Consider the following 56,114-nt stretch of genomic DNA (forward strand, 5'->3'; position numbering starts at 1 on the left):
CCACCGACCGGCCGACGGTGCTGTTCGCGAAGACCAAGAAGGGCAAGGGCGTCAAGGCCGTCGAGGACCTTCCCGGCAAGCACGGCAAGCCGTTGGACGACCCCGAGGCCGCCATCGCCGAGCTCGGCGGGGTTCGCGACCTCAGCGTTTCCGTGGCCAAGCCGGACACTTCGCCTTCCGTGCACGAGTTCTCCGTCGACGGCGGCTCGCTTCCCGTGTGGGAGACCGGGGATCACGTCGCCACCCGGCTCGCCTACGGCCAGGCGCTGGCCGCCCTCGGCTCGATGCGCGGCGACGTGGTCGCCTTGGACGGCGAGGTGTCGAATTCCACGCACAGCGAGGAGTTCGCTCACGCCCATCCCGACCGCTACCTGGAGATGTACATCGCCGAGCAGCAGATGATCGCCGCCGCGGTCGGCGTGCAGGCCCGCGGCTGGGTTCCCTTCGCCTCCACCTTCGCGGCGTTCTTCTCCCGGGCCTACGACTTCATCCGCATGGCCGCGATTTCCTCCGCCGACCTGCGGCTGTCCGGTTCCCACGCCGGCGTCTCCATCGGCGCCGACGGCCCGTCCCAGATGGCGTTGGAGGACATGGCGTCGCTGCGGGCCGTCCACGGCAGCGCCGTGCTGCATCCTTCCGACGCCAACCAGACCGCGAAGCTGGTCGGTGAGATGGCTTCCCGCAAGGGCATCACCTACCTGCGTACCCTGCGCGGCAAGACCCTCGTCCGCACCACTCCCGACGAGGACGTCCACATCGGCGGTAGCCGTACTGTACGGTCCAGTTCAGACGATCGGGTGACCCTGGTCGGCTGCGGCGTCACCGTGGACGAAGCCGACAAGGCCGCCGAACTCCTGGCCGCCGAGGGCATCCAGGCCCGGGTGATCGACTGCTACTCCGTGAAGCCCATCGACGCCAGCGTGTTGACTACCGCCGCCGGCGACACGCACGCCCTGGTCGTCGCCGAGGACCACTGGCCCGAGGGCGGTCTGGGTGATGCTGTGCTGGAGGCGTTGGCCGGCTTCGAGGAGCCCGTCGTCGTGCGGAAGCTCGCTGTGCGGGACATGCCCACGTCGGGAACGCCGGAGGAGCTGCTCCGGGCCGCCGGCATCGACGCCGAGGGCATCGCCGCAGCAGCCCGCGAGATGCTGGCTTCGCGACGGGCCGCTGTGGGTTAGCAGCGATCGGTCAAGACCGCCCGGCATCCGTTTTTCGTGGGGGTGTTTCCTGATACGTCAGGACGCGTGGATTTTGTGTGGAGCCTCTGGACGATGGCCTACGAGGGGCAATTCCGGGGCAGGCTCCGCCTGCCCCTCGCGCGGAGAGCTTAGGCCATCGTCCACCTCCACACAAAATCCACGCTTGGGTGTTCGGTGTCGATGGCGGGGTGGCGGCCGGCGCGATTATGCATGAAACCCTACGGTGCGCCGACTATGCATAAAAGCCCAGGGTGCGCCGATTATCCATGAAACAATCACCCGTTAGTGATTCGAGTTCGATCATGCGTGCGAGTATTCTGGAGACATGGAAGAACTCACCCGTAAAATGGAGAACAGGCCACCCAGCGGGGACCTGTTCGACCTGATCATGGGTGTGGACTGGGCCAGAATGGACACCGACCAGTTGGTGACGGTGTCCATTCTCGCCCGCAAACTGAAGTCCGCCTGCGAATGGGTCGAACTGGCCGCGCTGCGCCGGACCGAGGACCCCACCGAGCTCGCCATGGCCCTCACCGAACCGGAGCAAACCGTGGCCCGGCGCAAGGAAGCCAGCGAAGTCCTGGAGACGCTACCCCGGCTGGCCGAGCAGTTGCGGCGCGGCGAGTTGGACTTCCGCCGGCTCGACGCGGTGCGGGAGCGGGTCCGGCACCTGTCCCCCGACCTGGTGGCCGAGGTTGAGGATGCACTGGTCGAGGTCGCTGCTGGGTTGAACCGGACCCAGCTGTGCCGCAAGACCACCGCCCTGGTCGCCCAGGCCGACCCCGACGGCTACGAGCAGCGCTGCCACAAAGCCACCAAAGACCGCCGAGTCGAGTTCTCCCCCTTGCCCGACGGCATGGCCAAACTGACCTGGATCCTGCCCGCCACCGACGCCCACCTCGTGTTCCAACAACTCTGCAAAGACGCCCGATCCCTCCCCACCGACGACCGCACCACCGACCAGAAACGCTCCGACGCCCTGCTGGACCGCCTCCGGGGGACCAAGCGCGACTGGAACGTCCGGACCTTCGTCACCGTCTCCATGGAAACGTTGCTGGGCCTGACCAACAACCCCGGCCACCTCGCCGGCTACGGCCCCATCGCAGCCGACACCGCCCGGGAGTTGGCCATGCACGGCCCCTGGCGCGGCATCCTCCTCGACGAGTACCGCCACGCCACCGCCATCACCACCGACACCTACCGCCCCACCACGTTGATGAAGGAATTCGCCCACGTGTCCGCCGGCGGCACCTGCACCGCCCCCGGTTGCGCCAGCCCCATCCAGGAATACGACCACATCACCCCCTGGCCGAACGGCAACACCGAACCCACCAACCTCCAAGGCCTCTGCCGGTGGCACCACCACCGCAAACACGACAACTACACCGTCACCCGCGACCCCGACGGCACCTCACACTGGACCACCCCCACCGGCCGCCACTACACCACCCGCCCCTTCGAATACTGACCCCGGTTCTTTGACAACTCCACAGCGACCGACTACCGCCAACCCATCACCGCCACAATGCACTTGGGCCGATTTTGTGTGGAGGGGGACGACGGCATACAATTGATCCGGCTCAGGGCAGGCCCTGCCTGCCCCTAATACTACAGCCGCAGGCTGTGATGTTTGCGGTGTTGCCGCTGGTAGTGGCATCGCCGGGCGTGGGTCTGATGAAGTCGCCGCCAGTCCGACCATCGATCAGTGTGCGCTCGGGGGTGCGTCGGTCGCGTCAGGATGGCCCACAAACGTCTGATCTCGTTGCACGACAACGGGATCAAACACTCGTGGCCGGCTGTGACGCCCCCTTTGCGTCGCGGTCGCGTTCAGCGGACGCGGTCACGGCCAGGAACGCGGCGGCCAGCATCGACAGCGTGACATGTCGGTACCACGCCTGATACTTGCGGACCTGGTAGTGGTCCAAGCCGGTCTCGTTCTTGGCGAACTGGAAGGTTTCCTCGACACCCCAACGACTGCCGGCGACCCGGACAAGTTCTGCCAACGGCACGGGACGGCGGGTGTGGCAGATGTAGTACGCCAACTCGTCCGGCTTGCTGATCGACCGGCGCACCACGAGAAGGTGCTCGTCCGCGCCCGGGTCCAGCAGCAGCCAGTCATACAGCCGGCGCCCCTTGCTGCCCTCACCGGCCGACAGGCGTTGCCAGCCCTTGCGCGGTGCGCTGCGAGCCAACGCATCCGCCCGCACAGCGCCTTTCGGGGTGGTGAAGCGCTGATCGCAGGAAACGGCCATGACGTAGTCGATGTCGTTGTCTTCTAGCCAGGTTCGCAGGCCGGGATTGTCGCCGTATGCCTCGTCCGCGGTGAACCAGTCGATGTCCCTTCCCGCCTCCAGCAGGCGAGCCAGCATGTGTTGGGCCAGCACGGGCTTGGTCGCGAACTCCACATCCTCGTCGATCCCGGCCTCCGCGCAGCGCTCGCGGTCGTCGGTCCAGGACGCGGGCAGGTAGAGCTCGCGGTCGATCAACGCCCGCCCCCGGGCCGACACGTAGGTCAAGAACACGCCGAGTTGGCAGTTCTCGATCCGACCGGCGGTGCCGGAGTACTGCCGTTGGACACCGGCGGATTTGGTGCCTTTCTTGAGGAATCCGGTCTCGTCGGCGACCACGACCCCGGTGGGATCAGTGATCTGGTCCAGCACGTAGTCCCGCAGGTCGTCTCGGACCGCGTCGGCGTCCCAGCGGTAGAAGTTCAGCAGGCGCTGCATGCCGTCAGGGGCCAGGTCACCGGCCTGCTCGGCGATCGTCCAGGAGTTCTTGCGCTCGGCGCCCGACAGCAAGCCCAGCAGGTACATCCTGGCCCGGTGGCGTGAGTCTGCCTGTGCGAACCGGCCTGCGACCAGCGCGAACATGTCCTCGAACCCTGCCCGCCACCGCGCCAGGCGATCGTCCGCGTTCGTCTCCGGTAGGGCCGTGAGGTCCTGCTCCATGTCCGGCACACCCAAGTCGATCACGCATCGGCGGTCTCCGTGAACACGACACGCCGACAAGTATCACACCGTGCGGCTGTAGTACTAACCGCCCTGAGCGCCGTCGTCCAGAGGCTCCACACAAAATCGGCCCACCCAACACACCAAACCCCTACCCCCACAGCGTCCGACTCACTTGTGCTTGCCAGGCGGCTTGCCCTTCGCCGAGTGCTTGCCGTTGTCCTTCTCCCCCGGGTCCGGCGCCGGGTCCTTCGATGACGTCGTCGGCCTCGACGCGGTCGCCAGATCGGCCGTTGTGGTCGGGGTCGTCGAAGCGGCCGGCGTCGACGTCACCGGTGGCGGCACGGCCGCCCGGACCGGGCCCGAATCCGAGTCCGGCGCTGGACCGGTGACCGGGCCTTCCTGCAGCACGACCCCCAGCCCGAGCCCGATCGTCAGCACGCCCGCGACTCCGGCCAGCGCCGCCCGTCCCCACGATCTTCGCGGTGCGGGCACCTCGATCCCGAGTTCCTCCCAACGCCGAGCACACTCCTCGGCAGTGGGCCGCCGCCAGGGATCGAAACTGGTCATCTCCGCCAGCAACTCGGCCACCCCGGGCGGCAACCCGTCCGGGATCACCGGGTCACGCGTCAACCGCGCCAGCGCCGACTCGGTCTGCGTGCCGGGAAACTCCTGCCGGCCGGTGAAGCACTGCAGGAAAACCAGCCCCAGCGCATACACGTCCACCGCCGTGGTGGCCGTCTCGCCCCGCACCTGCTCCGGCGCCAGGAACGCCGCCGTCCCCACGATCTCGCCCGACCGGGTCAGCCCGGCGGCGTCGATCAGCTTGGCCAGTCCGAAATCGGCGAGAAACGCCTCGCCGTCGAGGTCGACGAGGATGTTGGACGGCTTCACGTCCCGATGGACCACGTTCCGGCTGTGCACGTACGCCAAGGTCGGCAGCAGGTGGCGGCCCAGTGCCAGCACTTCGTCGACGGTCGGCATCTGCCGCTCCAGCGCCGCGTGCAGGCTCGGGCCGTTGACCAGCTGCATCACCAGGTAGCGGACTCCGTCGTCCTCGCCGGCCTCGTACACGGTGACCAGGCCGGGATGCCGGAGCCCGGCCAGCAGCCGCGCCTCCTCCTCGAACCGTCGCCCCTCCACGGAGCCGCCGGCGGTGAACCGCTTGATCGCCACCGGCCGTTCGAGCCGCATGTCGTACGCGCGATACACCTCCGCCATCGCGCCGCGCCCGACCAGCGCTCCCAACCGGTAACGACCGGCAAGCAACCGATCACCGCCCATGGGCTCACCTCCCCGCCGACAACATCAGCGGCGGGTACCCCGACGCAAGGCCGGGAAACCACGCCGCCGGGACCGTCACGGACGACGCCTCCGGCGACCGGCGGTGATCAGGGATGATCACATACGTGAATCACCGGGCCGGCGGCCGCTGCTCCGCAAGGCTCAAGGGGTGACTCTTTCGGCACCGGTTTCGGGCAGCTCCAGGCCGTCAAGCGGCAATCGGCGGCATCGATGTGACCCTTGACACTAAATAGGAAACTTTCCTAACTTTTCCGTTCATGCGGGAGACAACTGGACGACGGCTCACATTGGCCGAGCAACATGAGCAGTACACGGCTCGGTACTCGCGGCGCGCGCTGTTCCGCGCCGGCGCGGTCGGCGGCGCGGCGCTGGCGGTGGGCGGCGTGCTGCCCGCGACCAGCTCGGCCGCCCCGACCGTCACGGTCAAGGACAAGGTCGCCGGCTCGGCGCTGCGCCCGTTCGGCCGCCACATCGCCTTCGGCGCCGACCCGTCGCAGCAGGTGGTCGTGTCCTGGCAGGTGCCGGCCGCCGTGACCGCGCCGTTCATCCGGATCGGCACCAGCCCGACCGAACTCGGCTCGGCGATCGCCGCCGAGGTGCGGACGCTGACCAGCCAGTTGTCCTGGCAGAAACCCGTCGAGGACGAGCCGCTGGTCAAGCCGAAGACCGTGGTGCAGTACTACCTGCACGCCCGGCTGGACCACCTCGTGCCGGACACCACCTACTACTACGTGGTGGGCCACCAGGGTTACGACCCGGCCGGCAAGCTCGACGGCGTCGCCACCTTCCGCACGGCGCCGGCCGTCGGCCGGGGCGCCGGCTTCGGTTTCACCGCGTTCGGCGACCAGGGCGTCGGCTACAACGCCACGGCGACCACCACCCTGATCGCCGGCCTCACTCCCGCGTTCCACCTGCACATGGGTGATCTCAGCTACGCCAACTCCAGCGGCGGCGGGGACACCACCGACGAGTACGACGCCCGCATCTGGGACTCGTTCTTCCAGCAGAACGAGGCGGCCGCCGCGCAGATCCCGTGGATGATGGCGATCGGCAACCACGAGATGGAGCCGTGGTACGCCGCCGACGGCTACGGCGGCGTCCGGGCCCGGTTCACCATGCCGGACAACGCCTGGAGCGGGTCGACCGGCATCTACTCGTGGCGGTACCAGAACGTCGGCCTGATCAGCCTGGACGGCAACGACGTCTGCTACAACACGCCGGCGAACCTGGACTACACCAAGGGAAAGCAGCTCAGCTGGCTGAAGGCCACGCTGAAGGCGATGCGGGCCGACGCCACCATCGACTTCATCGTGGTGTACTTCCACCAGTGCGCCTACTCGACGTGCCAGGACAACGGCGCCGAGCTCGGCGCGCAGCAGAAGTGGACGCCGCTGTTCGACCAGTACAAGGTGGACCTGGTTCTCAACGGGCACAACCACATCTACGAGCGCACCGACCCGATCCGCGCCGGCAAGGCCACCCGGAAGCTGGCCTCCGGGGACACCGTCACGCCGGCCAAGGACGGCACGACCTACGTGGTGGCGGGCGGCGGGGGCGGCGGGCTGTACAAGTTCCCGGGCTCCGACACGTACATGGGGCACGAGACGAGCAACGACAGCCCGCAGCCGATGAAGGTGTCCGATGAGGACGGTCACGACAAGACCGTCAAGGTGACGTGGTCCCGCGTGCGCTACACCGGCTACTGCCTGGTCGCCGTCGACGTCGTCCCGGCGACGGCGACCACGCCGGCCCGCATGACGGTCAGGTCGCTGACCGAGGACGGCACCGCCGTCGACCAGTTCACCGTGCAGCGCTAGCCGATCACCCTGGTGAGCTCCGGCAGGCCCTCGGCTCCGGCCACGGCCTGCCGGACAACGGCCTCGCCTTGTCCCCCAACGACGTCGTCACGTCACGCCCCGATCGCGTCGAGCTCGGCGACGACGTCCTTGGCCAGCCGCAGGTCGCCGGCCGCGATGTTCTCCCGCAGGTGCGCCACCGAAGACGTGCCCGGGATGACCGCGATCGCCGGGGACCGCTGCAGCAGCCAGGCCAGCGCCACCTGCTGCCGCGAGGCCCCCAGCCGCTTGGCGACCGCCGTCAGGGCGTCCGACTGCAGCGGCGAGAAGCCGCCCAGCGGGAAGAACGGCACGAAGGCGATGTTCTCCTGCTCGCACTGGTTCAGCAGCTCCTCGTGGCGGCGGTCGACGATGTTGTAGAGGTTCTGCACCGTGACCACCGGCGCTATCGACTGTGCCTCCTTGAGCTGCCTGGCGTTCACGCCGCTCAGCCCCAGGTGCCGGATCAGGCCCTGCTCCCGCAGCTCCGCCAGCGCCCCGAACTGGTCCGTGATCGGGTCGTCGTCCGACTCGTCGTGGCCGGCCACCCGCAGGTTCACCACGTCCAGCGCGTCCAGGCCGAGGTTGCGGAGGTTGTCGTGCACCTGCGCCTTCAGGTCCGCCGGGTGCAGCGACGGCAGCCAACTCCCGTCCGCCCCTCGCCTGGCCCCCACCTTCGTCACGATGTGCAGGCCGTGCGCGTACGGGTGCAGGGCCTCCTTGATCAGCTCGTTCGTCACCGCCGGGCCGTAGAAGTCCGCCGTGTCGATGTGGGTGATGCCCGCCGCCACCACCGCTCGCAGCACCTCCAGCGCCACGTCCCGGTCCCTCGGTGGCCCGAACACGTGCGGCCCCGCCAGCTGCATCGCGCCGTACCCCATGCGGGTCAGCGTCAGTCCCGCCGCCGGCGTGATCGTCCCGCCCCCAAGGCTCATCTTTCGTTCCCTCTCTCCGTGCCGGCCGCACCCCGCGGCCATCTGACCACCAGCCTGCGGCGACGGGAGCGGCGATGGATGCACCCCGCCTTTCCTGGGAGTGGGAGGGCTAGCCTCAGTGCGAACAGGGCTCCGGCACATCCATCGACGGGAAGAAGCTCCCCCACGGCGCCCACTTGTCGCGCGGAAGGGCCGACTTGCTCACGGCGGCGCAGATCTGGGTGGTGGCGGCGTCCGGATCCAGGCCGCGGGTCTCCACACCGGATCCGCCGACCACGGTGAGCCGCCCGTCCGAGGTGAAGGACACCAGCCGCGCCGACCTGTCGCTCAGGCCGGGAATCGACGCGAACTCGCTGGGCGCGGCGGGGTTGCCGACGTCCCAGACGATGGCAGTGTCGTCGCCCTGCCGGGCCGCGAGACGTTTGCCGTCAGGGCTGAACGCCACCGGCCCCGAGGTGATCACGTCACTGGTCACCTCGCCGATCTTGGTCAGCGCACCGCTCGGCCCCTTCCGGAACAACGACAAGGTGCTGGCGCCGTCGGTGTGGCGCAAGCCGGCGAACAGGCGGCCGTCCGGAGACACCCCGATGTCGTCGAGCTCGGGGACCGCCTTCGTTTCGAGCGGCTGCACCGCCTGGCCGGACCGGGCCGCCTTGAGATCCCAGATCTTCCACGGATCGTCCGGCACGGACGTGAAGTCGTCCTTGCCGGTCCTCATCGACTCGGAGACCGGGATCGTGATCAACGTGCTGCCGTCCGCGGAGAACTGCCGGGCCCGGACGGCCTCCGGCAGCACGGCCATCGGCTGGCTCGCGGTCGGGTCGGTGACGTCCCACAGCCAGGTGCGCAGGTCGATCTTGCTGGTGATGGTCTTGCCGGTCGTGTCGGTGCCGCTGCCGTGCTCCCCCGCGCTGCTGATCGCGAGCACCCGGCTGTCCGGGGTGAAGGCCACCACGACCCCGGTGTCGGTCGGGTAGCTCCGGACCACCTTCGGGTTGCGAACGTCGCTGATGTCCCACAGTTCGACTACGTTGGCGTAGTTGTCGCCCTGTCGGACCACAGCCAGGTGACTGCCGTCGCCGGACAGCGCGAAGTCGTCCCGCACCAGGTAGCGCGAAAGATCATCCGCCGGCGGCTCGGGCAGCACCACCTCCGGGTCGCCGGTTCGGGACGAGGCCACACGGATCGTGCGTCCCAGCTGGTAGGCATACAGGGTCGAGGTCGAGTTCAGTGCCGGTGACAAGATCGGCTCCGTTTCGCCGATCCCGAACGCGATCCGGTCGGCCGCGGTGCTCGCGGCGAGCAGCAGCCCGCGCGTTCGGGGCGTGGGGTCGAGCCGGTACACCGCCACGGCCAACTCCGCCGCGAGCTCGCGATTTCCCAGCGCGACGGTGGGAATCCGATCGATCACGTTCTGGACAGTGGCGTCATCGCGTTGCTGGGCCACGGTCTGCTGGGTGATCAGGGAGTACGCCGTGGTGCCGGACAAGGCCACCAACAGCACCACCAGCAGGGCGATGAACCGGCGCTGGCGCCGCGCCTGACGCTTGGCGGCCAGCAGCTCCTGCTGGCACACGTCCACGCTGCGGTCGAAGAAGGCACGCTCGCGGTGTGACAGCGAAGGCGTGCGGGACTTGACCCAGTCACGGGCCAACTCCAGGCGGGCGCCGCGGTAGAGGGCGCCGTCGTCACGGTTGAGGGAATCCCAGATCTCGGCGGCCTCGGTGAGCTGACGGTGGGCGCGGAGGCCGTCGCGGTCCTCGGTGAGCCACTCGCGCAGCCGGGGCCAGTGGCTGATCAGGGCCTCGTGGGCGATGTCGACGCTGTCCCGGTCGACGGTGACCAGCCGGGCGTCGACGAGGGCGGTGAGCACCTCGTCGAGGCCGTCGACGTGGTCGAGTTCGGCGCGGTCGACGCGGCGGCGGGTGTCCTCGGTGCCGTCGCCGAGGGCGGTGAGACGAAGGAACACCTGGCGGGCAACGGCTTGCTGCTCGGCACTCAGCCCGATGTAGACGGACTCGGCGGTGCGGCTGAGAGCGTGGCTGATGCCTCCGGCCGCGTCGTAGCCGGCGGCGGTGAGGGTGATGCCCTGCCGGCGTCGCCACGTCTCGAGCAGGGCATGGGACATCAGGGGCAGCACACCGGGCTGGTTGGTGGCCTCGGAGACGAGCCGCGTGACCAGCGCGGTCTCGACGGTGTAGCCGAGGTCGGCGGCGGGCTTGGTGATCGCCACCCGCAGCTCGTCGGCGGTCATCGCGCCGACCAGGACCGGGCCCTCGCCGAGGACCCCGCGCAGCTGCGGATACTGCAGGCAGTGACCGAAGAAGTCGGCACGGACCCCCAGCACCAGCCGGGCGCTGCTGGTCGGCGCGGAGGCGACGTGCAGCAGGGCGGTGATGAACGCCAGGCGCTCGTCCTCGTCGGCGCAGAGGGTGAAGACCTCCTCGAACTGGTCGACGATGATCAGCGCGTCCCGGCTGGCCGGCTGGTCGGCGAGCACCTGCCGGAGCCGCAGGTGCAGCGCGGTCGGGTCGGCCCGCAGCTCCGTCCGCATCTCGGTGACCGAGGCGGCAGTCAGGCGGGACAGTCCTAGGGCGCACTCGTCGAACGGGTGCGGGCCGGGCGTGAAGACGACGGTCGGCTGCGGGCCGAGGCCGTCGATGCCGTCACGCAGACCGGCCGCGGCGAGGCCGGCACGCAGCAGCGAGGACTTACCCGCGCCCGAAGCGCCGAACACCACGACCAGCCGCCGGTCGAGGATCTGATTCGACAAATGCGCCAGCAACGCGCCGCGGCCGTGGAATCGGGCGGCGTCCTCGATCTGGAACGCCGACAATCCCGGATAAGGCGCCTGGCCGTTGTCCGCGTCGGCGGGAGCCTCTTGCACATCCGCCACCGCGCGCCACTTCTGCTCCCATTCCGCCAAGTCACCGCCGCACGCGTCGACATACGCGAGTGTCACGGCAAGCGAGGGAAGCTTGCGGCCGCCGGCCGCTTCCGACAACACGGCCACGGAATAGTGCGCTTTGACGCTGAGCTGCCGATAGACCGGGCTGCCGGCCGATTCCCGCAGTTTGCGCAGATCGGCGGCGAACCGCAACAGCGGCGTGTCGCCCGGGTCGAGCGGCCGCTCGCTTCGTGGCATGGCCAAGCACCCCCCTTGTTCGTCGCCCTCGATCGTTGAACAGGAGGCGTTTGTCTGGCAAATCACCCGCGAAGCCGAACAAACTCGGGGAGCCGAACAAAGCCGATAGACTCGGTCCCGTGCCGAAGATCAGCGCGCCGACCGTCGCCGAACACCGGGCGCAGCGGCTGCGCGCGCTGCTCGAAGCCGCCCGGGAGCTCGTCGCCGCGCAGGGGGCCGAGGCGCTGACGCTGTCCGCCCTCGCCGCCCAGGTCGGCCTGTCCCGGCCCAGCCTCTACGAGTACTTCCGCTCCCGTGACGACCTCGTCGCCGCCATGGTCGAGGACGAACTCCCCCGCTGGATAACCGAGCTGGAGGCCGAGATCCACCGGCACGCCGACCCGGCCGACCGGATCACCGCCTTCGTCCGCACCCAGCTGCGCATGCTCGCCGACGGCCGGCACTCCGCTCTTGTCGTGCTCGCCGGCCACGCCCTCGGCCCCGCCGCCCAGGAGCGGATCATGGCCGAGCACTCCCGCCTGTTCGCGCCGCTGGTCACCGCCCTTACCAACCTCGGCGTGGACCAGCCCGAGCTGCGGGCCCGTCTGATCCAGGGCATCGTCACCGCCGCCAGTCCCCTGCTCGGCGCCGACGAACTCGCCAACCGCCGCGTCATCGACGCCGCCACCCGGCAGGTTCTGCACGGCCTGGCCTGACGACGTCAGGAGAACGTGGTCCAGGTGTCGACGGTGCGGAAGTGCAGGGCGTCGAGGATGGGCCGGGTGCTGGGGTCGGCCGGAGCGACGGCCAGGTCGGCGCCGTGGGTGAAGGCGTCGCGGAGGGCGGCGGAGGTGGCGAGGACGTCGTAGCCGTGACCGGCGTATTCGGGCCGCGTGAACAGATAGACGGGGAGGACGGTGTCGCCGCTGCGGACGCCGAGGGCGGAAGCCACCTGCTTGCCGTCGACGTACACCAGGTACGGGCTGGCGGTCGGCGAGTCGAAGACTTCGGGGATGAACTGGTTGCGCACGCTGTCCGTGGGAACGCCAGTGGCGGCGACCGCGATGTCGAGGAACGTGGCGGCGGCGGAGCCGTCGACGCGGCGAATGATGACGCCGGCCGGCGAGCCGATCAGGGGCCGGTAGTCCGAGGCCGGCAGCGCGGTGAGGTCGCGGTGGTCCACTGTGTTCAGCCCGTGCCGGGCGGCGACGTCGTCGGCGGAGACGGTCCCGCGCACGCGAATGACCCACGGTCGGTGGAAGGACGGCATTTCGGCGGCGAATTTCGCCATTCGGTCACGGTCGGGGTGACTGGAGACCGCGAACACGCCGTTGGCCCGCGCCTGAGCGAATCCGCTGACCATCAAAGCGCTGCCGCCCGAGCTCTTCACGACCGCCTGCGGTTGGACGGAAATCAATTCCGCGGTGGCCCGGAACCAGCCGGCGTTGGCCCGGTCGGCGAGATCGGAACCGGACGCGGCGAACGCCGTCTGCGCGGTCGACAACAGGGCAAATCCGGCGGCCAGGCCGGCCTTGACCACAGCTCTGCGCTTCATGGCACGACTCCTTCGAGGGAAACTCCGAGCCCGACGCTAACGGGAGCGGTCACGGCCGGCCAGGAGATGGGACGCGTGAGGTTGTCTCAGCTACCCCTTTGGCCGGGCCGGTGACACCCGTTACCGGAAGTCCGGCCACGGCGGGCCGGATCACCCCGGCGAGTCCGCCACGGCGGGCCGCGACGCCGGGCGTATGCTCCCGCCCCGATGGACCCGTTAGATCCCGAGCCCCCTGGCGGCGACCCGCACCGGCACGACCGGCTGCTGGTCTGGGCGGCGACCGCCGGCGCACTGGCCTGCTCGGCGCTGATCTTCCTGACGACCAACTCGTTCGAGCCCGAGCCGGTCGCCGAGCCGGCGCCCGCGACGAACACGGCGTTCCCGCTCGCGGCGTCGTCGACGATCACCACCACGACGACCACTACCACTACCACCACCACGGCGCCGTCGACGACAACGACGCCCCCACCGCCGGTGACGACGACCACGCGGCGCACCACGACCACCCGCGTCACGACAACAACGACGTCGACGCGCCGGACGACAACGACCACACCCGCGCCGACAACGACCCGCCGGTGCCCAGTGTCCACGTGGCGGCGCGACACCGCCTACGACGGCGGCTCGGTCGTCGCCTACGGCGGCCATCTCTGGGTGGCGAAGTGGTGGAACTACAACGCCATCCCCGGTGCCAACGCCGAAGGCGTGTGGGAGTTCGCGCGGGACTGCTAGGGGCGCAGGCGGTCCATGGCCGTGGTCCGGCCGGTGAGCAGGAGCAGCAACGCGTCGATCGGGCCGCGGATCTCGTCCGGTCCGTCGCCGACGCTCCACGTCACGTCCGTGGCGACCAGGCGCGTGCCGGCGAACCGCCGGGCGGCCCAGAACGGCCAGCCCGTCTGCCACACCCGGTTCGCGCCGTCCACGGCGGCGTCGGCCGGCATGGAATGCTGACGGCCCAACGGGATCGCGATGTCCTGCACGTGCACCAGGACGTCGAAGAGGATGTTGCGGTACGTCGTGACGACGGGCAGTCGGCGCGACGCCGCATGCTCGCGCAGCTCGGCGACCAGGTCGGCGCCGGGCCGCGACGCGTGCCGCACGGCCATGTCGTGGTTGAGCTTGTTGAACCGGCCGAGGGCCCGCACCGCCCCGACCAGCATCCGGCCGGGCCCCGGGTGCTGCGGCGCGAGCACCACGTGCGCGGCGACGTCCCGGATGCGCCAGCCGGCGCACAGCGAGGGGCGGTCCCAGTCCGGTTCGGCGATCGACTCCAGCAGGTCGGCCAGATACCGCCGCTCCTGCTCCACGACCTGCCAGCTGCGCTCGCGGTCCACCCCGGGCCTCCCCGTATCATTGGTACGAGACTCTGACCAAATTAGTCAGCGTCTCTGACCATGTCAAGGAGGCTCCGTGGCGGACGACGGGCTCAACACCGGCCTGTTGCTGTACATCCCCTACCGATGGCTGGAGAACCGGGTGATCGAGGCGCTCGACCGCGCCGGCTACGGCGACATCACCGCCGCGCAGATGAAGATCGTGCAGCGGATCGGCCCCGACGGCACGCGGCTGACCGAGCTGGCCGAGCAGGCCCAGGTGACCAAGCAGACCGCCGGCTTCCTGGTCGACCAGCTGGTGAAGGCCGGCTGGGTGGAGCGCGTGCCCGACCCCACCGACAAGCGGGCCCGGCTGGTCCGCATCTCCGCCCGCGGCCAGGAGGCGCTGCCGATCGCCGCCGCCGCGGTGGCCGAGGTCGAGGCCGAGTGGGAGGCACACCTGGGCAAGCGGCAGATGGCGCAGCTACGGCAGGTCCTCAGCCGGCTGCGGGAGATCACCGACCCGTACGCCTAGACCCACACCATCGCTCGGAACGGACCATTCCTCAACTCGGAGTTGAGGAATGGTCCGTTCCGAGCACCCCGTGGCGGCTTCGTCAGGCCAGTGCGGCGTCGAGCAGCGTCTCGGCGGCGGCCCGGGCGATGGGCGTGCTGGCCGGGCTGCGGTCGTTGCGGCTGGCTGTGCCGTTGCCGTCGAAGACCATCTGCAGTTGCGTGGCCAGCAGCGTCGGATCGGCGACGCCGGCCTGCTCGGCCAGCTCGGTGAACAGGGCCCGCACCCAGGCCCGGTAGTCCCGGGTGGCCAGGTCGATGCGGTCACCCGGGCGCGATTCCGCGCTGGCCCGGTGGAAGGCGCAGCCCTGGTAACCGCTCTCGGCGTACACCGCGATCTGGCCGTCGAACACGGCGAGCAGCTTCTCCCGCGGCGTCTCGGCGGCGTCGACGGCCACCATGATGCGCTCGGCGATGCGGTCCTGCCGGGCCTTCAGGTACGCGTGGATCAGCTCGTCCTTGCTGCCGAACGTGTTGTACAGCGAGGCCTTCGCGACGCCGGCCTGCTCGATGACCCGGTCGATGCCGACCGTGTGCACGCCCTCGTTGTAGAACAGCTCGTCAGCGGCCGCCAGCAGACGCTCACGCGCGGACAGCCGGCCCGTGGTCGTCGCCATTGACATCCACTCCCTCATACCAGACAGATCTGTTCAGTTTACGCCACGCTGGTGCGGCGTGCCCGGACCAGGGCGGCCAGCGCCAGCAGGGCGAGCACCATCACGGCCACGCCGTAGATCTCGGCCGCGCCGAACAGGCCCGGGCCGTGCACGGTCAGCACGCCGGCGACCACCGCGGGCACCCCGAAGCCGAGATAGGACACCACGTACAGCAGCGACAGAGTGCCGGCCCGCTCGTGCGGCGCGACCTGCGGGACGACGATCCGGATGCCGCCCTGGAAGCCGCCACCGAAGCCGGCGCCCGCGATCACGGTGCCGACGAAGAACAGCGCCACCGAGCCGATGCCGAGCGCGGCCAGGGTGACGGCGACGCCCACGAACAGCGCGATCGAACCGGTCAGCATGACGGCCGTCGGACTGACGGAGCGGAACACCAGCACCATGGCGCTGGCGATGCCGGCGAACGCGAGCAGCAGCACACCGGCCAGAATGGTGTTGTTGCCGCCGATGAGCTTGCCGAGCAGCGCCGGCCCGAGCGCGCCGTACAGGCCGGCCAGCGCCCACGCCGCGAACAGCACCGGGGCGGCGGCCATCAGGTGCGAGCGGACCGTGCGCGGCAGGGCGATCTCCGGCTTGAGGCTGGCCAGAGCTCCGGGAGCGCGCGTGACCGTCTCACGGATGAAGACGACGCCCAGCGCCTGCAGCAGGAAGAGCGCAAACAGCACGTAGTAGACGAGGTGCGTGGGCGCCGGCAGGAAGCTCACCAGAAGCGCCGACAGCACCGCGCCCGTTGCCGTGCCGATGCCCGGCGTGAGGGCGTTGGCGAGCTGGCCGCGCTTGGCGTCGATGTCGAGCATCATCGCCCCGATCGCGCCGACCGCGGCCCCGGTCGCCAGGCCCTGGATGACGCGGCCGACCAGCAGCCCCGGCACGCCGCCCGCGGTGGCCAGCACGATCATCGTCGCCGCCTCGACCAGCAGTGTCACCAGCAGCACGGGCTTGCGGCCGACGTGGTCGGACAGCTTGCCCACGGTGAGCAGCGCCGCCAGCACCGACACCGCGTAGCTGCCGAACACGATGGTCGTGGTGATCGGCGAGAAGCCCCATTCCGCCTGGTAGATGGCATAGATCGGGGTCGGCGCGCTGGACGCGGCGAGCAGCGACACCACCACCGAGGCGAGTAGGAGCATGGCCGTGCCGGACCGACCTCTGGCCTCCGATGGCGCGACCGCCCCAGGGCGGGTGTCGTGGCGGCCGCGGTCGGCGCGGGTCCGCGTGATGGCCTGGGTCATGGCACACACTCCGAGATGAGTAGACAGGTCTGTTCAATCGACTGGGACCGACAGTAGACAGACCTGTCCACTCAGTCAAGTGACCTGCGCCGCAGCCCGCTGGCACGTTCCGTCAGCAGCGGTGGCACGTTCGGCGACCCCACTGGGCCGGCGGAATTCGAGGATGGGCGCATGACCTTCGGTGGCAACCTGCTCATCGGCGCCAGCGGCTCCGGCGCCGTCGCGTTCCTGCCCATGTTCCTGTCCGCGCTGCGGACGGAGTTCTCCGGCAGCGTCACGGTGCTCATGACGCACAGCGCGACGACCTTCCTGCCCGCGTCCACCATGGGCCTGTTCGCGGACCGGGTCGTCACCGGCGGCGATCCCACGACGTGGGCGCGCTCCAACCACGTCACCCTGGCCGAGGAGCACGACCTGTTCGTGGTGCTGCCCGCGACGGCGAACACCCTCGCCGCGGCGGCCATCGGCGGCGCGCCGAACCTGCTGACGACCACCGTGCTGGAGTTCCCGACGCCGGTGGTGTTCTTCCCGGTCATGTCGGCCCAGATGTGGGCCAAGCCCTCCGTGCAACGCAACGCCGCCCTGCTTCGCGAGGACGGGCACGAGATCGTCAACCCTGCCGTCGGGCCGCGTTACGACGTCGCGCTCGGGCGGTTCGTCACAGGGCCGACGCCGCCGACGCCACCTCAGTTCGTGTCGAAGGTCGCCGAGCGCCTGCGGTGATCGCCCGGCGTGCCGCCCGTCACCCGCTGGAACGCCCGGTGCAGTTGCGCGGCGCCGGCGAACCCGCACTGCTGCGCCACCGCCGCCAGCGGCAACCGCGGGTTGGAGCGCAGCGTCTGCTGCGCCCGCTCCACCCGGAGTCGGCGCATCAGCGACGTGAACGGCTCGTCGTCGGCCAGCGCCCGGAACAGGGTCCGCTTCGAGATGCGGCACCCGGCCGCCACCGATGCGGCGTCCAGGTCCGGATCGCACGCGTTTTCCCGTACGAACCGGTGCACGCGCTCCCGGGTGATCGCGAGTTGGGACCGCTCCCCCGCCGTGCGCCGGGCTGCCCAGCCCAGCGCCGTGTCGAGCAAGCCGAGCGTGTGCGGGACGAACTCTGACACCACCGCTGGATCCACATCGTCCAATCCCAGCAGGAAGTCCGTGACCAGCCGGGCCGGGCCGTCCAGCGGCACCGAGGTGGCGTCGGCCAGTGTCCGGCGCGGCAGCATCGACACCGGGACCCGGATCACCAGCTGCGCGAACTCCCCGTCGAACTGCATCGTGTACGGCCGGGCACTGTCCACAAACACCAGTGCGCCGGGCGCCAGCACCGCACTACGACCGTCCTGCGCCAAGAACCCCTGCCCGCGCAGTTGGATATTCGCCAGCAAATGATGTTCAGAGCTGCGGGCGACCAGCCCCCACGTGCGGTCCACCTGCTGCGCCTGCGACGCCAGCCGCGCAAACCCGATGCCCGCTACCTCCCGGTGCCTGACCACTCCGGCAAAGCCGTCGTGAGCGGCCGGCCGGACCGCCACCTCGACGAACCTCGCGCAGACCAGGTCACGCCAGTACGCCGCCGCATCCCGTCCGTCGACGTCCGAAGTGGACACCGTGACGGCGAGGGCGGGTCGAGGAGGCGCATCCATGGTGCCGCCAGGCTAGGCACGCGCCGATGACGCACGCCACCCGTTGGTGCGGAGGGTGTAAGGAATCGGAGCCACTCGGTCACCCCGACCACCCCGTCTCCACCTTGGCCGGGTCCGGCCGGCCCCACGACAGGGGCGGCCGGACCCACAACTCGCGTCGGCCACGGCACGGCGCGGCGGAGACGAGCGTCGGAAAATGGCTCAGGGAAACGAACTCAGGTCACGGCCGATACGAGCGCGACACGGCTACGACGGGCTGCGCCCTGTGCTGTCGCGTGCTGCTCATGACCGGCTCCTCGGTTCGTGGTGCGGCATGATCCTGTCCGACCCGGGGCCGAGGCGTCAAAGCATTATTTTGCGGTCGCCCGGCGGGGGTACCCCCGAAACCGATTTCAACTCAATTATCCACCGAGCGGGTGACGCGGGTTTATTCCCACGACACCATCACTCCAGGTGATTCCACGAAGTGTTGCCTTGCACACCAGGTCCCCCACACATACGTTGTCGCCGGGTCCCGAAAAGGACCCGTGCTCCGACGGTGTGGCGAAGCGCCGAACTCCGCCCGAAAACCATGCCGCGTTCCATTGTCGAACGAAGGGAACCACCGGGCGGAGAAGGCGATACCACCTCGGGCGCGGTGGGAGAGACATCGATGTCCTCTCTTCGGGAGAATTCGCTCGCCATCGGTCTCGTGCTGGGCGTCGCGACGCTGGCCAGTCCCGCGGTCGCGGCCGCGTCCGGGCTGGACTGGGACGCGGTGGCGGCGTGTGAGAGCGGCGGCGACTGGGCGGCCGACACCGGCAACGGCTTCTCCGGCGGCCTGCAGTTCACGCCGGGAACCTGGCACGCCAACGGCGGTGTCGGGGCGGCGAGCCAGGCCACCAGGGAAGAGCAGATCCGCGTCGCCGAGAACGTGCTGCGCAGCCAGGGACCGGGTGCGTGGCCGCATTGCGCGCGCGGCGGCGGTCGCCATGCGACGGTTCAGCGTCATGTGACCACCAGGGTGCAGCCAAGGACAGTCCGGACGGCTCCGGGATCCACCGGAAACCCGGCCGGCGACTACACCATCCAGCCCGGCGACACCCTCAGCGGCATCGCGGAAAGGCTCGGTGTCGAGGGCGGCTGGCAGCGACTGGTCGCGCTGAACACGAATTTCCTGACCAATCCCGACCTGATATTCGCCGGCGACCGGATCGCCACCAGGTGACGAAAAGGCGGGCCGAGCGTTTCACGCTCGGCCCGCCTTTTCGTGTGTTCAGACGTCGACGGGCTGCTCGAACTCCGAGGAGACGTCCTGCCGGGGCGCCGGCACCAGATCGGGCGCCGCCCCCTCGAACGAGGAATAGGTGGCGTCGAACGCCGCCTGGCGTTCCTGGATCTCCTTGAGCAGCAGCTGCGACTGCTCCACCGCCTGCTGCACGATGTGGCTGGCCTGCTCGGCCGCCTTGGCCAGGCAGCGCTGCGTCTCCTGCTCGGTCTGCTCGACCAGTTCGACCCGCTGTCGCAGCAGCTCCTCGGCCCGCTCCCGCAGCTGCTCGGACTGCTCGATCGCCGCCCGCCGGATGAGGTTGGCCTCCTGCTCGGCGTTCTCGATCATCCGCTGCATGTGCTGCGCGGCCGGCGTCTGGGCCAGCCGCTTGTCCGGGTCGGGGCGCAACTGGTCCAGCTCGGCCTGCATCTTCTCGGCACGCTGGGCCAGCTCCTGGTACTGCCGCAGGACCGCGTCGCGGTCGGAGCGGGTCTGCTCCAGCGTCTCGGTCAGGTGGTCGCACCGGCGGGTGGTCGCCTCCAGATCCGCCCGCGTCGCGCGCAGTTCCTCGTCCACCGCGGTCATCTCGTCATCAACCTGCTCCCGCGCGTAGCCCCGGAACCGGACTCGGAACATTCGCGGTTGCCGCTTTGAGACCTCGTCGATCAGCATCTTGGGCTCCTTCGTCCACCAGGAGGTTTCCCCGCTAAACCGATTCGCACGCCACCCGTGTGGGTGGTCAACGGGGCACGTCGTGGCCGGCGCTGACGATCAGCGTGATCGCCGTGTCCGTCGGGAACGCCCCGGCGTGCGACTGCCCGAGCACCGTCCCCTTCGGACTGTCCGACTCCTGCGGCGAGACGTCCACCCGCGCGTAACCGGCCTGTCGCAAGGTGTCCTGCGCATGTTGCACAGCGGTGCCGACCACCCACGGCGCGGTAGGCCCGTGCGGCCGCGCGTCGAGGTAGCCGGGATCCGCGGCCGGCAGCCCCGAGTCGGGCGAGTTGCCGAGCAGCTTGCCGAAGGCGGCGAAGAACGGCGGCGAGGCCAGCGAGCCGCCGAAGGCGCCGGCGCATCCGCTGTCGTCGGAATCGAGGCGCGGCGGCTTCGACGCGCAGATCGGCGCCGGCGCCGACCCGTCCGCGAACACCAGTGAGGACACCGCGTAGTGCCGCAGGCCGGCGACGAAGCCGACGGACTCGTTGTACTCGGTGGTGCCGGTCTTGCCGGCGAGCTGCCGGGTCCAGTGCGCCTTCAGCGCCGAGGTCGCCGACGTGCCCTCGGTGGTGTCCTTGGCCAGGCCCCGGATCACGGTGTCGGCCAGCGCCGGCGCGACGACCTGCTCGCACTCCTGGTGGGGCAGCGCCACCGGCCGCCCGTCGTGGTCCAGCACCTGGCGCACGGGCGTGGGCGGGCACCACTTGCCGCTGTCGTCGAGCGTGGCCATCACGTTGGCCAGCTCCAGCGGGCTCACCGCGCTCACGCCCAGCGTGAAGGACGGGTTGTTGCGGAAGTAGTCCCGCTGAGGTGAGTTGTACTCGGCTTTCTGGGACCGCTCGTCGGCCGGGTCGGTCGTCGGCGGGCTGCCCGCCTCGGACGCGGCCAGCGTCCGGCGCAGTCCCAGCCGGTACGCCATGGTCAGCACCGACGGCAGGCCGGCCCGCAGCTCCAGGTCCGTGAACGCCACGTTCGGCGACGTGGCGAGCGCGTTCTCCAGCGTGATCGGATTCGGGTAGCCGACGTAGTCGTTCTGCACGGTGTGGCAGACGGTGTACTCGTCGACGATCGGCGGCATGAAGCACTGGCTGTTCGGGTTGGGCAGCGGGGTGTTCAACCCGACCTTGCCCTGCTCCATGGCCGCCGCGGTGGTGAAGAGCTTGAAGATGGAGCCGGCGCCGAAGGGGTCGCTGACCTCGACCGGCAGGTTGGTCATCGACTGGCCGGCGGCGGCGTCGACCCCGTACTCGCGGTTGGCGACCATCGCGGCGACCTCGTGCGAGTCGGAGCCGGGCCGGATCACGACCATGGTGTTGGCGATGCCCGGCGTCCGCGGCGGCACGTTCGCGTCGACGGCCCCCTTGGTCAGGCCGGTCAGCTTGGCGTCCACAGTGGTCCGAATCCGGTAGCCGCCGGTCCGCAGCTGGTCCGTCGTGAACCCGGCGCTGCGGAGGTAATCCCGTACGTAGGCGCAGAAGAAGCCGAAGCCCGGTTTCACGCCGACGCAGTCGCTGGCCGGGACCCGTGGGTCGGCGACGACGCCGAGCGGCTGCTTCTTGGCCTGGTCGGCGATCTGCGGGTCGAGCTTGCCGATCGACACCTCCGCGTCGAGCACGGCGTTGCGGCGCTGCAGAGCCGCCTGCGGGTGGTTCCACGGGTTGTACGCGACGGGGTTGTTGACCACACCGGCCAGCAGCGCCGCCTGCGTGACGGTCAACTTGTCCGGCGTGGTCTCGAAGAAGACCTGGGCGGCCGCGGCCACGCCGTCGGTGTTTCCGGTGAACGTCACCAGGTTCAGGTACCTGGTCAGGATCTCGTCCTTGCTCAGCTGGCTGTCCAGCTCGACGGCCACCCGCGCCTCGCGCAGCTTGCGCACCGCGGTCAGGGCCCGCGCCTGCTCCTGCGCCTTCTTGTTGTTCCGCGCGGTGACGAGGATCTGGTAGTTCTTCACGTACTGCTGGGTCAGCGTGGACGCGCCCTGCGACGTCTCGCCGCTGGCCTCGTTGCTGATCAGCGCCCGCATCGTGCCGGCGGGGTCGATCCCGTGGTGGCTGTAGAAGCGCTTGTCCTCGATCGCCACCATGGCGACCTTCATGTTCGGCGATATCCGGTCGGACGGCGTGTCCAGCCGGTACTGGTCGTACAGGTAGGCGATCGGTGTGCCGTCGGTCGCCTCCAGCACGGAGGCGTACGGCGGCTTGCCCCGTTCCAGCGCCAACGCCAGCGAATGCACCGCATCCCCGGTCGCGTTGGACAGCAGCCCGAGGCCGCCGGCGGCCGGAAGCGCCATGCCGGCAAGGCACGACCCCGCCACCACGCACGCCAGGATCAGCTTCGTCACCAACCACAGTCGCCGCACGGCAGCCCCCTTTCGTTCCCTTGAGAAGTTCCCGGCGGTTGCATGCGAAAACAACTGAGCACTCCTCGATCGGGTGGTTTGTCGTTCGCGCGGAGTAGTCGCCGCCGGTCTGGGCACGCTGCAGCATGTCCGTCAGCGAGGCGTTCGAGGGGGCCGTCCCCGGCCGCATGCCGGCACGGCGAGTGTGGGAGCTGCGCCAACAGGTGCGGGCGCTGGAGGCCGAGCGCGAGGAGCTCGTCGAGGAGCTGGCCGAGCTGCGCAGCCAGCTGATCGGGGCGTACCAGCGGCTCGCCGCGGGCGCGGCCGGACCGGACGTGCCGAACCGGCTGCTGCGGCTGGTGTGCGACGAGGCCAACCGGATCCGACTGGAAGCCCTTCGCTACGCCCAAAAAGTAGAATACGAGGCCCGCTCGCAGTCATGGCGAGCGGGCCCCGTCAGCGAGGGCTGATCAGCCGTTGGCGAGCGCCTTCAACCGGTCGTAGGCGCCGTTGAAGCGGTCCTGGTCACCGGGGAAGGTGCCCTTGTCCGCGAACTGCCAGATGGTCAGGAAACCCCAGCCGGCCGGCAGCGCGCCGACGGAACTGCCGTAGAACGGGATCCACAGCGGATTGTTCGCGCCGAAGCCGGGATTGTTGCCGGTGCACTGGGTCCACCACTTGGTGCTGGTGAAGATGGTCGGGAACCGCTTGGTCCGGGCCAGCACCCGGTCGCTGAACGCCTTCACCCACGCCACCATCGCGGCCTGGCTCAGGCCGTAACACGTGGCGCCGTACGGGTTGTACTCGATGTCCAGCGCGGGCGGCAGGGTCATGCCGTCACGGGACCAGGCGCCGCCGTGGTCGACGAAGTAGTCGGCCTGCGCCTGCCCGCCGGACTGGTTGGGCACGGCGAAGTGGTACGCCCCGTGCATCAGGCCGGCCCCGATCGAGCCGGTGTACTGCTGGTTGAAGAACGGGTTCGTGTACGTCGTCGCCTCGGTCGCCTTGACGTAGACGAACTTGCCGCCCTTGCCCGCCACCGCCTTCCAGTCGATGTTGCCCTGGTGGCTGCTGACGTCCATGCCGGGCGTCTGCGCGACCTGCGCGGTCAACGGTTGGGATGCCGGCATCGTCCGGCCCTCGACGAGGGCGATCTGCGAGCCCATCTCGTGGTCGTCGTCGCCGGGCGCCGCGCTCGCGGCGGCCATACCGGTCGCCGCCAGCAACAGTGCCGCGAGCAGGACGGCCAGCCGACCAGGGTAGGACATGGTGACCTCCAGGAAGCTAGAGCCTCTGTTGTTCACCGAGGCCTACCCCGATCGGTTCGAACTGCACATATCGCCGGTGAGGTTAAGCCTTTCGTGTGCACTGTGGACGCTGGGTGATCGCCTTCCTCTTTAGACGGAAAGCAGGACGCGACCGAACGGCCCACCCTCGATCAGGTGCCGCTGCGCTTCGGCGGCCTCCGCCAGCGGGAACACCCGGTCGACGATCGGGTTGATCTCCTTCTGCGCCAGCAATTCCAGCAACCTTGAGTTACCGGCGTTGACCTGCTCCGGGGTGAACAGGGCGAACCGGAAGCCGTGAATGTGAGCGTTCTTCCAGATCAGGTCGGTGACGTTGATCGTGCTCGTCATGCCGGCCGCGTAGCCGATGCTGACGAGCGACCCGTCGACCGCGAGCGCGCCGAGCGCCTCGCCGGTGATCGCGCCACCGACACCGTCCAGCACGACATCGACGCCCTTGCCGTCGGTGAGCCTTGCCACGCCGTCGCGCAGCGACTCCCGGGACAGGTCGATGACCTCGAAGCCGGCCTCGCGGCCGAGCGCGGCCTTGGCGCTGGAGGTGGCGGTGGTGAAGGCACGGGACGCGCCGAGCACCCGGGCGACCTCGACGCCGCCCTGCCCGACCGCTCCCCCGACACCGGGCGCGAGCACGGTCTGGCCGGCACGGAAGCCGACCACGTCGGTGAGGGCGAGCAGCGCGGTCAGCTGGCCGGAGCCGGTGGTCAGGGCGGCGGCCGCGATGTCGTCGACGGCGTCCGGGATCGGCACGAGGTGCGCCGGGTCGACGGCGACCAACTCGGCCCAGACTCCGTCGACGGCGAGGCCGTACCGGCCGTTGCCCAGCGCCACTCTGGCGCCGACCGACAGGCCCGAGCTACCGGGCTCGACCAGCACGCCGACGCCGCTGGCGCCGGGGATCACCGGGAACGGCTTGACCGCGCCGTCGGGGAGTTTGCCCAGCCTGGCGGTGTTGTCGAGGGGGCTGACGCCGGCCACGGTGATGCGGACGACCGCCCACCCGTCGCGGGCCGCGGGCTCGGGCACGGTGGCGAGGTCGAGGACGTCGTAGTCGCCGAAGCGGTGGTACTGGATGGCACGCATGTCGGGCTCCTCGGTCGTGGATGAAATAACCGTATCACTTTTACCTCTTTCACTCGTCCGGTCAGACGTTGTCGGCCGCCGTCGACTGAGGGACGTTGGTCACATGACCGACGAGACCGACGTGCTGATCGTCGGCGGCGGCCCCGTCGGGCTCACCGCCCGTGCGCTGCTGGCCCGCTGGGGCGTGCGGACCCTGCTGGACTCCGACTGCGCGCCGGGGTTCCCCACGGTCGCCGTCGAAGAAGCTCACCGTCGACTTGTCGGCCCGGGATCGATCGCGTTGAGCGCGTCCAGGGCCGCAGCAGAGATCTGGTCGTCGAGCACGATCGAGCGCAGGCCGGTCGGCTTGGTGAGCCGCTCGTCCCGTTCCAGCAGCGCCAACACCCGGGGCCGCAGGCCTTTCGCCGGCGGCCCCAGCTCCGCGACCGCCCGGAGGGCCTCCAAGATCACGGGCTCGTACTCGGGGGCGTCCAGGGCGTGCGCCAGCACGGCCAGGGTGAGTTCGGTGTCGCCGCACGCCACGACGATCTCCGGCACGCCGAACATGCCCCACCGATCCCTGTTGTCACGCACCCACTTCTCGGCCCGCGCCAGCACCGGAGCTCGCTCGGCCGGATCGAGCAGCGCGGCCGAGCGCACAAACGCGTGCGCGAAGCGCCAGTCATCCGGTGCCCCAAGGCCGTCGAGCACCTCGCGCAGCACTGCCTTGTCGCCGGTGACCAGGCAGTGCACCCGCGCGGCCCACAGCGCCAGCCACTCGTCGTCGACGACCCGGACCAGCGCCTCGATCCACGGTCCCAGGTGCGCGGCCGCCGAACCCACGCCCTCGAAGACCATCAGCGCCGGTTCGGGCCGCTTCGACGCCAGCATCAGCGTCAGCGCGTCCTCCGCGCCGTAACCGGCCGGGCCGCACGCGGCGAGGGCTCGCCAGAGCTGATACTGCACCGAAGTCGGTTCAGGGCCACACTTTTCGAGTACGGCGTGCAGCACCGGCACCACGCGTTCCGGGTAGCGCGGCGCACATTCCTTCGCCATGTCACCGAGATCCGGTTCGAAGCCGGACGCGTGGTAGTAGCCGAACTTGTCGCCGTTCTCCTTGACGGCACGGAGAACCGACGGCACGGCACGCTCGTCGCCCTGGCGTACCAACGCCCAGGTCGCGGCCTCCTCGACGGCCTGGTCCCCGTCCCCGAGCAGATGGGCGAGCCGGTCCGCATAGGGAATGCCCGCCTCGCCGACGGCCGCGAGCAGGTCGGCGGCCAGCGTCCGGACCTGCGTATCGTCGTTGTACAGCAACTGTCCGAGCAGCGGCAGCAACGACCTCGTGGCCGAGCGTGACTTCGCCATCACGTCGCCGGCCGCTTCGAGCGCACCGGCCAACACGCCACCGGTGCCCTGCACGAGCAGCGGCCGGATGATCTCCATTCGCGCGGTGACGTCGTCGTCCGGGCAGAGCGCCTGGACCAGCCGACGCCCGTTGCCGCTCCACGCCGCATAGGCCCCGCGGGGTAGGTTCGACGCGAGGGCGGCGTCCACCAATTCCTGTGCTGGCACCGATTCACGGTCCAACATGCGGCGTGCCATCAGGTTCGCCAGTCGCAGCGGCTCGTCCGACACCGCGGCGAGTCGCAGCACGGCGGTCCGGCCGGCCAGGGCGCCCTCCAGCCGCGACTTGACCCGGATCGTCAGCTCCTTCTCCCGCGCGTCCCGTGCCACCAACGCTTTCTCGACTTCCTCGGCACGGGGCGACAACGCGGCGTACTGCCACAGCAGCGTGAGGGCTTCCCTGCGCACGTTGGCATTGCGCTCCTTCGCCAGCGCGATCACCTTGTCGTGCAGGGAAAGCAGCGCCTCCCGGCAGGCGATAGCATCCGGGTCCGACCGCCACCTCCGGTCGTTCAGCCTCATCACGAGCCGGCCGAGCATCTCCACGACGTCGGCCCGAATCCGGATCTTCGGCGTCCCGACGAGCTCGATGAGGTACGGCACCGTCGGCGCGCTCGCCGAGCAGATTCCCCCGTCCAGCGGGAAAAGCGCGCCCTCGATGCCGTCCAGCTGCTCGCGCATGTTCCAGTTGCTGGCCAGGGCCCGCAGCCGGCGCGGGATGTCGGACGCCTTGCCGTAGGCGTGCCGGAGCTGCGCCCACGGGATGTCGTCGAGCCCGTCCAGGGGCGTGTACTGCTCGCTCGCCACCGTCAGGACACCGGCGCGAGCAGGATCCACAGTGGACCATCGGCCACCGGCACGGCGTTGCCGGCGGCGTCGGCGAAGATCGTCGCGTCGGTGCGGCTGGGCCGGGACCAGGTGGCCTGGAACGACTTCCCGTCCCGGAACACGGTCGCGGGTCCGCTGCCGACGGTGACCCCGACCGGCGACGGATTGCCCGCCGCGTCACCGGGAACCGTGCCGGCGCGGGTTGTGACCTTCTCCACCACCACGGTCGCCGCGCCGACCCGGCCGCCGTCGGTCGTGGTCAGCGGGCTGCCGTCCATGGAGATCAGCCACTTCTGGTCCGACCACTCGAAGTCGAAGCCGACCGACGCCACCTGCTCGTGCTGCTTGGTCACCGGCGTGCCGCCGGCCGGCGCGGGCCCGGTCTGCTCCGGCGTGACGGTGCCGGCGCCCTTGGGCAGCTTGTCCGGGTGCACGAACAGGTCGTGCGGCGACTGCCGGCTGCTGTCCCGGAAGTACGCGGTGGGCACGGCGCTCTGGCAGCCGGTCTCCATGCCGGCGTTGCGCAGCAACGGCGCCAGCTGCGGGGCCGAGCCGGAGCACGCCAGCGTCGGCCGGCCGTACTGGCCGAGCAGGTCGATGTCCGTCTCACGGGCGCTGCGCACCGGGCCGATCACCGGGGGCAGCTTGCCCAGGTACACCGCCGCGATCCGGGTCAGGCCGCCCTCGACCGGCTCCACGTAGACCACATCCGCCATGGTCAGGCCGGTCTGCGGCCGGGCCGCCGCGACGTTGTCGATCTTCACGACCAGGGCGGATCCCGCTGGCACCGCCGTCGTGGTCGTCGGTTCGGGCGCGGCGGACCGGCCCGAGCAGGACGAGACCAGCAGCAGCACCGCCGCGGCGGGCACCAGCCAGATTCGCGCCATGCCCCCATCTAACGCCATCCGGGCCCGCCACGGCCGTGCCGATCACACGATCAGGTCACCCGTGGTGGCCGCCGCCACCGCCGTCGAAACCGCCGCCGAAGCCCCCGCCGTCGTGGTGCCCGCCGAAGCCGCCGCCGTCGTGGTGGTGTCCGGTGTGGCCGCCGAAGACGCCGTGGTGGTGATGGTGGCCGGTGGTGTTCTCAACGCCGGGCACGAAGTAGCTGTCGTTGATGTTCGGCCGGCGCCGGCCACCACGGGCCGCCGCCGCGATGCCGGCGATGAGAAGGGTGATGCCGACCAGGATGAGCAGGCTGAACGCCATGACGTCACCTCCTGCGGTCGCGTCGGCGGTGTCCCCCTGACCCCGGGTCCGCGACCTGTGACATCGGAGTGTTCTCCCTGTCGTGGCCCGGAATCCACGGACTTGAGCAAGGTTTGATCCGGCGATTTGATTTCAATTGTCACTGAAGTTGTAGTGCTAGAATCCCAGATGGAGGCGCCAGGATCGTGAACCGCGGGCCGCCCCGCCGCGTATCGAACCGTGTCAGTGCACAACAGTGCGATCATGCAACGATCCATTGTGGAGCGTGGATGATGACGGTACGGACGATTCTGGGCGTGTGCGGTGTGGTCGCCGTGCTGTCGACGGCGGCCTGCGGCAGCACGCAGGTGGGCATGACCGCCGCGCCGGCGACCACGGCGCCGGCGTTGACCGACACCCGGTACGGGCCGCTCAGCGCGGCCGACATGAAGCTGATGACGCTGGTCCAGGAGACCAGCATCCGCGAGATCACGCTGTCCCAGTGGGCCCTGCAGCGGTCGACGAACCCGCAGGTCAGGGCGGCGGCGCAGATGATCGTCACGCAGCACGTGCAGCTGCAGAAGGAGGACCTGGCCGCCGCCGCCAAGCTGGGCGTCACGCTGCCCGACCGGCCCAGCGCCGACATGCAGGTCGGCATCGACCGGATGTCGCAGGAGAGCGGCAAGACCTTCGACACCGACTACGCCAACTCGCTGCGGCAGGCCCACGGCGAGGCGTTCATCCTGATCGCGCAGGTGCGCGCCGACACCCGCAACTCCGTGGTCCGGCCGCTGGCCGACTCCGCCAACGACTTCATCAAGATGCACATCCAGGTGCTGGAGAAGACCGGCGACGTGGACTACTCGCAGCTGCCCGTCCCCGACGCGTCCTAAGGCAGCAGTCGCTCCCGGTGGTGTTCCTCGTGCAGGTCACGACGGCGCGCGTGCAGCAGCTGCGCCAGCGTGATCACGCCGAGGTGGTTCGCCGGGTCGTCGCGGTCGACGACCGGGGCGCTGGTCACGTAGGCCTCGGCCAGCTTGTTGGCCACCTCGCGCAGCGTCTCGTCCGGATGCACGACCACGCGGACCGGCGCCGGCATCTCCGCCTGGGGCTCCGGCGTCATCACCTCGTGCGCGAAGAACGTCTCGAGTGGATCGGTCGTGTACTCGCGGGTCAGGTGCAGCCGGCGGCGGGCGATCTTCTCCGTGAGCACGGATCGCTTGAGCAGCAACACCGACAGCGCGTACGCCGACACCGACGCCACCACCAGCGGCAGCAGGTAGCTCCACGCGTGCGTCAGCTCCAGCGTGAAGACGATGCCCGTCAGCGGGGAGCGCATCACGCCGCCCACGACCGCCGCCAGGCCGCAGGTCGCCCAGAAGCCGGGCGTGAAGTGCGGCAGCAGGCCGCTTTCCGCCGCGCCGAGCGAGGCGCCGATCATGAACACCGGCGCGAGCACGCCGCCCGAGGTGCCCGAGCCCAGCGACAGCGACCAGATCGCCGTCTTCACCACCAGGATGCCGACGATCAGCGCCTGCGTGGCGTGGCCGGTCAGCAGCTGGTCGATCACGTCGTAACCGACGCCCAGGGCCCTCGGCTCGATCAGGCCGCCGACGCCGATGACCAGGCCGCCCAGCGCCGGCCACCACATCCAGTGCACCGGCAGGCGGGCGAACAGGTCCTCGGCGAAGTAGACCAGCGCCGTCGCGCCGATCGCCAGCAGGCCGCCGGTCAGGCCCGGGACCAGCGCCAACGCGTCGAACGCCGGTCCCGGTGCGGACGCCGGCGCCGGCACTGCGAACACCGGGTCCGTGCCTAGCATGACACCTCGCAGGACGGTGCTCACCACCACCGCCGCCCCGACCGGGATCAGGCTGCGCGGCCGCCACTCGAACAGCAGCAGCTCCACCGCCAGCAGGACCGAGGCCAACGGCGCGTTGAACGTCGCCGCCATGCCGCCCGCCGCACCCGCCACCAGCAGCGTCTTGCGTTCGTCGGCCGACAGTTTGAGCGTCTGGGCCAGGATCGAGCCCACCGCCCCGCCGGTCATGATGATCGGGCCCTCCGCGCCGAACGGGCCGCCCGTGCCGATGCTGATCGCCGCCGACACCGGCTTGAGCACCGCCACCCTCGGCGCCACCCGGCTGCCACCGGTCAGGATCGCCTCGATCGCCTCCGGCATGCCGTGGCCGCGGATCTTCTCCGAGCCGTAGCGGGCCATCAGGCCGATCACCAGTCCGCCCGCCGCCGGCGCCGCCAGCACCAGCCACCACGGGTGGTGCACCGCGCCCGGCGCCACCAGGTCCGTCGCCAGCCGCTGGTAGAACACCGCGTTGGTGATCAGGCCGATCAGCCGGAGCAGCAGGAAGGCCGCCACCGCCGCCGCCCCGCCCACCGCGAGCGCGATCCCGGTGATCACCAACACCCGGGGCCGAACCTGGAAGTCACCGAGCCTGGCGGCTGACTGTTGCATACAGTAACCATTGCTTAGTGCAACAGATCGCGTCAAATCACGGTGGCCGAGCTCACGGTCGGGGTCATTCCGGGTCCAGCATCGGGAACAGGCGGGCGACCACCGCCACCGGCGCCGCGTCCGCCGGACGCGCGGCCGGCAGCGTTTCGCGGTGACGGAACAGGGCGATCACCGAGCGGATCGCGTCGCCCATCGCCGCCATCTCCTCCGGCGTCAGGTAGACGACCTCACTGAACGCCTCGTCGTCGCGCCACTCCACCGGGGCCTGCCCGCGGTTGTCGCGCCAGCGCTGGTAACTCTCGTCCTCCAGCCGCCGGTTCAGCTCTCCCAGCTCCGGGTCCGGCTTCGGCTTCGGGCCTTGGGCGAGCCGCCAGGGCCGGGCCCGTCCCGTCGTCCCCGGCACGTCCTCGACCAGGCCCTGCTCCGCCAGCTTGCGCAGGTGGAACGAATACAGCCCGGTGTTGCCGCCGAGCTCTCGCGCCGCGTCCGTGGACGTCAGCTCGTCACGGGTGCGCAGCAGCTCCAGCAACGCCTCCCGCACCGGGTGGTTCTCCATATTTGCAAACTCTAGCTTGTTTGCAAACTCGCTGCCAACCGCCCTACCCTGCTCGCCATGACCGTGCTGCCCGTACGCCTGTTCGGCGACCCCGTGCTCACCCAGCCCGCCGCCCCCGTCACCGACTTCGACCGCGAGCTGCACAAGCTCGTCAAGGATCTGCACGACACCCTCGAGTCCCAGCGCGGCGCCGGCCTTGCCGCTCCCCAGCTGGGCATCAGCCGCCGGGTCTTCGTCTTCGACATGGGCGACACCCGTGGCCACCTCGTCAATCCCACCCTGCGCTTCCCCGACGAGGAGGAGCAGGACGGACCCGAGGGCTGCCTGTCCATGCCCGGCCTCTACTTCGACACCAAGCGCCGTCTCAACGTCGTCGCCAAGGGCTACACCATGCACGGCGACCCTTTGCAAATCGTCGGCGCCGGCGAGCTGGCCCGCTGCCTCCAGCACGAGACCGACCACCTCGACGGCGTGCTGTTCATCGACCGCATGGACTCCCGACGCCGCCGCGCCGCCCTCCGCGAGATCCTCGCCGCCGACTGGAACTCCCCGCCGACCGTCAAGGTCTCCCCGCACTCCGGAGCCTTCTGGGGTCAGCGGTAGAGCCGCCGACGCGATCAGAACAGGCGGCCGAGGTCCTCGGCGGGCGGCTCCTCCAGCGAGAGCAGGAACCGCTTGCGGGAAAGGCCGCCGGCGTAGCCGGTGAGACGGCCGTCGGCGCCGACGACTCGGTGGCACGGCACGATGATGCTGATGGGGTTCCAGCCGTTGGCGTTGCCGACGGCCTGAGCGCCGCCGGGGTCGCCGAGGGCGACGGCGAGTTGACGGTATGTCCGCGTCTCGCCGTAGGGGATCTTGAGCAGCTGCTCCCAGACGGCCAGTTCGAACGCGGAGCCACGAGGGGCCAGTTCGAGCGAGAAGCGGGTCCGTGTGCCGGCGAAGTACTCGCCGAGCTGGGTGATGGCGTCGTCGAAGCCGGAGTCGTCGCGTGGCCCGACGGGCACCCGAGGAGGCCGGCTGTGCCCGTCGAAATACAGCCCGATCAACGCGGCGCCGTCGGCGACCAGCGTCAGGGAGCCGACGGGCGAGTCCGTGACCGTGTGCCGAACGCCCATGGCCCCACACTAGCGACCACCATCGCGACGGCGATCGCGCCGATGGCCAGCCAGTCGACCCACGCGAGCCGCTGCCCGAGCACGACAAACCCGACCAAGGCGGCCAGCACCGGGTTGACGCTCATGAACAGCCCGAAGAACTGGGCCGGCACGCGCCGCAGCGCGAACACATCGACCAGGAACGGGATGGCCGACGACAGGACGCCAGCGGTCAGCGCCTCGCCGAGCGAGTACGCGGTCGGCGGATGCAGAACCAGCACGATGAGTCCGATCGGCACGTACACGAGCGCCGAAACCAGTGCGGCGGCAGCGGATCCCTGGGCACCGGGGAGCCGCTGCCCGACAGTCCGGTTGAGCAGGATGTAGCACGCCCAGCAGGCGGCGGCGAGCAGCGCCAGGCCGATGCCGAGGTAGTCGGTGCTGGGCTGCGGACGAGCGAGCACCATGGCGGCGGGGGCCGCAACCAAGGCGCACCCCACGTCGGCCAAGCGCCGCGAACCGGCCACCGCCACGGCGACGGGTCCGAGGAACTCCAACGTCACGGCGAGACCGAGTCCGATGCGGTCGATCGCCGTGTACAGCGACAGGTTCATCGTCGCGAACACCAATGCCAGCGCCAGCACGGGCCGCCACTCGTACCCGGTGAACGACCGTAATCGCGGGCGGCCCGCCGCGAGCAGCACCGCGCCGGCCACCCACTGCCGCACCGCGACCACCCCGGCCGGCCCGATCACGGGAAATGCCAGCGCCGCCGTGGCCGCGCCGACCTGGCTGGACAGCGCGCCGCCCAGCATCATCGCCATTCCCCCGACGCGATCCGTCGTCATGCCGGCAGCCTGCGCCGCGCCGACGCATACGCAAAATGCATGCGACACGCCATCTATACGCTGGAGTCATGGATCTCGAACTGCGTCAGCTCCGCTGCCTGGTCGCGATCGTGGACACGGGCACGTTCACCGACGCCGCCATCGAGTTGGGCGTTTCGCAGGCGGCGGTGTCGCGCACGCTGTCCGCCCTCGAACGCGTGCTCGGCGTCCGCCTGCTGCACCGCACCAGCCGTTCCGTCACGCCGACGACCGCCGGCGTGCAGGTCCTGGCCCGCGCCCGGCAACTGCTGGCCGAGGCCGACAACCTGGTCCGCGAGGCCACGACCGGCCACACCCGGCTCCGCATCGGGCACGCCTGGTCGGCGGTGGGCCGGCACACCGGCGAGTTCCAGCGCCGCTGGGCGGCCCGCCATCCCGGCGTCGAGCTGATGTTCATCCGCACGAACACGCCGACCGGCGGCCTCGCCGAGGGCCTGTGCGACCTCGCGATCGTCCGCACGGCGATCGACCGCGAGCGCTATTCGCACGCGACCGTCGGCAGCGAACCCCGCTACTGCGTGATGGCCGCCGACGATCCGTGGGCCAAGCGAAGATCCATCACGCTGGCCGAGATCGGCGACCGCGTGCTGATGGTCGACCGCCGGACCGGCACGACCACCGCCGACCTGTGGCCGGCGGACAAGCGGCCCCGGCTCGAACCCACGAACGATGTCGACGACTGGCTCGCCGCCATCGCCGCCGGGCGCTGCGTCGGGATCACGCCGCAGGCGACGGTCACCCAGTACCGCCGCGACGGCATCGTCTACCGCCGGGTCCGCGACGCGCCGCCGGTGCCAGTGCACCTGATCTGGCGCCGGCACGACCCGCATCCCGCCACGCACGCGGCGATCGCTCTGCTCACCGAGCTGTACCAGGACTCACCAGGAACCGCACACCGATGACGCCGACCGCGCGGCGGACACGACAGCGGTCCACGGCGGCAGGCACTCGCCGAACACGGGCCGCTGCAACCAGCGCCGCTCCCCCGCGCCGCCCGCGTCGGGCAACGGGATCACGGTGCCGACGGGCAGCCAGCCCACCTGGATCCGCACCAGGTCGGCCCAGGTCGCCGGGCGCAGCTGGGTCCGCGCCTGGGTTATGAAGATCCACTCGCGGTGCCGGCCGACCGACAGGATGATCGGCGCGCGCAGCAGGCAGCGGGTCAGGATGCCGTTCACCTCGGCCGCGAAGCCGGCGCGCATGATCAGCGCGTCCGCGGTGTCGCCGACGACGATGTGGTCGCCGGCGAACAGTTGGACCTCGGAACGGGTGTTGGCGACAGCGGTCATGGTGCCTCTCCCAACGACCAGGGTTGGCTACCGCGTTGGTCGAGGATGCGCGCGAAGCAGGACCGCGTGATCACCGAACGCCGCGCGGAAGCGCGACCGGGGACTTCACTTGAGCACTCCACGGGTGCAGGGCTTGTCGGACCGGCAGAATCTAGGCCCGCGGCGGCGATGAAGTCGAGGCGAGCACACCACTACTCGGGGAATCCCTGGAAACACCGCTCCCCGGCGGCAGTGATCGGGTAGACCTGTGTCGTGGGGAGCATTCGGGTAGACCTGCTCAGGCCGTTGCTGACGTCCGTGGGCCACCACGACGCCGACCGCCCGGCGGTCAGCGACGGCCGCCGCACTCTGACCTACGGCGAACTGCGTGGCACCGGGTGCCTCGACGTCGAACGCGGCGACCGGGTGCTGATCCACATCGGGAACCGCGTCGAATTCGTCGAATACCTGCTGGCGGCGCTGCGGTCGGCGGCGATCGCGGTGCCGGTGAGCGTGCGGGCGACGGTGGCGGAACTCGCGCACATCGCCCGGGATTCCGGCGCCACCCTGATCGTCACCGAGGCCAGGAACGCGGATCTGGTGCGGCGCCTGAACTTGCGGACGGTGATCGTCGAGGACGGGCCGGCATGGCGTGAGCCGCGCGACGAGCTCGGTGTGGACGAACCTTGCTGGCTGCTCTACACATCCGGCACGACCGGCCGCCCGAAGGGCGTGCTGACCACGCAGCGCGCGATGCTGTGGTCGACGGCCGCGTGTTACGCGCCGACGTTCGGTCTGTCCGAACAGGACACGATCGTCTGGCCGCTACCGTTGCACCACGCGTACGCGCTGTCGCTCGCGATCGTCGGTTCGATCACGGCCGGCGCGCACACCAGGATCGTGGACAGCGACCTGGGCCTCGCCATCGCGCAGCACCCCGGCTGTGTGCTGACCGGCGTGCCGACGACGTATCTCCAACTGCGCCGGGACATCGCGGTCACGCCGCCCAGGCTGTGCCTGTCGTCCGGGGCGCCCTGCACGCCGGCCGCGCGATCCGCCGTGCGAGAGACGTTCGGCGTGCCACTGCTGGACGGTTACGGGAGCACGGAGGCCGGCGGCAAGATCGCGGTGCAGCGGCCGGGCGAGGACGGGCTGACTCCGTTGCCCGGAGTGGACGTCCGGATCGTGGACGACGAGATCCAGGTGCGCAGTCCCGGCCTGATGCTCTGCTACCACGGCCAGCCGACAGCCTCCATCGTGGACGGCTGGTACCACACCGGCGACGTCGGCCGGCTGACTGACGGCAAGCTGGTCATCGAGGGCCGGATCGACGATGTGATCATCTGCGGCGGGCAGAACGTGCACCCGCTGGAGATCGAGTCGGTGCTGCTGGAATCGCCGTCGGTGCGGGACGTGCTCGTGGCCGGCCGGCCGGACGACATGGTCGGCCAGGTGCCGGTCGCGCACATCGTGCCGGCGGACGACGGCTTCGATCCCGAGGCACTGCGTCAACTCTGCCTGCGGCGGTTGTCCCTGCACAAGGTGCCGGTGGCGTTCGAGATCGCCGACATGATTCCCCGCACCGCGTCCGGGAAGCCGCTGCGCCGGCAGTTCGTGGCCAAGCCTGGCCTCGTGGATGTGGTGCGCACCGAGATCGTGGCGCTGTGCGGTCACGACGGCGGCGACCGGTGGCGCGAGCGGCCGTTCACCGATCTCGGGCTGACATCGATGGCTGGCGTCCAATTGCGACATCGGATCGCCGCGCTGACCGGGGTCACGCTGCCGCATTCGCTGGTCTACGACTTTCCCACGCCCGGTGAGGTGATCGCCGAGGTCGAGCGAATCCTGGCCGGCGAGGCGGCGCCGGAACCCCAGGCTCCGCAGCAGGTCGACGACGAGCCGATCGCGATCGTGGCGATGGCCTGCCGGTATCCGGGTGGCGTCCGGTCGCCGGCGGACCTGTGGCGCCTGGTGGCCGACGGCATCGACGCGACCGGCGACTTCCCCACCGACCGCGGCTGGGATCTCGACGGCCTCTACGACCCGGATCCGGACCGCATCGGCGGTTCCACCACGCGGCGCGGCGGTTTCCTCTACGACGCCGCCGATTTCGACGCGGGGATGTTCCGGATCTCGCCGCGGGAGGCGCTGGCGACCGATCCGCAGCAGCGGCTGCTGTTGGAGACGTCGTGGGAGCTGTTCGAGCGCGCCGGTATCGACATGGCCTCGCTTCGGGGCAGCGACACCGGGGTGTTCGTCGGTGTGATGAACGAGGACTACGCGAGCCGGTTCGAGTCGCACGAACTGGAGGCGCGCCTGGGCATCGGCTCCTCGCACGCGGTGGCATCCGGCCGGATCTCCTACACCTTCGGGCTGAACGGGCCGGCGGTCACGGTCGACACCGCCTGCTCGTCGTCGCTGGTGGCATTGCATTGGGCGGCCAGGGCTCTGCGGTCCGGCGAATGCTCGCTCGCGGTTGCCGGCGGGGCGACGGTGATGGCGACGCCCCGCACGTTCCTGGCGTTCAGCCGCCAGCGTGGCCTGTCCCCGGACGGCCGGTGCCGGTCGTACGCGGCGGGCGCCGACGGCACCGCTTGGTCGGAAGGCGTCGGAATCCTGCTGCTGGAACGGCTGTCCGACGCTCGCCGCAACGGTCACCCGGTCCTGGCTCTGCTGCGCGGCTCCGCCGTGAACTCCGACGGGGCGTCGAACGGCCTGACCGCGCCGAGCGGACGGGCCCAGCGAGCCGTGATCCACTCGGCGCTGGCCGATGCCGGTTTGTCCACTGTGGATGTGGATGCGGTGGACGGTCACGGCACCGCGACTCCGCTGGGAGACCCGATCGAGGCGGAGGCGTTGATCGCCACGTACGGCCAGCACCGCGATCGGCCGCTGTGGCTGGGCTCCGTGAAGTCCAACATCGGCCACACCCAGGCCGCCGCCGGTGTCGCCGGCGTGATCAAGATGGTGGAGGCGCTGCGGCACGAGCTCCTGCCGCCCTCCCTGTTCGCCGGTGATCCCAGCCCACGCGTCGACTGGTCCGCCGGGCGGGTGTCCCTGCTCGCCGAGCCACAATCATGGCCGCAATGCGACCGCATCCGCCGCGCCGGCGTGTCCTCGTTCGGCATCGGCGGCACCAACGCCCATGTGATCATCGAGGAAGCACCGGCGACCGATGCCCCGCCACGCAACGAGTTCCCGCCGGCTCCGTGGCTGATCAGCGCCGCTGACGCCAGCGCGTTGCCGGCGGTGGCAGCCGGCCTGCTGGCCGCCGGGGATCAGCTGGATGTGGCCTACACCCTCGCCACTCGCACCGCGCTGGAGCATCGGGCGATGGTACCGGCCGGCGACCTTGCGTCGTTGCAAGCGATTGCGGCGGGCGAGACCGGCGGGCAGAGAGTTCGCGCCGGCGCGAAGGTGGCCTACATGTTCAGCGGCCAGGGTGCCCAGCGGGCGGGCATGGGCAGGGAACTTTCCCGGCTGTTCCCGGTGTTTGCCGAGGCTTTCGACAACGCTTGCGCGGCGATCGGCGGCCCGGTGCGCGAGGTGGCCTTCAGCGGGGAGCTGCTCGATCGGACCGATCACGCACAGGGAGCCCTGTTCGCGTTCGAGGTGGCGGTGTGCCGGCTGCTGGAATCCTGGGGTGCAAGGCCGGACTTCCTGGTCGGGCACTCGATCGGCGAGATCGCCGCGGCGCACGTCGCCGGCGTCCTGGAACTCGACGACGCGGCGGCGTTGGTGGCGGCACGGGGACGATTGATGGCGGCGCTGCCACCCGGTGGAGTGATGATCGCGGTCGATGCGACGGAGGCGGAGATCGAGCCGTTGCTGAGCGATGGAGTCTCCATCGCGGCGATCAACGGGCCGAGATCGCTGGTGCTGTCGGGCAAGGAGGAGGCGGTCGAGGCAATCGCCCAGAGGTGCCGTCGCGGTACGCGGCTCAAGGTCAGCCACGCCTTCCACTCGCCGCTGATCGAGCCGATGCTCGACGAATTCCGGGCCGTGGCGGAGAAGCTCACCTACCACCGGCCGGAGATTCCGCTGATCTCCACGCTCACGGGGCGCGCCGCCGACACCATCGACGCCGACTACTGGGTGCGGCACGCCCGCGAGACCGTCCGGTTCGGCGATGCGCTGACGACGCTGACTCCGGACACCGCGATCTTCCTCGAAGTGGGCCCGGACGCCGTGCTCAGCCGCGCCACGGCGCCGGCGGTCTCGACCACGCACTCCGGGGCGGGCCTGCTCAACGCCCTCGGCGCGCTGAACACCGCCGGCATCGCGATCGACTGGCGGGCCGTGTTCAGCGGCAGCGGCGCCCGGCTCACGGACCTGCCGACGTACCCGTTCCAGCGCACCCGCTACTGGCTCGACCCGAAGCCAACGGCCACAACAGCCGGCCTGCTCGGGCCGGCGTTGAAGGCCCCGGACTCGCCGAGGATCGTGCACGGCGGCTCGATCGGCCTCCGCAGCCACCCCTGGCTCGCCGATCACGTCGTCGGCGGCGAGGCCGTCGTGCCGGCAACGGTGTTCGTCGAGATCGCGCTGCAGGCCGGACAAGCCGTCGAGGAACTGACCATCGAGCGGCCCTTGCGCGTGCGCGACGAGATCCAGCTCCAGGTCGTGATCGACGACCGGCGGATCGACATCTACGCCTTGGCCGGCAACGAGTGGATCCGGCACTCCTCGGGACGTGTCAAGGACCCGGCTCCGGCCCCGAGCCGCGGAGAATGGCCGCCGGTCGACGCCACCGAGCTGGACATCGCCTACGACCTGTTCGGCTACGGCCCCGCATTCCGTGCGGTGACCGCCCTGTGGCGGCGCGGCGACGAGATCTTCGCGGAGGTCGAGGCCGACGCCTTCCCCGTGCTCCTTGACGCCGCCGTGCACGCGACAGCTCTCGCTGAAGGGCCAGCCGCGGCAAGGGTTCCGTTCCTCTGGACCGGTGTGGACCGCTACCGGGCCGGTGCCCGCCGGGCCCGGGTGCGCCTGCTGAAGACGGGCCCGGACACCATCCGGGCCGAGCTTCACGACGACGCCGGCGAACCGATCGCGGTGGTGGAGTCGATGCTCACGCGCCCGTTGCCGGCGTGTCAGACCATGCTCTACCGTCCACACTGGATCGAGGTGCCCCAGACGCCCGCGGACAGCAAGCTCGTCGAGATCACCGGCGACGACTTGAGGGCAATGACCACCAAGGCGCTGGAGGAACTACACGACTGGCAGCAGACCAACGAAAGGCTGCTGCTCGTGACGAGAAACGCCACCGGCCCCGATCCCGACCTCGCCGCCGCGGCCGTGTGGGGACTGGGCCTGTCCGCCGCGGCCGAACACCCCGAGCGGATCACGCTCGTCGACCTCGATGCGACCTTCCCGCTCGACCGCGTCCCCAGCCTGGTCGGCGGCAGCCGCGAACCCCAACTCGCCATCCGGAACGGCGTCCCGCGCGCCCTCCGCGTCACTCGAGCCGTTCCGTCGACGAAACGCCCCATCGATCCCGCCGGCACCGTGCTGATCACCGGCGGCACCGGCGCGATCGGCTCGCTGGTCGCCCGGCACCTCGTCGCCGAGCACGGCATCCGGCACCTCGTGCTGACCAGCCGAAATCCCGGCCCCATCGATGTCGACGCCGACGTCAAGGCCGTCGCCGGTGACGTCGCCGACCGCGTCTTCGTCGACCGCCTGATAGAACAGTGCGATCCCCCGCTGACCGCGGTCATCCACTCCGCCGCCATACTCGACGACGGCGTCCTGGCTGCTCAGACACCGTCCCGAATGGACGCTGTCCTGCGGCCGAAGGCCGACGGCGCCTGGGTTCTGCACGAGGCGACCAAGGACCTGCCGCTGTCGGCGTTCGTGCTGTTCTCCTCCGTTGCCGGCGTCTTCGGCAAGGCCGGGCAGGCCAACTACGCCGCCGCCAACCGATACCTCGACGCCCTCGCGTGCCACCGCCGCGCCCACGGCTTGCCGGCCGTCTCGATGGCTTGGGGCCTCTGGGATGCCGGCCTCGGCGACCAGATATCCGACCTCGCCCGCCGGCGCATCACCGCCGCCGGCATCGCCGGCCTCATCCCCGAACAGGGACTCGCCCTGTTCGACGCCGCCCTCGGCTCGGACGAACCCGTGCTCATCCCGGTCCGATTCGACGGCGCCGCCACGGAACTTCCGGCCGTCGCCGGCCTCCGCCGTGCCACGAAACGCCGCTGGCCACAGCAACCGTCCACAATGGATCTGAAAGCCCTGATCCGGGAGGAGCTTGCCGCCGTTCTCGGACACGACGATCCGACCGAACTCCCCGACGACAAGCCCTTCCCCGACCTCGGCTTCGACTCCCTGACGGTGGTGGAGATCCGGACCCGGCTGGCCGCGCTCACCGGCCTCGACCTGCCGGCCACGCTGCTGTTCGACCGGCCGACCGTCACGGATCTCGCCACCTACCTGGCACAGGCGCGTTAGCGGGTGCGCTCCAGCAGCGCGAACAGGTTCTCCCAGTGCCGCTGCTCGGCGGCGGCGTTGTGGGCGGCGGTGTCGGACATGGTGAAGCCGTGCTCCGCGCCCTCGTACAGCTCGGAGCGGTAGGTGACGCCGGCCTCGTCCAGCGCGGCCTCCAGCGTCTTGATCTGCTCCGCGCTCATCGAGTGGTCGTTGTCGGCGTGTCCGAAGTAGACCTCGCCGGTGATGGACCCGACGGCCAGGTGCGGGCTGTCCGGCTGGTCGGTGGCCAGCCGGCCGCCATGGAAGGACGCGATGGCCTTCACCCGGTCCGGCAGCGCCTCGATCACGCGCAACGCGTTGGTGCCGCCCATGCAGTAGCCGGTGATCACGACCGGCCCCGCCTCGACACCGTCCTGCGCGGCCAGGAAGTCGATGTACTTGGCGGCGTCCCGAACGATCGTCTCGGGCGTCAGGGCGGCGATCAGCGGCATGATCTGCCCGAACAGCGCGCCGCGCTTGTCCGGATCGCCCAGGTCGGCCAGGTCGAACTGCGGTGCCCGACCGCCACGGTAGAGCAGGTTCGGCGCCAGCACGGCGTAGCCGCGGGCGGCGATGCGCTCGGCCATCTCCTCGATCCGGGGCCGCAACCCGAAGGCGTCCATGAACAGAAGCACCCCGGGGCCACCGCCGTCCGGCACCACCAAGTAGGAATCGGCGACGCCGTCCTCGGTCGGCACGTCCACCATGCCCTTGCGCATGTGCTGTCACTCCACTCGCGATTCGGCAACCACGCTGTGCCACCAAACCTACCGTTGCGCGATCAGGACCTTGCCGACCGCGTCGCCGCTCTCCACGAGCCGGTGCGCGGCAGCGACCTCCGCCAGCGGGAACCGGGCGGCGATCGGATGCGTCAGCACACCGTCGGCGAGCAGCCGGTTCACGTGCTCGGTCCCGGCGCGCATCGCCGGCGCCGGCATGGTGAACACCTGCACGGCGCGAATGGTGACATTTCGTCGCATCAACGGGTAGAACGGCAACGCTGGCTCCGTCACGGCGTCCGAGCCGTAGGCGACGATCGTCCCGTTCGTCGCGATCACGGCCGACGTCAACGGAAGATTCGCCCCGAAAGCGACATCCACCACCCGCTGCACGCCGCCGCGGGACAACGCCAGGATCTCCGCCGCGGCGTCGTCCGAGCGGTAGTCGACGACGTGGTCGGCGCCGGCCGCCAGCGCGGCCTTCTGCTTCTCCGGTGTGCTGGCGGTCGCCAACACCGTTGCCCCGCCGTGCTTGGCCAGTTCGATGGCGTAGTGGGCGACCGCGCCCGCCCCGCCGGTGACGAGGACGGTCTTGCCGGCCACGGGGCCGTCGACGAAGACTGCCCGATGTGCCGTCAGAGCCGGCACGCCCAGACAGGCGCCCGCCTCGAAGGAGGTGCCGTCCGGCAAGGGAACCGCCCGTTCCGCCGGCACGACCACGTATTCGGCGGAAGTGCCGTACGGCCGGCCCTGGTTCGCGCAGTGCACCCAGACCCGGCTGCCGAGCCGGGAAGCCGGCACCCGCGGGCCGATCCGGTCGATCACGCCCGCGCCGTCGTCGCCGGGCACGACTCGTGGATCAATCATGGCTCGTCCGCCGGCACCGGCCCGCCGCTTCACGTCGGCCGGATTGACGCCGGTGGCGTGCAGCCGGACCCGGACCTCGCCGATTCCCGGCTCGGGATCGGGAAGTTCCCCCACCACGAGCACGTCCTCGGCGGCGCCGACACGCTCGTACCAGGCGGCCCTCATCTCAGGAACTCCGCCAGCGCCGCCGCGACCAGGCCGGGTTGTTCCAGCGTCTGCATGTGCGGCGTGCCGGGCAGCACCCGGAACTGCGAACCCGGGATCCTCGCCGCGATACCACGCATGATCTCCGGTGTGGTGGAGACGTCGTGCTCGCCGGCGAGCACGAGGGTCGGCAGCCCCAGCCCGGCCAACCTTCCTCGCACGTCAAGGCCCTTGAACGCGCGCCAGGCGGCGGCCCAGTCGGTCGAGTTGCCGCCGAGCACGCGTTCCCGGGCGTACTGCACGCTCTCGCCGTTCACGGCGAGGGCGTTCGCGGTGAACCACCGCGTCAACGACGGGGCGACCTGCGCCGCCATGCCGTCGGTCTCCCCGGACGACGCCCGCCCCTCGAAGGCGTCGAACGGGACGTCGGTGGTCGCCAACAGCGCCAGCGACGCGAACCGCTCGGGCGCGGCCACCGCCGCGGTCTGCGCGATGCCGCCGCCGAACGACAGTCCGACGACGTGCGCCCGTTCCACGCCGATCGCGTCCAGCACGCCGATCAGGTCGCGGGCGGTGTCGGCCATCGTGTACGGGCTCGGCGAACCGGCGGCCATGCCGTGGCCCCGCACGTCGTAGGCGAACACGCGGCGGCCGACGGCGAGGGAGTCCATCACCGGCTCCCACATCTGCCAGTCGAGGCCGAGGGCGTGCACGAGCAGCACCGCCGGTCCGCTGTCGCCGCGCTGCGCCACCACCGTGTCGTGGTCGGCGAGTCGTACCCGGTGCAGCTGGGGCTGGTCGTCGACCACCGTGGTGGTGTCGAGCTGGCGGGGAAAGCCGGTGTCGAGCGACATCCATGTGGCCAGGCCGCGCATCCGTGCGTCGGCCAGCGATGTGACGGTCATGTCTCAACCTTTGTCCCGCCGCCGTGATATGTCCAAGACATGATGGAGCTGATGGTCAGTCGTCGGAGATATCACCATCGACGGCGAGGTCCGGGTGCCCGACCATGAAGTCGATCAACGTCGCCAGCGCGGGGGCCGGTCGCCGGTTGGCCGACCAGGCCAGCGCCGGCGTCCACACGGGCTCCGGGGTCAGCCGGACCACCTGCACCGCCGGCCCCGGCGCCCGGGCCACCGACCTCGGCATGATCGCCGCCGCCAGGTCGACGTTCACCAGCGCCCGCGCCGTGCTGTAGTCGCGGGTCTCGAACCGCACCCGCGGCACCGCCCCCGCCGCGGCCAGCGCGCCGTCGATGATCTCCCCGACCGCCGACCCCGGCGGGTACTTGACCAGGTCGACGCCGTCGAGCTCGGCGACCTTCATCCGGTGCCGCGTGGCCAGCGCCGTGTTCAGGCCCGTCACCAGCACCAACGGCTCCGCGCCGAGCGGATGCGACACCAGGCTCCGGTCGCCCGCCGGCGGCGGGGCCGCCAGCGTCACCACGTCCAGCCGGCCGGCGTGCAGCCCGGCCAGCATCTCGTTGGTGTTCTGCTCCTGCAGCTCGATCTCCACCGCCGGGTAGGTGCTGGAGAACGCCGCGAACACCAGCGCCAACCGGGCCGTCAGCCCCCGCGCCGCCCCGAGCCTGATCCGGCCCCGCACGCCGCCGGCCCACCCGAGCATCTCCTGCTCGACCGCCACCAGATCGGACAGGATGCGCTCGGTGTGGGCCAGCAGGGCCGCTCCCGCCGGCGTCAGCGCCACCTTGTGGTTGTTGCGCTCGAACAGGTCGAGGCCGAGCTGCCGTTCCAGCTTGCGGATCTGCTGCGACAGCGCCGGCTGCGCGATCCGCAGCGCCTCGGCCGCCCGGGTGAAGTGCAGCTCCCGGGCCACCGCCTGGAAGTACTCCAGCTGACGCGAACTGATCATAAGCCGAGTGTCTCACCACCACCGTTGGTGAGATGCGAGCGGCGGCGGCCCTTTGTTCAGGACCGCCGCCGGTTGTTCGGCAACGCTGTCACCGGTTGTTCGGGCAGGCCCTCGCCCGCCGCCGGTCAGACGAGCAGCACGAGCTTGCCGCGGACGTGGCCGGCCTCGCTCTCGTCCTGCGCGGTCGCGGCCTCGGCCAGCGGATACGTGGTCACGGGCAGTGTCAGCTTGCCCTCGGCCGCCAGCGCCACGCCCTCGGCCAGGGCCCCGGGCACCTGCTCCTCCGCGCTGCCCGAGGTGAACCGGACGCCGAGTTCGCCGGCCTTGCCGTCGGCGATGGTGATCACCCGCTCGGTGCCGCCGGTCAGCTCGATCAGCGCCGGCAGACCGCCTCGCCCCGAGGCGTCCAGGGCGGCGTCGATCTGGCCGAGGGCGTCGACCCGGTCGATCAGGCCGTCCCCGTACAACACCGGGATGACGCCGAGCGACCGCAGGTACTCGTGGTTCCGCTCGCTGGCCGTGCCGATCACGGTCAGCCCCCGCGCGATCGCGACCTGGGCGGCGATGCTGCCGACGGTGCCGGCGGCGCCGTCGATGAGCAGGGTCTCCCCCGCGACCAGGTCCAGCAGCGCCAAGGCCCGATAGGCCGTGGTGACGCCGGTGTTCAGGGCGGCGGCGTCGGCCCAGGACAGCCCGGCGGGCTTGGCCACGAGGTTGTTCACCGAGGCCAGGGCCATTTCCGCGTACGAACCGGAGGCAGCGCCGAGCACCTCGTCGCCGACGGTGAACTCGGTGACCTCGGGGCCGACGGCGTCGACCACACCGGCGACGTCCGAACCCGGCACGGCCGGGAACGTGCCCGGCATCGACGGCCCGAACAGTCCCCGGCGGACTTTCCAGTCGAACGGGTTAACGCCGGCGGCCTTCACAGCCAGCCGCACCTGCCCGCGGCCCGGCTCCGGCACCGCACGCTCCCCCAGCGTGAGCACCGAGGAGTCGCCGTGCTCGCGGTACTCGACGGCCCGATACGTGTTCGACATCGACTTGTCGTCCCTTCCGGCTGACTTGCCATGGCCAACCCTGCCGGTTCCGGGCTTGTTCCGCAGTGTTCGGGGTTTGTCGTTCGCCACATCGCGCCCGACACCGAACTTGCCGCCGCGACTACTGCTTCTTCCAGTCGGACCGAGGTGGGGAGCGGATCGTGGACGATGGGCAGTTCGGCAGATCGCTGCGCTTGCAGCGGCAGATCGCGGGGTTGACGCAGCGGGAGCTGGCGGTGCGCGCCGGTGTCAGCGTGCGGACGCTGCGCTACTGGGAGAACGGCAAGATCAACACGCCGCGGATGGCGTCGCGGCAGCAGATCCAGCGGGTCCTGGACGGCGTGCCGCCGAGCAGCGGCGACCAGGTGCGGATCGGCGTGCTCGGCGCGCTGACCGTGCAGGGCCGCAGCCGTGAGTTGGGCATGCTGCGCCCGAAGGCGGCGGCGCTGCTGGGGGTGGTGGCGCTCCAGCCGAACGAGGAGGTCAGCCGGGACGAGGTGATCGACGTGCTGTGGGGCGACACGCCGCCGACCTCGTACCCACGGCTGCTGCGCGGGCACGCCGACGCCGTCCGCCGGATGCTGGGCCAGACGCCGTGGCTGGCGTCCGTCGGCAAGAGCGGCGGCTTCCTGCTCAGGGCCGAGCGCGGCCAGCTCGACCTGCTGGAATTCCGGGCCCTCGCCGGCCGGGCGGCGGCCGCCCGCAGCATGGGCGACCTGGTGCGGGCGTACGAGCTGTACGCGGCGGGCTTCGACTGCTGGCGCGGCGCCCCGCTCGTCGGCTTCGACACCCGGCTGCGCCACCACCCGGCCGCCGTCGCGCTGACGAATCAGCGCGCGGCGGTCGCCATGGAGTACGCCGACCTCGGCCGCCGGATCGGGCGGCACGCCGAGGTCGACGCCCGGCTGCGGCGGTGGGCCCCCTTCACCGCCCCCAAGGCCGCCACTACACCAATCACCCCTTCGAATACTGAGCAGAGAAGAGGAAGGGACGGGACCGAGGGAGCGATGGAGCAGGAAACGGGTAAGGGAGGCAGCGGAAGGGCCGGGGGCGAATAAAGGCGATACCGGAGGCCGCCCCCTCTCAGAGAATCTCGCGCCCCCAGCCACCCGTATCGCCAACCCACAAACCGGCAACCCCCACGCCAAAACCAGCGACCACGCCTCGGCAACTCCCCTACCAGGCCACCTCAGGCGACCGGAAGTACTTCACCCCCATGACGTCCCACCGCTCCCCCTGCGCCCCCAATCGAACCCGATACCCCTCCCACGAATGCGTGCTCCGCGCCGACCATCCGATCTCCGCGATCCCGGGCAGCCGGGGGAACGCCATGTACTGCACGTCGTCCCAGGTCGGGAACACGTCCGTCCACAACGGCGCTTCGACCCCGGCGACGTCGCCCGCCACGCCGGGAACGAACGTCGCCGGATCCCAGTCGTAGGAATCCTGGACACCGTTGTAGCCGGCCCAGTCCTGCCCGATGGGTGTCTGGGCGTCGTACTTCATGTCCAGGTACGTCTTGTCCGCCGGCGCCAGCACGAGCCGGTTTCCCCGCCCCTGCGCGACCTTCGCCAGTGCCTCGTCGTCGGTGGACCCGGCGGTGCCCCAGTAGTCCGCCACCGCCGACCCGGTGAGGTCCGCCGCCTCGACCTGGTGCCAGCCCATCAGCTTCTTCCCGTGCGCGGCAACGATTCCCTGCACTCGGTCCACAAAGTACCGATAGTCCGCCGCGCTCGTGGTCAGCGCCTCGTCGCCGCCGATGTCGATGTAGTCGCCGGGCGTCAGCTCCGCCAACTGCCCGATCACGTCGTCCAGCCACTGGTACGTGACCTCCAGCGGCACGCACAGCGAGCTCCAACCCGGGTTCAGCAGCGGCGGAGCCACGCCGTCGCAGTTCAGTTGCGCATACGACGCCAGGGCCGCGGTGACGTGCCCGGGAGTGTCGATCTCCGGGATGATCGTCACGTGCCGGCTGGCCGCGTACCGCACGATCTCCCGGTAGTCGTCCTGCGTGTAGAACCCGCCCGGCCCGCGGCTCGCGTCGGTGCTGCCGCCGTACCGCGCCAGCCGCGGCCACCCGTTGATGTCGATGCGCCAGCCGTCGTTGTCGCTCAGGTGCAGGTGCAGCGTGTTCATCTTGTACATGGAGATCAGGTCGACGTACTGCTCCACCTGCGCCACGGGGAAGAAATGCCTGGCCACATCGAGCATCGCGCCGCGCCAGGCGTAGCGGGGCGTGTCCTGCACGGTCACGCCACGAACCGTCCACGGTCCACTCTGGACGGTTCGAGCCTCCACCTTCGCCGGCAGCAGCTGACGCAGCGTCTGCACGCCGTAGTACAGCCCCGCCGACGCATGCGCGGCAATCTCAACGCCCAGCGCCGTCACCGTGAGGCGGTAGCCCTCGTCCCCCAAGCTCGACGGCCCGCCCAGATCCAGTCGGATATCCCCCGGCAGCCCAAAAGACGTCACCGGCAACCGGAATCCCGTCGACGGCCGCAGCAATCCCGCCAGGTACTGCCCCGTCTCCGCCGCACCCGCCGGCGCGACGATCCGCGTTGTCGGCCGCAGCGTGAACGTCTGCCCAGGCAGCGTGACGACCGAGGACGGCTCGGGCGCCACCCGAACCGGCGCCGCCGAATCGGGCGCGGCCGACGCGACCGGCGCGAACAGCAGCGCGGCCAGGCAGGACAGCGTCAGGCACAGGAGTTTTCGGGTCATCTCCGACCGCCGATCTCACGAGGTTCGCCACTCGGTCGCAGGTTATCGGCGTGATCGATTCACCGGAACCCGCCGACCGATCGGTCTCGTGTTCACGTACAAGAACTTCGCCGTCCGTATCCTGGACGGCATGACCTCCTCGCTGGCCCGCTGGGGTGGGACGAGCCGGTACGCCGACATCGGCGGCCAGGTCCACTACGTGGACTTCGGCGGGCCGGCGGACGGGCCGCCGATGGTGCTGGTGCACGGTCTCGGCGGCTCGCACCTGGACTGGAGCCTGCTCGCGCCCCGGCTGGCCACCAGGTTCCGGATCACCGCGCCCGATCTGCTCGGCTACGGCCTGACCACGCCGGATCACCGCGTATCGACGGTCGACGCCAACACCGACCTGATCGACCGGTTCATCCACCAGGTCACCGACAAGCCGGTTGTCCTCGTCGGCAACTCCATGGGCGGCCTGATCGCGGCCCGGCAGGCGGCGAAGCATCCCGAGACGGTGTCGAAGCTGGTCCTGATCGATCCGGCGCTGCCGCTGGTTCCCCGGTCCCGCCCGGACGTCGCGGCGACGATGATCCTGGGCCGGCTGGCGTTGCCGCTGCTGGGCCGAACCATTCTCGCATTGGGCCGGCGCGGACGCACGGCGCGGCAACAGGTCCGGGAGACGTTCGCCCGGTGCTGCGTCGACCCGTCACGAGTGCCGGAGAATCTCGTCGCCGCGCTGGTGGAGCTCATCGAGCACCGCGCCGGCCTGCCCGGAGCCGACGAGGCGTTCCTGGCGTCGGCACGGACCTTGCTGGCGATCAACGGCGGCCGTCGCACCGCCTGGGCCGCCCTGAACGACATCGCCGCGCCGGTGCTGCTGGTCCACGGCGAGCAGGACCGGCTCGTCTCCGTCGGCTCGGCCCGGGAAGCCGCCCGTCGCCTTCCACAGTGGACGGTCGACGTTCTGCCCGGACTCGGTCACCTGCCGCAGATCGAGGCGCCCGACCGCGTTGCGTCACGCATGCTCAGCTGGCTCGGTTAGGGCAGCACGCCCAGCCCGGCGACCGCACGGCTGCTGATCGCCTCCTCGTCGGAGACGGGCTTGTCCGGCCGCCACACGGCCGTGAACACCACACCCGGATCCACCAGGTCGTAGCCGTCGAAGAACGCGGCGACCTGATCGGGGGTGCGCAGGTTCAACGGATGCGTGCTCTTCGTGTACATCTCGACGGCCTCGGCGACCGCGCCCGGCCAGTAGTCGAACGACAGGCTGTGCGCCACCGCGAGGTAACTGCCCGACACGCACATGTCCCGGTAAGTCGCGACCACCCCGGCCGGGTCGTCGGTGTCCGGGATGAACGGCAGCACTTGCAGCATCAACACCGCCAGCGGCTGCGAGAAGTCCAGCAGGCGCCGGGTTTCCGGGTGGTTGAGCACCGTCTCGTGATCACGGATGTCGGCGTGCACCACCGCCGTGTACGGGTTGTCGGCCAGCAGCCGCTGCGACTGCGCCACCGCCACCGGCTCGTGGTCGACGTAGACGACCCGGTTGTCCGGGTGCACCGCCTGCACGACCTCGTGCACGTTGCCCGCTGTCGGAATGCCCGAGCCGAGGTCGAGGAACTGGGTGATGCCGGCCTCCACGGCCAGGAAACGCACCACGCGCTGCAGGAACTCCCGGTTGCGCATGGCGAACTCCCGGGTCTCCGGCAGGATCGCCAGCACCCGGTCGGCCGCCTCGCGGTCCACCGCGAAGTTGTGCGCGCCGCCCAGGTAGTAGTCGTACATGCGGGCCGGGTTGGGCCGGCTGATGTCCACGGGGTCCTGTTCGTCGTACTCGGGCATGGGCGACATTGTGGTTCACCGGCGCGCGCCCCGGCCAGGCGCGCGCCGGTGACCGTTCAGTTGGCGCTGGTCTTCTCGTGCAGCACCGTCGTCTGGCTCATGCCGTCCAGCGCCGCCCGCACGCCGCTGGCCACGGCGTCGGCCAGCTGGGCGGCGCTGAGCGAGCCGGTGCCGACCGGCATCGCCTTGGCCAGCCGGGCCGGCAGCCCCTCGATCGCCGCCGCCAGCCCCTCGATCGCCTTGCTCTTGTTCACCCGGTCGGTGAACTCCTCGTCGCTCAGGCCGATCTCGCAGCTCGCGCCCGGCCACGCCTTCAGCGTCGCCGCGCCGACCTCCTCGCGGACGCCGTTGACCAGCGGGCCGTCCTGGGTGGCGTACAGGCCAGGAACGTCCACGTTCTTCAGGAACACAGCCATGTCGTTTCCTCCCGGAGCTCCGGCGCCGTCCTGCTGGCCGAAGTCGCTCTTGCGTGCCTCGTTGACGTCACACTCCACGCCGTCCACCGTGATGGCCCCGACGCGCTGGAACAGGTGGATCCGCGGATCGACCTGCCCGCCCGACCAGGCGGCCGTCTGCCAGCCGTAGGTGGCCAGGCCGCTGTCCAGCGCGCGGGACACCGCGTAGAAACCGCCGTACACACCGGTTCTGCCGCGACCGAGCACGCTCATCGCGCCGGCGAGGTACTCCCCGCACGGGCCCAGCTTCGCCCTCGGGTCCGAGGAGCCCGGCGCGTAGTCGGGGATGTCGAAGTCGATCGCCATGTAGATCGGCCAGCCGGCGAGCCCACACGCGTCGGCCTGGGCGACCGCCGCCCGGGCGTCGGCGACGCCGGCGGCACGCCCCTCGGTGGCGCGGTCCGGCTGGTTCAGCAGCTTTCGCTCCCACACCAGCGCCACCGCGACACCGGCGGCCCGCAGGTCCGCCGCCTCGGCGGCGGTGAGGTTGGCCCGGCCGGACAGGCCGTTGTCCAGATACCGCACCACGAATCCGTACCCCGCCGCCCGTATCGCCGCGCCGCGGGGCCTACCGCCCGAATAGTCAAGTCCCAGCATCACGCATCACCGACACACACGTCCACAGCAGCCCCCTTCAATTGCAGTGGCAGTGAGAAGTTTGGCCTACGTACGCTCCCCCAGGTGGCCGTTATCGACGGTACCGCCCAAAGAGGCAACCCGACCGACTTTTCGAATAATTCGCGTGCGCGGTGAACGAAGTTGCCGGCGGTCAATCCGCCAACCGGGGCCACGTCTTCCAGTGCAGGCCGGGCGGTTCCTCGTCGTCGGTATCGGGCCGGTCGACGACCGGCAATGGCGGCAGGCCGAGCAGCGGGGCGATCAGGTCATTGGCATCGGACAGCCATGTGGTAGCCCAAACGAGTTCGCACGACAGTGCGCACAATCGGGCGCCATGGGCGGGATCCAGCCGAGTGAGCAGCGGATCCGGGGAATCGGTGTGGTAGCTCGAATATGTCACACCGCCGAATGGAATCAGCGTTCCGTCGACGTCGAGAAAGAGCAGCGGGCGCGGCACCTACACATACTTGCCCATGCCGCCGGCCACGTCGATCACGGCGCCGGTGATGTAGCTGGCGCGGGAACCGGCGAGGAAGGCGACGAGGCCGGAGACCTCGTCGACGCGGCCGAAGCGGGCCAGCGGCACCTCGGCGGCGGCGAGGCCGTCGAGGAACTCGGCGCGGTCCTGGTCGGGGCGCGGCGGGCGTGGATGTTGCCCCACTGCGGGGTGTCGACGAAGCCGATGTTGACGCTGTTGACCAGGATGCCGTCGGCGCCGAACTCCTGGGCGAGCACCTTGTTGAGGTTGAGGCACGCGGCGCGGACGACGGTGGTGGAGAAGAACGCCGGATCGGGCTGCCGGGCGTAGACGGCGTTGACGTTGATCACGCGGGGCGAGTCGCTGGCGCGCAGGTGCGGGAGGGCGGCGCGGAAGCAGCGGATCTGCGAGAAGAGCTTGACGTCGAGGTCGGCCCGCCAGTCCTCGTCGGTGAGCGTCTCGAAGTTGCCGGGATGGGCCCGGCCGGCGTTGTTCACGAGGATGTCCACGCCGCCGAGGGCCTCGGCCGAGGCGTCCACAAAGGACTGCACGGAGGCAGGGTCGGTGACGTCGGCGACCTGGTGGAACACGGTGCCGCCCAACGACGAGGCGGCGGCGGCCAGCTCGGTGGCGTTGCGGGAGCAGATGGCGACGGACGCGCCCTCGGCGATCAACTCGGCGGCGACGGCCAGCCCGATACCCTTGGAGCCGCCGGTGACGATCGCCCGGCGGCCGGTGAGCCCAAGATCCACGTCAGTCCTCGACCCTCGAACCCTCGACCTGCGTGGCGGCGTAGTCGACCAGCGTCGACCGCGGCGGCGTGAACACGTCGATCTCCTTGCACGTGCTGTCCAGCGTCCGGGCGCCGTGCGGCACCCACGGCGGCACGACCGCGACGTCCCCGGCGCGCATGGTGCGGGTGACACCGTCGATGGTGAACTCGAACTCGCCCTCGGTGACGATGACGATCTGCTCCTCGGCGTGGCTGTGCGTCGGCGCCTCGGTGTGCGGTTCGTACGAGGCGAAGTTCAGCAGGAGGTTCTCGCCCAGCACGGGCTGGAAGTCCAGGCCCGGCACGAGGGTCATCGCCTGGATGGCGTTCACGTCGACGAACCGCCCGGCCGCGGTGGGAGTCCCGCCGCCGTCGGTGGTGAAGTGCTCGGAGCTGGTGGTCATGACGTCTCCCGCAGTGATCGGACGGCGGCGGCCAGCCGGACGACGCCCTCCTCGATGTCGGACTCGCTGATCCTGCTGTAGGACAACCGGAGGTGCTCGTTGTCACGGCTCTCGGCGAAGAAGCCCGAGCCCGGTACGAAGGCGACCCTGCTTTCCCGTGCCACGACCGCGAGCGCCATGGTGTCGACGCCGGGCACGTGCAGCCAGCTGAAGAAACCGCCCTGCGGCACGGTCCACGTGGCCAGCCCGTCGAAGTGCCGCTCCAGGGCGCCGGTCAGCGCCGAGGCCCGGCTCCGGTACAGCGCACGGGCCAGCGGCAGGTGCTCGTCGAGGTGCCCGGCCCGCAGGTACTCCTCCAGCATCCGCTGCCCCAAGGCGCCCGCGCACTGGTCCGAGTTCTGCTTGGCGATGGACAGCTGTGCGACGACGGCCGCCGGGCCGACCGCCCAGCCCAGCCGCACGCCGGGGAAGAACACCTTGGAGAACGTGCCGATCTGGACGACCACGTCCGGCCCGAGCGACCACAGGCTGGGCCGCGGCGCGTCGTCGAAACCGAGCTGGCTGTAGGCGACGTCCTCGACGATCAGGATGCCGTGCTGCCGGCACAGCTCCACCAGCGCGGTCCGGCGTTCGACGGACATGGTGCGGCCGCTGGGGTTCTGGAAGTCGGGGATGGTGTAGACGAGCTTGGGCGGCGTCGGCAGTTCGCGCAGCAGCGTGGCCAACGCGTCGACGTCGAGGCCGTCGCCGTCCAGCGGCACGCCGCGCAGGGTCGGGTCGAACGCCATGAAGCCGGAGACAGCGCCGAGGTAGCTGGGCTCCTCGACGACGACCACGTCACCGGGGTCGAGCATGCTCTTGGCGATCAGCGTGATGGCGTCGATGCCGCCGCTGGTGACCATCAGCTCGGCGTCGGCGGGCCGCCGGCCGTCGGTGGCGGCCAGCCGGTCCGCGAGCGCCTCGCGGGTGCTGGCGATGCCCTCGCTCGACGAGTACTGCAGCGCCACCGCGGCGTCGTTCTCGATCAGCTTGCGGGCGATGTCGCCGACCACGTCGGTGGCGAACAGCGAGGGGTCCGGGAAGCCGCCGGAGAAGTTGATCAGGTCCCGCGCGCCGGCCAGCGCGAGAATGCCGCCGATGAGGTCCGGCGTGGTGCTCGCGCGCCGCGCCAGCCGTGTGGTCCAGTCGATCACACGCCACCCCCGCTTGACACCAACTTACATTTGCCAGGAGAGTTCCGTCATCGACCTTACATAGCGCGGGTCAGGACGTCCAGACACCAAACAAGTGACGGAGAGTAATCATGGAGTGGGTCAAGCCGCTGGGCGGCATCGGCGAGCACGCGGCGACGCCCGTCGAGCCGGCCCAACTGGACGCCGTCGACCTGCGGCTGTTGCTGCTGCTCAGCCAGGACGCGCGGATCTCGCAGCGCAGCCTCGCCCGTGAACTCGGCATGTCCGCGCCGGCCGTGGCCGACCGGATCGCCCGCCTGCACCGGCAAGGCGTGATCGAGGGCTACGGGGTGCGGCTCAACTGGAGCGCGCTGGGCTACCCGACGATCGCCTACTTGACCGTCACCGCCGGACAGGGCTTCGAGCAGGGGACGATCATGACCAAGCTCGCCGAGCTGCCCGAGGTCGAGGAGGTCATGATCGTCACCGGCGGAGTGGACATGCTGGTCCGGGTGCGCGTGCGCGACCACACCCACCTGCGCGAGCTGCTGATCAACGGGGTGTGGCAGATCGAGGGCGTCCAGCGGACGGAGACGTCGTTGTCGGTGGCCGAGAACAAGCCGAAGAACACGGCCAGTGAGCTGCTGGCCGACATGATCCGCCGCGCCGGGGAGAGCTGAGGGGCAGGCCGCCGACCAACCGGCCGGCAAGGTCGCATGGCCGACCCCGACCGACTACTTCGCGAACAGCTGGGACTCGTCGCGGAAAGCCTTGAACTCCAAGGCATTGCCGGCCGGGTCGTGCAGGAACATGGTCCACTGCTCCCCCGGCTCGCCCGCGAACCGCTGGTACGGCTCGATCACGAACGTCGTGTCGGCGGCGCGCAGCCGGTCGGCCAACGCGTGGAAGCCGTCGACGGTGAGCACGAGCCCGAAGTGCGGCACCGGCACGTCGTGCCCGTCGACGGGGTTGCGGCCGGCCTCGTTGCGGGCGCCGGGCACCACGTGCGTGACGACCTGGTGGCCGTGGAAGTCCCAGTCCACCCAGTGGTCGGCGGAGCGGCCCTCGGACAGGCCGAGCACGCCGCCGTAGAAGGCGCGGGCGCGGGACAGGTCGTCGACGGGGATGGCCAGGTGGAAGGCGGGGCGCGTGCTCATGCCCCCACCTTAGGCGCGGTACGGATCATCCTCGGGCAGCCAGCCGCCGAGCTCACACTCCACGCCCCGGGCCACGGCCTCGACGGTGTCGAACACGGCCCGGCGCACCTCGCCCCGGCGCCACACCAGCGACCACGTCCACAGCGGCGCCGGCTCGACGACCGGCCGCCGCACCAGGTCCGGCGGCAGCAGCACCTCCTGGCCCTTGGGCGAGTTCAGCACCGGCCGCCGGAGCCGCCGCACGTGGTCGACGAACGCCTCGCCGGTGATGCCGCCGTCGGAAATCCGCACGATCTTCGCCCCGGTGTCCCGGGCGAACGCCTCCGCGTAGACGTTCCACGACGACCAGGACGTCTGGTCGTCGTCGACCGGCACGATCACGTCCGCCGCCCGCACCGGCCGCTCGTCCTCGCCGACGCTCACGGCGTGCAGGCGGTCCACGCCGAGCAGCCGCGAGGCGAGGTTCAGCCGTTCGAGGTCCTGCTTGCGCACCCAGCAGATCGCCAGATCCAGGCTGCCCTCGGCGACCCGCGCCGCCTGCGCGTGCGACGGCACCACCCAGGTGTCGATGATCAGCTCCGCGACCGGCGCCGCCCGCGCCCGCAGGTCCGCCGGCCGCCAGTTCACGTAGCCGAGCCGCACCTGCTCGGTGCCGGCCAGCCGGCCCGCCCGCCGCTTGAGGTCGTCGGC

Annotated in this window: 51 protein-coding genes and 2 pseudogenes (2 of these 53 only partly in view); 17 read left to right on the plus strand and 36 right to left on the minus strand. The window is 70.5% G+C overall.

The genetic code is table 11. The features are described 5' to 3' along the window. Together BJ998_RS41950 and BJ998_RS41955 are read left to right on the plus strand one after the other, a co-directional pair. Window positions 1-1,178 carry the 3' portion of a transketolase gene (locus tag BJ998_RS41950; protein ID WP_184869689.1) on the plus strand. It extends 676 nt beyond the left edge of the window, so only the last 1,178 of its 1,854 coding nucleotides appear in the window; its start codon lies beyond the left edge, outside the window; the stop codon is at window positions 1,176-1,178. 346 nt (window positions 1,179-1,524) lie between these two features. Next, window positions 1,525-2,667, plus strand: a complete 1,143-nt coding sequence (locus BJ998_RS41955; RefSeq protein WP_184869690.1) for an HNH endonuclease signature motif containing protein — start codon at window positions 1,525-1,527, stop codon at window positions 2,665-2,667. 310 nt (window positions 2,668-2,977) lie between these two features. Here BJ998_RS41955 and BJ998_RS41960 read toward each other — a convergent pair whose 3' ends face one another. Both BJ998_RS41960 and BJ998_RS41965 read right to left on the minus strand, forming a co-directional pair. Further along, complete coding sequence (locus BJ998_RS41960; RefSeq protein WP_184860234.1) at window positions 2,978-4,069, minus strand: IS701 family transposase; 1,092 nt, start codon at window positions 4,067-4,069, stop codon at window positions 2,978-2,980. Between the two features lie 249 nt (window positions 4,070-4,318). Continuing rightward, a complete protein-coding gene (locus BJ998_RS41965) occupies window positions 4,319-5,431 on the minus strand; it encodes a serine/threonine-protein kinase (protein WP_184869691.1) in 1,113 nt (370 codons plus the stop codon). A gap of 278 nt (window positions 5,432-5,709) precedes the next feature. Here BJ998_RS41965 and BJ998_RS41970 point away from each other — a divergent pair, with 278 nt between their 5' ends. Beyond that, window positions 5,710-7,269, plus strand: coding sequence for a purple acid phosphatase family protein (locus BJ998_RS41970; RefSeq protein WP_184869692.1), 1,560 nt, complete (start codon window positions 5,710-5,712; stop codon window positions 7,267-7,269). A 92-nt stretch (window positions 7,270-7,361) separates the two neighbouring features. Here BJ998_RS41970 and BJ998_RS41975 read toward each other — a convergent pair whose 3' ends face one another. Next, entirely contained in the window at window positions 7,362-8,222 is an 861-nt protein-coding gene (locus tag BJ998_RS41975; protein WP_184869693.1) for an oxidoreductase, read from the minus strand. A 115-nt stretch (window positions 8,223-8,337) separates the two neighbouring features. Continuing rightward, window positions 8,338-11,367: an NACHT and WD repeat domain-containing protein gene (locus tag BJ998_RS41980; protein WP_184869694.1), complete on the minus strand. Its 3,030-nt coding sequence runs from the start codon at window positions 11,365-11,367 to the stop codon at window positions 8,338-8,340. Window positions 11,368-11,486: 119 nt separating this feature from the next. Between BJ998_RS41980 and BJ998_RS41985 the strand changes: the two genes are divergently transcribed. After that, window positions 11,487-12,062, plus strand: a complete 576-nt coding sequence (locus BJ998_RS41985) for a TetR/AcrR family transcriptional regulator (protein WP_184869695.1) — start codon at window positions 11,487-11,489, stop codon at window positions 12,060-12,062. 5 nt (window positions 12,063-12,067) lie between these two features. On the opposite strand, the gene BJ998_RS41990 is transcribed toward BJ998_RS41985, so the two are convergent. Next, window positions 12,068-12,901: a GNAT family N-acetyltransferase gene (locus BJ998_RS41990; RefSeq protein ID WP_184869696.1), complete on the minus strand. Its 834-nt coding sequence runs from the start codon at window positions 12,899-12,901 to the stop codon at window positions 12,068-12,070. Window positions 12,902-13,108: 207 nt separating this feature from the next. Between BJ998_RS41990 and BJ998_RS41995 the strand changes: the two genes are divergently transcribed. Continuing rightward, window positions 13,109-13,633 carry a hypothetical protein gene (locus BJ998_RS41995; RefSeq protein WP_184869697.1) on the plus strand — a complete coding sequence of 175 codons (525 nt, stop codon included), beginning with the start codon at window positions 13,109-13,111 and terminating at the stop codon, window positions 13,631-13,633. Here the strand turns inward: BJ998_RS41995 and BJ998_RS42000 are convergent. Beyond that, window positions 13,630-14,235: a maleylpyruvate isomerase family mycothiol-dependent enzyme gene (locus BJ998_RS42000; protein ID WP_184869698.1), complete on the minus strand. Its 606-nt coding sequence runs from the start codon at window positions 14,233-14,235 to the stop codon at window positions 13,630-13,632. The genes BJ998_RS41995 and BJ998_RS42000 overlap by 4 nt on opposite strands. A gap of 76 nt (window positions 14,236-14,311) precedes the next feature. On the opposite strand from BJ998_RS42000, the gene BJ998_RS42005 reads away from it, so the two are divergent. Continuing rightward, window positions 14,312-14,749: a MarR family winged helix-turn-helix transcriptional regulator gene (locus tag BJ998_RS42005; RefSeq protein WP_184869699.1), complete on the plus strand. Its 438-nt coding sequence runs from the start codon at window positions 14,312-14,314 to the stop codon at window positions 14,747-14,749. A gap of 82 nt (window positions 14,750-14,831) precedes the next feature. On the opposite strand, the gene BJ998_RS42010 is transcribed toward BJ998_RS42005, so the two are convergent. Together BJ998_RS42010 and BJ998_RS42015 are read right to left on the minus strand one after the other, a co-directional pair. Beyond that, on the minus strand, window positions 14,832-15,404 hold the full coding sequence (locus BJ998_RS42010; protein WP_184869700.1) for a TetR/AcrR family transcriptional regulator: 573 nt from the start codon (window positions 15,402-15,404) through the stop codon (window positions 14,832-14,834). A 38-nt stretch (window positions 15,405-15,442) separates the two neighbouring features. Next, window positions 15,443-16,696: an MFS transporter gene (locus BJ998_RS42015; protein WP_184869701.1), complete on the minus strand. Its 1,254-nt coding sequence runs from the start codon at window positions 16,694-16,696 to the stop codon at window positions 15,443-15,445. A 171-nt stretch (window positions 16,697-16,867) separates the two neighbouring features. Between BJ998_RS42015 and BJ998_RS42020 the strand changes: the two genes are divergently transcribed. Continuing rightward, on the plus strand, window positions 16,868-17,419 hold the full coding sequence (locus BJ998_RS42020; protein ID WP_184869702.1) for a flavoprotein: 552 nt from the start codon (window positions 16,868-16,870) through the stop codon (window positions 17,417-17,419). Here the strand turns inward: BJ998_RS42020 and BJ998_RS42025 are convergent. Beyond that, window positions 17,383-18,333, minus strand: coding sequence for an AraC-like ligand-binding domain-containing protein (locus tag BJ998_RS42025; RefSeq protein WP_184869703.1), 951 nt, complete (start codon window positions 18,331-18,333; stop codon window positions 17,383-17,385). The genes BJ998_RS42020 and BJ998_RS42025 overlap by 37 nt on opposite strands. A 652-nt stretch (window positions 18,334-18,985) precedes the next feature. Between BJ998_RS42025 and BJ998_RS48880 the strand changes: the two genes are divergently transcribed. After that, the gene (locus tag BJ998_RS48880; protein ID WP_281393484.1) at window positions 18,986-19,540 is read left to right on the plus strand and encodes a transglycosylase family protein; all 555 of its coding nucleotides are present in this window, start codon (window positions 18,986-18,988) and stop codon (window positions 19,538-19,540) included. Between the two features lie 48 nt (window positions 19,541-19,588). Here the strand turns inward: BJ998_RS48880 and BJ998_RS42035 are convergent, their stop codons facing one another. Continuing rightward, on the minus strand, window positions 19,589-20,254 hold the full coding sequence (locus BJ998_RS42035; protein WP_184869705.1) for a hypothetical protein: 666 nt from the start codon (window positions 20,252-20,254) through the stop codon (window positions 19,589-19,591). Window positions 20,255-20,321: 67 nt separating this feature from the next. Beyond that, window positions 20,322-22,658 (minus strand): transglycosylase domain-containing protein, encoded by a 2,337-nt coding sequence (locus BJ998_RS42040; RefSeq protein ID WP_312890646.1) that lies wholly within the window; start codon window positions 22,656-22,658, stop codon window positions 20,322-20,324. A 125-nt stretch (window positions 22,659-22,783) separates the two neighbouring features. Between BJ998_RS42040 and BJ998_RS42045 the strand changes: the two genes are divergently transcribed. Continuing rightward, window positions 22,784-23,107, plus strand: coding sequence for a hypothetical protein (locus BJ998_RS42045; protein ID WP_184869706.1), 324 nt, complete (start codon window positions 22,784-22,786; stop codon window positions 23,105-23,107). Here the strand turns inward: BJ998_RS42045 and BJ998_RS42050 are convergent, their stop codons facing one another. Then, complete coding sequence (locus BJ998_RS42050; protein WP_184869707.1) at window positions 23,108-23,905, minus strand: lysozyme; 798 nt, start codon at window positions 23,903-23,905, stop codon at window positions 23,108-23,110. It lies immediately after the preceding gene. A gap of 129 nt (window positions 23,906-24,034) precedes the next feature. Continuing rightward, window positions 24,035-25,024: a quinone oxidoreductase family protein gene (locus BJ998_RS42055; protein ID WP_184869708.1), complete on the minus strand. Its 990-nt coding sequence runs from the start codon at window positions 25,022-25,024 to the stop codon at window positions 24,035-24,037. A gap of 103 nt (window positions 25,025-25,127) precedes the next feature. Between BJ998_RS42055 and BJ998_RS49675 the strand changes: the two are divergent. Next, window positions 25,128-25,211: pseudogene (locus BJ998_RS49675) on the plus strand (FAD-dependent monooxygenase); the annotation flags it as partial. A 59-nt stretch (window positions 25,212-25,270) separates the two neighbouring features. Here BJ998_RS49675 and BJ998_RS49455 read toward each other — a convergent pair. From BJ998_RS49455 to BJ998_RS42075, 3 genes are read right to left on the minus strand one after another with little or no spacing between them, the layout of a single operon-like run. Continuing rightward, the gene (locus tag BJ998_RS49455) at window positions 25,271-27,247 is read right to left on the minus strand and encodes a HEAT repeat domain-containing protein (RefSeq protein WP_184869709.1); all 1,977 of its coding nucleotides are present in this window, start codon (window positions 27,245-27,247) and stop codon (window positions 25,271-25,273) included. Next, entirely contained in the window at window positions 27,220-28,125 is a 906-nt protein-coding gene (locus BJ998_RS42070; RefSeq protein WP_184869710.1) for a DUF3048 domain-containing protein, read from the minus strand. The genes BJ998_RS49455 and BJ998_RS42070 overlap by 28 nt, the downstream gene beginning before the upstream one ends. 55 nt (window positions 28,126-28,180) lie before the next feature. Next, window positions 28,181-28,447 carry a hypothetical protein gene (locus BJ998_RS42075; protein ID WP_184869711.1) on the minus strand — a complete coding sequence of 89 codons (267 nt, stop codon included), beginning with the start codon at window positions 28,445-28,447 and terminating at the stop codon, window positions 28,181-28,183. Window positions 28,448-28,716: 269 nt separating this feature from the next. On the opposite strand from BJ998_RS42075, the gene BJ998_RS42080 reads away from it, so the two are divergent. Then, a complete protein-coding gene (locus BJ998_RS42080; protein WP_246490008.1) occupies window positions 28,717-29,319 on the plus strand; it encodes a DUF4142 domain-containing protein in 603 nt (200 codons plus the stop codon). Here the strand turns inward: BJ998_RS42080 and BJ998_RS42085 are convergent. Then, window positions 29,316-30,899 (minus strand): chloride channel protein, encoded by a 1,584-nt coding sequence (locus BJ998_RS42085; protein ID WP_184869712.1) that lies wholly within the window; start codon window positions 30,897-30,899, stop codon window positions 29,316-29,318. The two genes, BJ998_RS42080 and BJ998_RS42085, sit on opposite strands and share 4 nt — an antisense overlap. Window positions 30,900-30,963: 64 nt before the next feature. Further along, entirely contained in the window at window positions 30,964-31,455 is a 492-nt protein-coding gene (locus tag BJ998_RS42090) for a helix-turn-helix domain-containing protein (RefSeq protein WP_184869713.1), read from the minus strand. Window positions 31,456-31,512: 57 nt separating this feature from the next. Here BJ998_RS42090 and def point away from each other — a divergent pair, with 57 nt between their 5' ends. Further along, window positions 31,513-32,058 (plus strand): peptide deformylase, encoded by a 546-nt coding sequence (def, locus tag BJ998_RS42095; protein ID WP_184869714.1) that lies wholly within the window; start codon window positions 31,513-31,515, stop codon window positions 32,056-32,058. A 14-nt stretch (window positions 32,059-32,072) separates the two neighbouring features. On the opposite strand, the gene BJ998_RS42100 is transcribed toward def, so the two are convergent. Both BJ998_RS42100 and BJ998_RS42105 read right to left on the minus strand, forming a co-directional pair. After that, entirely contained in the window at window positions 32,073-32,570 is a 498-nt protein-coding gene (locus BJ998_RS42100; protein WP_184869715.1) for a methylated-DNA--[protein]-cysteine S-methyltransferase, read from the minus strand. Beyond that, window positions 32,525-33,397 (minus strand): EamA family transporter, encoded by an 873-nt coding sequence (locus BJ998_RS42105; protein ID WP_246490009.1) that lies wholly within the window; start codon window positions 33,395-33,397, stop codon window positions 32,525-32,527. The genes BJ998_RS42100 and BJ998_RS42105 overlap by 46 nt, the downstream gene beginning before the upstream one ends. A gap of 68 nt (window positions 33,398-33,465) precedes the next feature. Between BJ998_RS42105 and BJ998_RS42110 the strand changes: the two genes are divergently transcribed. Next, window positions 33,466-34,338, plus strand: coding sequence for a LysR family transcriptional regulator (locus tag BJ998_RS42110; RefSeq protein WP_184869716.1), 873 nt, complete (start codon window positions 33,466-33,468; stop codon window positions 34,336-34,338). Here the strand turns inward: BJ998_RS42110 and BJ998_RS42115 are convergent. Next, complete coding sequence (locus tag BJ998_RS42115; protein ID WP_184869717.1) at window positions 34,315-34,725, minus strand: hypothetical protein; 411 nt, start codon at window positions 34,723-34,725, stop codon at window positions 34,315-34,317. The two genes, BJ998_RS42110 and BJ998_RS42115, sit on opposite strands and share 24 nt — an antisense overlap. Window positions 34,726-34,977: 252 nt before the next feature. On the opposite strand from BJ998_RS42115, the gene BJ998_RS42120 reads away from it, so the two are divergent. Then, on the plus strand, window positions 34,978-41,160 hold the full coding sequence (locus BJ998_RS42120; protein WP_184869718.1) for a type I polyketide synthase: 6,183 nt from the start codon (window positions 34,978-34,980) through the stop codon (window positions 41,158-41,160). Here BJ998_RS42120 and BJ998_RS42125 read toward each other — a convergent pair. From BJ998_RS42125 to BJ998_RS42145, 5 genes are all read right to left on the minus strand, one after another. Continuing rightward, window positions 41,157-41,897: a dienelactone hydrolase family protein gene (locus BJ998_RS42125; RefSeq protein WP_184869719.1), complete on the minus strand. Its 741-nt coding sequence runs from the start codon at window positions 41,895-41,897 to the stop codon at window positions 41,157-41,159. The genes BJ998_RS42120 and BJ998_RS42125 overlap by 4 nt on opposite strands. A 48-nt stretch (window positions 41,898-41,945) precedes the next feature. Then, complete coding sequence (locus tag BJ998_RS42130; protein ID WP_184869720.1) at window positions 41,946-42,929, minus strand: NADPH:quinone reductase; 984 nt, start codon at window positions 42,927-42,929, stop codon at window positions 41,946-41,948. Further along, window positions 42,926-43,813 carry an alpha/beta fold hydrolase gene (locus tag BJ998_RS42135; RefSeq protein WP_184869721.1) on the minus strand — a complete coding sequence of 296 codons (888 nt, stop codon included), beginning with the start codon at window positions 43,811-43,813 and terminating at the stop codon, window positions 42,926-42,928. The genes BJ998_RS42130 and BJ998_RS42135 overlap by 4 nt, the downstream gene beginning before the upstream one ends. 55 nt (window positions 43,814-43,868) lie before the next feature. Next, window positions 43,869-44,780, minus strand: coding sequence for a LysR family transcriptional regulator (locus BJ998_RS42140; RefSeq protein WP_184869722.1), 912 nt, complete (start codon window positions 44,778-44,780; stop codon window positions 43,869-43,871). Between the two features lie 125 nt (window positions 44,781-44,905). After that, on the minus strand, window positions 44,906-45,820 hold the full coding sequence (locus BJ998_RS42145; RefSeq protein ID WP_184869723.1) for an NADP-dependent oxidoreductase: 915 nt from the start codon (window positions 45,818-45,820) through the stop codon (window positions 44,906-44,908). A gap of 161 nt (window positions 45,821-45,981) precedes the next feature. Here BJ998_RS42145 and BJ998_RS42150 point away from each other — a divergent pair, with 161 nt between their 5' ends. Beyond that, window positions 45,982-46,878, plus strand: coding sequence for a helix-turn-helix domain-containing protein (locus tag BJ998_RS42150; RefSeq protein WP_184869724.1), 897 nt, complete (start codon window positions 45,982-45,984; stop codon window positions 46,876-46,878). Between the two features lie 118 nt (window positions 46,879-46,996). Here BJ998_RS42150 and BJ998_RS42155 read toward each other — a convergent pair whose 3' ends face one another. Next, window positions 46,997-48,541, minus strand: coding sequence for a beta-N-acetylhexosaminidase (locus BJ998_RS42155; protein WP_184869725.1), 1,545 nt, complete (start codon window positions 48,539-48,541; stop codon window positions 46,997-46,999). An 88-nt stretch (window positions 48,542-48,629) separates the two neighbouring features. On the opposite strand from BJ998_RS42155, the gene BJ998_RS42160 reads away from it, so the two are divergent. Then, window positions 48,630-49,565 carry an alpha/beta fold hydrolase gene (locus tag BJ998_RS42160; protein WP_184869726.1) on the plus strand — a complete coding sequence of 312 codons (936 nt, stop codon included), beginning with the start codon at window positions 48,630-48,632 and terminating at the stop codon, window positions 49,563-49,565. Here the strand turns inward: BJ998_RS42160 and BJ998_RS42165 are convergent. The 7 genes and pseudogenes from BJ998_RS42165 to BJ998_RS42190 all read right to left on the minus strand — a co-directional run bounded on the left by BJ998_RS42165 (window position 49,562) and on the right by BJ998_RS42190 (window position 54,288). Further along, window positions 49,562-50,368, minus strand: a complete 807-nt coding sequence (locus tag BJ998_RS42165; RefSeq protein ID WP_184869727.1) for an SAM-dependent methyltransferase — start codon at window positions 50,366-50,368, stop codon at window positions 49,562-49,564. The two genes, BJ998_RS42160 and BJ998_RS42165, sit on opposite strands and share 4 nt — an antisense overlap. A gap of 56 nt (window positions 50,369-50,424) precedes the next feature. Next, window positions 50,425-51,420, minus strand: a complete 996-nt coding sequence (locus tag BJ998_RS42170; protein WP_281393485.1) for a glycoside hydrolase domain-containing protein — start codon at window positions 51,418-51,420, stop codon at window positions 50,425-50,427. Window positions 51,421-51,592: 172 nt separating this feature from the next. Beyond that, window positions 51,593-51,898 (minus strand): HAD domain-containing protein, encoded by a 306-nt coding sequence (locus BJ998_RS42175; protein WP_184869729.1) that lies wholly within the window; start codon window positions 51,896-51,898, stop codon window positions 51,593-51,595. Continuing rightward, entirely contained in the window at window positions 51,899-52,195 is a 297-nt protein-coding gene (locus BJ998_RS49680) for an SDR family oxidoreductase (protein ID WP_376776054.1), read from the minus strand. Next, window positions 52,093-52,671: pseudogene (locus BJ998_RS42180) on the minus strand (SDR family NAD(P)-dependent oxidoreductase); the annotation flags it as partial. The gene BJ998_RS49680 and the pseudogene BJ998_RS42180, both read right to left, overlap by 103 nt. A gap of 1 nt (window position 52,672) precedes the next feature. Beyond that, window positions 52,673-53,095 (minus strand): cupin domain-containing protein, encoded by a 423-nt coding sequence (locus tag BJ998_RS42185; RefSeq protein WP_184869730.1) that lies wholly within the window; start codon window positions 53,093-53,095, stop codon window positions 52,673-52,675. Further along, window positions 53,092-54,288, minus strand: a complete 1,197-nt coding sequence (locus tag BJ998_RS42190; protein WP_184869731.1) for an aminotransferase-like domain-containing protein — start codon at window positions 54,286-54,288, stop codon at window positions 53,092-53,094. Before BJ998_RS42190 ends, BJ998_RS42185 begins: the two co-directional genes overlap by 4 nt. A gap of 110 nt (window positions 54,289-54,398) precedes the next feature. On the opposite strand from BJ998_RS42190, the gene BJ998_RS42195 reads away from it, so the two are divergent. Then, entirely contained in the window at window positions 54,399-54,947 is a 549-nt protein-coding gene (locus tag BJ998_RS42195; protein ID WP_184869732.1) for an Lrp/AsnC family transcriptional regulator, read from the plus strand. A 54-nt stretch (window positions 54,948-55,001) separates the two neighbouring features. Here BJ998_RS42195 and BJ998_RS42200 read toward each other — a convergent pair whose 3' ends face one another. Both BJ998_RS42200 and BJ998_RS42205 read right to left on the minus strand, forming a co-directional pair. Continuing rightward, window positions 55,002-55,424, minus strand: coding sequence for a VOC family protein (locus tag BJ998_RS42200; RefSeq protein WP_184869733.1), 423 nt, complete (start codon window positions 55,422-55,424; stop codon window positions 55,002-55,004). A gap of 9 nt (window positions 55,425-55,433) precedes the next feature. Next, window positions 55,434-56,114: the 3' portion of a LysR family transcriptional regulator gene (locus BJ998_RS42205; RefSeq protein ID WP_184869734.1), read on the minus strand. It continues 222 nt past the right edge of the window; 681 of the gene's 903 nt are visible here — the last part of the coding sequence; the start codon falls outside the window, past its right edge; its stop codon occupies window positions 55,434-55,436.

The sequence above is a fragment of the Kutzneria kofuensis genome, from assembly GCF_014203355.1.
Lineage (GTDB): Bacteria > Actinomycetota > Actinomycetes > Mycobacteriales > Pseudonocardiaceae > Kutzneria > Kutzneria kofuensis.

Coding starts and splice junctions, on each gene's coding strand:
- BJ998_RS41955 (WP_184869690.1), top strand. CDS start 1,525: ATGGAAGAACTCACCCGTAAAATGGAGAACAGGCCACCCAGCGGGGAC.
- BJ998_RS41960 (WP_184860234.1), bottom strand. CDS start 4,069: ATGTTCGCGCTGGTCGCAGGCCGGTTCGCACAGGCAGACTCACGCCAC.
- BJ998_RS41965 (WP_184869691.1), bottom strand. CDS start 5,431: ATGGGCGGTGATCGGTTGCTTGCCGGTCGTTACCGGTTGGGAGCGCTG.
- BJ998_RS41970 (WP_184869692.1), top strand. CDS start 5,710: ATGCGGGAGACAACTGGACGACGGCTCACATTGGCCGAGCAACATGAG.
- BJ998_RS41975 (WP_184869693.1), bottom strand. CDS start 8,222: ATGAGCCTTGGGGGCGGGACGATCACGCCGGCGGCGGGACTGACGCTG.
- BJ998_RS41980 (WP_184869694.1), bottom strand. CDS start 11,367: ATGCCACGAAGCGAGCGGCCGCTCGACCCGGGCGACACGCCGCTGTTG.
- BJ998_RS41990 (WP_184869696.1), bottom strand. CDS start 12,901: ATGAAGCGCAGAGCTGTGGTCAAGGCCGGCCTGGCCGCCGGATTTGCC.
- BJ998_RS41995 (WP_184869697.1), top strand. CDS start 13,109: ATGGACCCGTTAGATCCCGAGCCCCCTGGCGGCGACCCGCACCGGCAC.
- BJ998_RS42010 (WP_184869700.1), bottom strand. CDS start 15,404: ATGGCGACGACCACGGGCCGGCTGTCCGCGCGTGAGCGTCTGCTGGCG.
- BJ998_RS42015 (WP_184869701.1), bottom strand. CDS start 16,696: ATGACCCAGGCCATCACGCGGACCCGCGCCGACCGCGGCCGCCACGAC.
- BJ998_RS42020 (WP_184869702.1), top strand. CDS start 16,868: ATGACCTTCGGTGGCAACCTGCTCATCGGCGCCAGCGGCTCCGGCGCC.
- BJ998_RS42025 (WP_184869703.1), bottom strand. CDS start 18,333: ATGGATGCGCCTCCTCGACCCGCCCTCGCCGTCACGGTGTCCACTTCG.
- BJ998_RS48880 (WP_281393484.1), top strand. CDS start 18,986: ATGTCCTCTCTTCGGGAGAATTCGCTCGCCATCGGTCTCGTGCTGGGC.
- BJ998_RS42035 (WP_184869705.1), bottom strand. CDS start 20,254: ATGCTGATCGACGAGGTCTCAAAGCGGCAACCGCGAATGTTCCGAGTC.
- BJ998_RS42045 (WP_184869706.1), top strand. CDS start 22,784: ATGTCCGTCAGCGAGGCGTTCGAGGGGGCCGTCCCCGGCCGCATGCCG.
- BJ998_RS42050 (WP_184869707.1), bottom strand. CDS start 23,905: ATGTCCTACCCTGGTCGGCTGGCCGTCCTGCTCGCGGCACTGTTGCTG.
- BJ998_RS42055 (WP_184869708.1), bottom strand. CDS start 25,024: ATGCGTGCCATCCAGTACCACCGCTTCGGCGACTACGACGTCCTCGAC.
- BJ998_RS42070 (WP_184869710.1), bottom strand. CDS start 28,125: ATGGCGCGAATCTGGCTGGTGCCCGCCGCGGCGGTGCTGCTGCTGGTC.
- BJ998_RS42075 (WP_184869711.1), bottom strand. CDS start 28,447: ATGGCGTTCAGCCTGCTCATCCTGGTCGGCATCACCCTTCTCATCGCC.
- BJ998_RS42080 (WP_246490008.1), top strand. CDS start 28,717: ATGATGACGGTACGGACGATTCTGGGCGTGTGCGGTGTGGTCGCCGTG.
- BJ998_RS42085 (WP_184869712.1), bottom strand. CDS start 30,899: ATGCAACAGTCAGCCGCCAGGCTCGGTGACTTCCAGGTTCGGCCCCGG.
- BJ998_RS42090 (WP_184869713.1), bottom strand. CDS start 31,455: ATGGAGAACCACCCGGTGCGGGAGGCGTTGCTGGAGCTGCTGCGCACC.
- def (WP_184869714.1), top strand. CDS start 31,513: ATGACCGTGCTGCCCGTACGCCTGTTCGGCGACCCCGTGCTCACCCAG.
- BJ998_RS42100 (WP_184869715.1), bottom strand. CDS start 32,570: ATGGGCGTTCGGCACACGGTCACGGACTCGCCCGTCGGCTCCCTGACG.
- BJ998_RS42105 (WP_246490009.1), bottom strand. CDS start 33,397: ATGACGACGGATCGCGTCGGGGGAATGGCGATGATGCTGGGCGGCGCG.
- BJ998_RS42110 (WP_184869716.1), top strand. CDS start 33,466: ATGGATCTCGAACTGCGTCAGCTCCGCTGCCTGGTCGCGATCGTGGAC.
- BJ998_RS42115 (WP_184869717.1), bottom strand. CDS start 34,725: ATGACCGCTGTCGCCAACACCCGTTCCGAGGTCCAACTGTTCGCCGGC.
- BJ998_RS42125 (WP_184869719.1), bottom strand. CDS start 41,897: ATGCGCAAGGGCATGGTGGACGTGCCGACCGAGGACGGCGTCGCCGAT.
- BJ998_RS42130 (WP_184869720.1), bottom strand. CDS start 42,929: ATGAGGGCCGCCTGGTACGAGCGTGTCGGCGCCGCCGAGGACGTGCTC.
- BJ998_RS42135 (WP_184869721.1), bottom strand. CDS start 43,813: ATGACCGTCACATCGCTGGCCGACGCACGGATGCGCGGCCTGGCCACA.
- BJ998_RS42140 (WP_184869722.1), bottom strand. CDS start 44,780: ATGATCAGTTCGCGTCAGCTGGAGTACTTCCAGGCGGTGGCCCGGGAG.
- BJ998_RS42145 (WP_184869723.1), bottom strand. CDS start 45,820: ATGTCGAACACGTATCGGGCCGTCGAGTACCGCGAGCACGGCGACTCC.
- BJ998_RS42155 (WP_184869725.1), bottom strand. CDS start 48,541: ATGACCCGAAAACTCCTGTGCCTGACGCTGTCCTGCCTGGCCGCGCTG.
- BJ998_RS42165 (WP_184869727.1), bottom strand. CDS start 50,368: ATGCCCGAGTACGACGAACAGGACCCCGTGGACATCAGCCGGCCCAAC.
- BJ998_RS42170 (WP_281393485.1), bottom strand. CDS start 51,420: ATGCTGGGACTTGACTATTCGGGCGGTAGGCCCCGCGGCGCGGCGATA.
- BJ998_RS42185 (WP_184869730.1), bottom strand. CDS start 53,095: ATGACCACCAGCTCCGAGCACTTCACCACCGACGGCGGCGGGACTCCC.
- BJ998_RS42195 (WP_184869732.1), top strand. CDS start 54,399: ATGGAGTGGGTCAAGCCGCTGGGCGGCATCGGCGAGCACGCGGCGACG.
- BJ998_RS42200 (WP_184869733.1), bottom strand. CDS start 55,424: ATGAGCACGCGCCCCGCCTTCCACCTGGCCATCCCCGTCGACGACCTG.